The organism is Faecalibacterium prausnitzii, from assembly GCF_003324185.1.
Taxonomy (GTDB): Bacteria; Bacillota; Clostridia; order Oscillospirales; family Ruminococcaceae; genus Faecalibacterium; species Faecalibacterium prausnitzii.
This window is the reverse complement of sequence record NZ_PXUP01000007.1, coordinates 1-56,865: the sequence shown is the minus strand read 5'-3', so window position 1 is coordinate 56,865 and position 56,865 is coordinate 1. Positions and strand designations below refer to the sequence as shown.

The window sequence follows — 56,865 nt, the reverse complement described above, 5'->3', positions numbered from 1 at the left end:
GGCGGCATCCGGCAGACCCAGCACCTTGCCCACGGCCAGCGCTGCCAACGCGTTGTACACGCTGAACTCGCCGGGCATATTCACCTTGACGTCCATCTCGTCCTTGCCGGTAACGTGGAAGGCAACGCCCAGAAAATCGTGGGTGCGCAGCAGCTCGTAGCCGGTCTCGCGGTAGTCGGCCTTTTCATCGCGGCCATAGGTGACCAATTTGCAGGTATGACCCTCCAGCAGAGCGGCGGTGTTCTCATCGTCGATGTTCACCACGCCCACGTTGCAGCGCTTGAACAACTGTCCCTTCCAGCTGCGGTACTCCTCAAAGGTCTTGTGCTCACCGGGGCCGATGTGATCCGGCGAAAGGTTGGTGAACACACCCACATCGTAGTGCACGCCCGCCACGCGATCCATCATCAGACCCTGACTGGATACTTCCATCAGTGCGGTGTCACAGCCGGCATCCAGAAACTCCCGGAAGGTCTTTTGCAGCTCGTAGCTTTCCGGGGTGGTGTTGGCGGTGTCCTTGTGGCGTCCCATATAGTAGATGCCGTTGGTGCCGATCATGCCTACCTTGCGGCCTGCGGCCTCCAGCACGCTTTTGATCATGTGGGTGGTAGTGGTCTTGCCCTTGGTGCCGGTGACGCCGATCATGGTCATCTGCCGGGCAGGGTTGCCGAAGAGGTTGGCGCTCATCAACGCCATGGCATAGCGGCTGCTCTCCACCTTGACCACGGTCACCCCGGGCAGGGTAGAAAGGTCGATGTCGTGCTGGATGACCAGCGCGCTGATTCCCTTGGCGGCGCAGTCGGCGGCAAACGCGTGGCTGTCCCGCTGGGTGCCCACGATGCACACGAACAAAAGCCCCGGGGCAGCCTTGCGGCTGTCGTAGATGATATCCGCGATCTCAGTATCCAGACTGCCCTGCACAAGGGTAAAGGGCACGCCTTCCATCAGTTGTTCCAGCTTCATACAGTCTCCTCCAAAGAGCTTCTTTACATGGGGTTTTCTTCTTCGTTGGCCGTCATGCGGTCAGGGTGGGTCAGGGGCAGCTGCTCGGTGTCCGTTTCAGCCGCCGGTTCGGTGGTGTCGGCAGTATCCGTGCTTTCTGCACTGTCGGTGCTGTCGGCAGTGTCCTCTGCCGGGGCGGGTTCCTCGGCCTTGGGCGGCACCACATAGCCGGAGGGCAGAGTGGGCTCACCCTGTGCAAAATAAATCTTGCGGGTGCTGCTGGCGCTGGTATGGCTGAAGTCCAGCCGCCCGGTGTCGGTGGGGCCGCAGCCCTTGCCGTCGGCGTTGGTCAGCACATAGCGGGCGCGGTCCAGCTTATAATCCAGATCGTTCAGCGTGCCCAGCAGCACGCTGATGCGGTCCTGATACAAAAATGCGAGTTGCTCGGTGTCTGCCACCTCCAGCCGCGTCACATCCTGCGACAGGCCGTATTCTTCCAGCTTGCCTACTAAGGTGCGCAGCGCTTCCATGCGGGCGGTCTCGGTGCTCACCGCGCTTTCGCTTTCGGCGGTTTCCGAGCCGGAGGCGCTTGCCGCGTCCACGTCCTCCGCGAACCAGAAGCCCTGTCCCGGGGTGGTGTCCTGCAGCTTGCCGCCGTACAGGGTGCAAAGCCCCTCAGGCTGGGTGCTTTCCTCGGACAAAATCTTCCATTTGTCCGAGATCACAAGCCATTTATTGCCGTTTTGCACCGCGTAGGCGGGCACGGCCTCGGTCACCTGCACCACCACGGTGTTGGGGTAGTCCCGGATCACCTTGATGGAGCCCAGCAGCGGGAAGTTCTGCTCCAGCACCGCGGCCTTTTCGCCGGGTTCAAAGCTGAAGATGTTTTCCTCCAGCTGCACGCCCATCCGCTGCAAAATGCTGTCTGCGGAGTAGCCAGCGATTTCGGTCACCTGCTTGCCGTCCGGGGTCTGCACCTGAATGGAGTTGATGCGGAACAGCATGGTCATGGTCAGGTAGATGCCCGCGCCAATAACGCACAGCAGCATGGCAAAGGCGGTCAGGCGGCGCAGCATCCGGCGGCGCCGCAATGTGGCGCGGGTCACCTTGCGCTTTTTGCGCATTTCCCGCCGGGCAGGGCTTTGCTGCGGGGCGCTCTGGCTGCCTGCCGGGTGCTGCCGGTTCGGGCGGTTTTGCGCGTTCTGGTTTTTCCGGCTGCTCTGCCCGCTGCGGGCATTGTTTGCCGGGCGGCGCTGTTTGCCACCGGACTTCGCGTTTTTTGGTCTGCTGCCCGCCGGGCGGTTACCGGCGGGATACTGGGTGGTATTGCTCCCCTGCCCCTGCGCCGGGCGGCGGGGCTGGGATTGGGTCTGGGTGGGGAACTGGATGCTGTTATCTGCCCGGGAGGAGCGCACACTGCCGTTGGCGCTGCGGGAGGGCGGGCGGCTGAGCGGCTCGCCGTTGTAGCCGTAGCGGCTGCTGCCGGTGCTCCGGGGCGTATGATCCTGCGAAGGCGCAGAGGTGCGCGCCACATCCCGGTTCAGGTCATAGGGTCTCGTGTTCCGGGGTCTGCCGTTGCGGTCACGGTTCTGCTGCATCATTCGCACCTTCTTTCCTGTTTATTCCGGGGCTGCATCACGGGGTCTTTACCAGCTTGAGCAGCGCCGCAGTGATGCGGTCCAGACTGTCGTCCACAGACAGGCTGCGGGCGTTTTTGCCCATCTCGGCCAGCTTGCCGGGCTGTGCCAGCATGGCAGAAACAGTCTGCACCAGCTTTTCACCGGTCAGGTCTTTTTCTTCAATGACCACAGCCGCCCCGGCCTTTTGCAGCTCCATGGCGTTGTAGTACTGGTGGTTCTCCGCCACATTGGGGCTGGGGATCAGCACAGCGGCGCGTCCTACAGCTTCCAGCTCGGCCAGCGTCAGCGCACCGGCGCGGCTGATGACGAGGTCTGCCGCTGCCAACAGCTCCGGCATATTGTTGATGTATTCCTTTACCACAAGGCTGTCACCGGGGGCAAAATCCTTCTGCTTTTGCAGCTGCTCAAACAGCTGCACCCCGTACTGGCCGGTGGCGTGCAGGTGCAGCACCGGCTTGTGCTCGTGCTGCTCCCAGGCGCACAGGTCTGCCACCACCTCGTTGACCCGGCGTGCGCCCAAGCTGCCGCCGAAGGACAGGATGACGGTGCGGTCGCCCGCACCCAGCTGTGCACGGATGGCCTCGCGGTTGGCGGCCTGTGCAAACACCTCCGGCCGCACGGGGTTGCCCACCACAAGGGTCTTGTCCGGTGCACCCAGCTTTTCCACGGCGGCGGGCACGGCGGCAAACACGATATCCACATCCGGGGCCAGCAGCTTGTTGGTCACACCGGGGAAAGCGTTCTGCTCATGCAGGGCGGTGTGAATGCCCATTTTGGCGGCGCAGCGCACCACCGGGCCGGACACATAACCGCCGCAGCCGATGACGAGATCCGGCTTTACTTCCTTCATCATGGCCTTGGCCTTGGGGCCGGAAAGCGCCAGATTCCACAGGGTAATGATGTTGCGCTTGATGTTGTGCAGGCTGAGCTTGCGCTGAAAACCGGTGATCTCAATATGGTGGAAGGGGTAGCCCGCCTGTGTTACCAAACGGTACTCCATGCCCTCCTTACGGCCTGCAAAGTGGATCTCGGCGGTAGGGTCGGCCTTTTTCAGAGCACCGGCAATGGCCAGTGCAGGGTTGATATGTCCGGCGGTGCCGCCGGCTGCGATGAGAACACGCATGGTGATTCCTCCTTATAAACGCCCAGCCTGCGGCCGGGCGGGCTTGCGGTTTGTTTTACTGTTCTGTACGGGCTGCGCGGGCAGAGGCCAAGTCAATGGTCTTACGTGCAAGTTCTGCCTCGCGCTCGGCGCGGGCGGCCTCCCGCTGGGCACGCATCTGCTCCCGCTGCTGCGCTGCCCGCTCGCCGTTGCGGCCGATGTTCACCATTACGCCCATCTCTGCCAGCAGCAGGATCAGGCTGGTACCGCCGGAGGAGAAGAAGGGCAGACTGATGCCGGTGTTGGGCAGGGTGTTGGTGACCACGGCGATGTTGCAGAACACCTGCCACGCGATCTGCGCCATGATGCCAATGCCTACCATGGTGCAGTACAGGTTCTCCGCCTTATAGGCGATGAGCAGTCCCTGCACGATGAACAGCACGAACAGCACGATGATGAGCACTGCGCCAATGAAGCCCAGCTCCTCGCACACCACGCTGAAAATAAAGTCGTTGGTGCTTTCCGGCAGCCAGAGCTGCTTTTCCACGCTGTTGCCCAGCCCCAGCCCCTTCAGTCCGCCGGAGCCGATAGCATAAAGGCTCTGCACGGTCTGGTCGGTCATCTGGCTCAGATCCTGCGTCCAGCCGTCCAGACGCTTTTGCAGGTAGGGGATAGAGTCCACATGGGAGAGCAGGGTCTCCAGCAGGGTGCCCGCCGTGATGGCACCCGCCCATGTCAGCACACCGCCGCTGCCGGACAGCAGCAGGATGGTGCCCACCACCGCCACCGTCAGCACGATGCCGGACATGTGCGGCTCCATCGCCAGCAGGAGGACCACCGGTATAAGGGGCAGCACCGGCACCACCAGCTGCTTCCACACCCGCACCCGCAGCCATTCCCGGGGGGTAAGCAGGATGCGGCGCTCCGGGTCCAGCCGCTCCACCTGCGGCGCCTTGGCTGCAAGATGGGAACTGAACAGGATCATCTCAAACTTTGCCACCTCCGAGGATTGCAGCGTAAGGCCTGCAAAGCGGATCCAGCGGCGGCAGCCGTTCAGGGGTGCCATGGTCAGGGTGACGGCCAGCATAGCCAGCACGATGATGTACCCCGGCACCACCATCTTGCGCAGAAAACGGTGATCCACATAGCTTATCAGGAACATACAGCCCAGCCCCAGTATCATGCACAGCGCCTGCTGCTTGATGTAGTGGAAGCTGTCGCCCATGCGCAGGTAACCGGTGGTGTAGCTGGCGCTGAACAGCATCACCAGCCCAAAGATCATAATAACAGCCAGCGTGGCCAGCCAGTCGATCAGCAGCCGGGACCACGGGCCCGGGTCTCGCTGGAACACCGGCACCGGCGCTCTGTGTTTTTTGCGGATAGTCGCCATCTGCGCTCCCTTCCCTCTCTGTGCCCGGTCAGCACCAGCGCAGCAGCGCCAGCGCCAGTACATAGCCGACAGCGCTCAGCGCAAAGCTGCACAGGAACACCGTCTCCGGGCTCATTTTATGCTTTTTTACCCAGCAGCGCAAGGGCTTGCCGGTGCGTTTTGCACCCAGCAGCTGCGCTGCCAAAAGACCGCCTGCCGCCCAGAAGGGCAGCGCCAGCGGCACAGTCAGGCTGGTCATATCCAGACTGAGCGGGATGCAGCCGATGGCACCCGCCGCCAGCAGGCTGCCGCAGCAGCCCACCCCCAGCCTTGCCGGGGGGAACGCCCACAGCAGCAGCGCCACCAGTGCCCCGGCAAGCGCGGCGGGCAGCACCGCCAGCCCGGGCACGCCCAAGCCGGCCTCTGCCATCATCAGCGCCAGCATAGCCACAAAGGCCGCGCCGCACACCGTGCCTTCATCCCGCTCGGCGATGCGGGCGCACTCGGCCAGTGCCACCATGAGCACCGCCCACAAAAAGGGCACGGCGCTGCCCAGCAGCACATACCCCGCCCCGGGCACACCCAGCCCCCGGGGCAGACAGCCCGCTGCCCGCAGCAGCAAAAGAACGAATGCCGCGGCCAGTGCTTCCAGCAAAAGCCGCACGTCCCGCCGCAGCCCCAGCGCCGCCGGGCTGCGCATCCGGGCAAGGTCCTCTGCAAGACCCACTGCCCCAAAGGCAAGGCTTCCGGCCAGCGCCGTGAGCAGCCGTGTCATCAACCGGCCCTCGCTGCCCAGCAGCTCCGGCTGACCCACGCAGGCAGCAAGCCAGCCCACGCCCACCGCAGCCACCGTGCCCGCCGCCGCACACAGTCCGCCCCACAGCGGGGCGCGCAGGGGTGCAGGCCGGGGCTGCTCAGACTGTACCGGCTGCTGGTTTTGTTCGCGGCGTTCCAGCACCCGCCGCAGCGGCACAAACAGGCTGCACAGGGCTGCCGTAAGGGCAAAGCCCAGCACCACCGCCGCTGCCAAGGCGAAACGCTCCATAACTCAGACACTCCATTTCGCCAAATAGTTATACTTCTGCTTCTTTATGCTCTTCGTAGAAGATATCCAGCACTTTTTCCAGTGCCATGCCGTGGCTGGCCTTTACCAGAACAGCATCGCCGGGCTGCACCCGGTCCAGCAGGGCATCGGCGGCCTCGCGGTAATTTTCTGCGTGCAGGGTCTCTACCCCCTTGGCGGCAGCCACCACGGCGGTGCGCTTGGCCTGCTCGCCGTAGGTGATCAGGCAATACAGCCCGCTCTCGGCGGCAAGACGTCCCAGCTCCTCGTGTGCTTCGCGGCTCAGATCGCCCAGCTCCAGCATATCGCCCAGCAGGGCAAAGCGGCGCTTGCAGGGGAAGTCCTTAAACATCGCCAGCGCGGCCTTCATGCTGTCCGGGTTTGCGTTGTAGCAGTCCTCGATGACGGTCACGCCCTCGCTGTCCACCACCTTCTGGCGGCGGCCGGTCTGCTCAAAGTTGGAAAGACCCCGGATGACCCTCTTGGCGTCGCAGCCCAGACGGGTGGCGGCGCAGTAGGCAGCCAAGGCGTTTGCCACATTGTGGCGTCCCATGGCGGGGATGTTCACCACAAAGGTGCCGTGCTCCTGATCCTCCAGCACAAAACTCATGCCGTCCGTCTCCTGCCGGATGGACAGGGCGCAGACGTCTGCGTTTTCATCGCTCAGGCTGAACCACACCGGGCGCACATGGGCGGGCAGCACTGCCTTGCGCAGGAAGGGGTCGTCGTAGTTCAGCACCAGCGGTGCGCCCTCCGGCAGACCGTTGCAGATCTCCAGCTTTGCCTTGCAGATGTTCTCCTGACTGCCCAGATTGCCGATGTGAGACACGCCGATGCAGGTAATGATGCCCACATCCGGCCGTGCTGCCCGCGCCAGACGGTCAATTTCACCGGCGTGGCTCATGCCCATCTCGATGACCGCGTACTCGGTGCTGCTTTCCAGCCGCATCAGGGTGCGGGGCATTCCCAGCTCATTGTTCTGGTTGCCCTCGGTCTTGATGGTCTCGCCAAAGCCGCTCAGGGCGGCGTAGGTCATCTGCTTGGTGGTGGTCTTGCCCACACTGCCGGTCACACCCACCATCTTGGGGTGGTACTGGCTGCGGTAGTTTGCGCCCATCACCATCATGGCGTGGTAGCTGTCCGGGCAAAGGATGGCCTTTTCCTCCGGCACACCGGGCACGGGGTGGTTGACCACCACATACTCCGCGCCCTGCTCCAGCGCACGGGCGGCGAAATCATGGCCGTCGAACCGCTCGCCGGGGAAGGCCACAAAAATGCAGCCGGGCTTTACCTCGCGGCTGTCGGTGGTGACCAGTGCCACCTCCGGGTCACTGGTCAGTTTTCCGGCAGGCACCAGCCCTGCCAGAAGCTTGCTTGCATGGATCTTTTCCATTGTTTTATCCCCTCTCGTTCTATTGAATGCTGCACCCTCATCCGTCACTGCCTTGCGGCAGTGCTTTATGCTGAAAGCCTTGGGCGAAGATGCCGAAAAAGCTGTTTTACCCACAGGTCAGGGTGATGATGGTGCCGCGCTGTACGCTGGAGCCGGGCTCGTCGCTTTGCGCCTGCACCGTGCCGCTGCCCTCCACCACGCAGTTCAGCCCGGCGGCGCTCAGCATCTGGCGGGCAAAGTCCGGGCTCTTGCCGGTCACATCCGGCACCTCGGTGTGGCTGCCCTCGTAGGTATCGGTATACAGGTAGATGGTGGTGCCGTAGGGCACCTTGCTCCCCGCGTGGGGGTACTGGTAGGTGACCGGGGCAGCGGACTGGCTGCTCTGGCTTTCCTGCAGCTGATGCTTCAAGCCCTGAATGTTCAGCTGCACCTGCGCATTGCTCCACTCGGTGCCCACAAGGTTCGGCACCGTAACGATGGTGCCGCTGCGGTCCTCGCCGTCGGTGGCAATGCCAAGATAAGGGGCCACCTCGCTGATGATATTGCCCGCCACAGGGGCTGCAAGGATGGAGGAATAGTCTGTCCTTGCGTTGTTGGGGTCGTCCAGCATGACGTAGACCAGAATTTCCGGGTCGTTGGCGGGCAGCACCGCCACGAAAGAAGCCACCTTCTTATAGTCGCCATCGGCGCGGCGGTGCATATTCAGCTGCTCGGAAGTGCCGGACTTGCCGCCGATGCGGTAACCGGACACATAGGCGTTTTTGCCGCCGCCGGTGCCGTTGCCCACCTCGTACTCCATCATCTGCCGGATAACCTCGCTGGCGCTCTGGCTGATGACCTGACGGCGCACATTTGCGCCGATCTCCTGAATGACATTGCCGTTGGCATCGGTGATCTTATCCACCACATGGGGGGTGACCAGATACCCGCCGTTGACGGTGGCCGCAATAGCGGTGCACATCTGCAGCGGGGTGATGGCCATGGCCTGACCGAAGGAGGAGGAAGCCAGCTGCACCTCGCCCAGCTGGTCGGCGCGGTAGTACTGCATAAAGTTGGTCTCGCTGGGCAGGTCCACCCCGGTGCGGGCGGTAAAGCCGAAGGCATCGAAGTAGTTATAGAACTGCTGCGAGCCGACGCGCTGCCCCAGCTGGATGTAGTAGATGTTGCAGCTCTTGCGCAGTGCCTCGGCCATATTGAGCAGGCCGTGCGCCTTGCGCCCTGCGCAGTGGTAGGTCTCCTTGGCTACGCCGTAAGCGCCAGAGCAGGTAAAGGTGGTGTTCATGGTCGCCACGCCGGAGTCGATGCCCATGGCGGAGGTGATGACCTTGAACACAGAGCCCGGGTAGTACAGCTCAGTGATGGTCTTGTTCTTCCACAGGATATCCCGGTAGTAACCGGAATAGTCCGCTTCTTCGTCCAGAATCTTGTTGCCCAGCTCGTCGGTGATGTAGTTGCCGTCGGCATCCTTTTTATAGATGCCGTAAAGTTCCGGCTCTGCGTGCACCAGCTCGTTGAGGTAGGCCTCGTTGGCAGTGAAGTTCAGCGGGTCGTTGGGGTCAAAGTCCGGCTTGGAAGCCATGGCAAGGATAGCACCGGTCTTGACGTCCATCACAATGGCGCAGCCGCGGTTTTCCACCGTATTGGCTGCAATGGCTTCGTTCAGGTACCGCTCCGCGATCTCCTGCACGTTCACATCCAGCGACAGCACCAGATTAGAGCCGTCCTTGGCGGCAAAGGTGGTGGCGTTGGCGTCTGCAATGGCGTTGCCCACCGCGTTGCGCTGGGTGATGGTGCGGCCATCCACACCGGCCAAGGTGGACTGGTAGGATTTTTCCAGTCCGTAGGTGCCGACGCCGTCCGCATCCGTAAAGCCCAGCACCGCTGCGGCAAAGGCGCCGTAGGGGTAGTTACGCTGGAAGCTTTTTTCCGAGGACACCGAGATGCGCCCCTTGCGGGAGGTATCGGTGGCCTTTTTGTGCGCCTTGTTGAAGCTGGTGACGTATTTTTCAATGGAAAGCTTCACCGCGTTGTTCACCTTGGTGGCAAGGGTAACGTAGGCAGAATCCAGCCGGGATAGTGCATCGTAAACGGTCTGGTACTGCTGCTGGTACTCTGCCGAGGAAGTGTCCACACTGTCCAAGCTCTCGCCGTCCCCGGAGAGCAGACGCAACGTCAGCTCCCGGCTCACCTCGGCGCACATGGCGGGGTCCAACGTTTTGGTCACAGTGTCGTCATCGTTGGTCTTGCTGGTATAAAGGATGCTGCTGTAACTGGGGTCTGCCCAGATAGTCCACACCACGCTGGTGGATGCAAGGGTGATGCCGGAGGCATCGTAGATCTCGCCGCGGGTGGCCTTGATGGTGGTATCCAGCAGCTGCTGCTGGGCGGCGTACTGGCGGTACTCTGCCCCGTGGATGATCTGGATATTATACAGGCTGCGGATGACGATGGCGGCTGCCACCACCACCGCAAGGATGCCCAGACGGCTGCAAAGCCGCCGCACCCGGCTGTCCAGCCGGTCCCGGCCGGAGGCCGGACGCAGGCGGTAGCCCCTGTTTTTTTTGTTACGGAAAGGTTCTTGCATTGGTTCTCTCCTGCGGGGCGTGCACTGCATTCCGCGCGCCCTGCGCTGTTATTTATTCAGACTGCGGTGTCCATAAACCGAAAAAAGCGTGCGCTGCCGCACGCTTTCTTCGGTTATCTCACGGTGCCCAGAATGTTCACCGCGCCGGTGTACAAAAAGTCGGTCCATTGCCGCACGGTGGACTCCCGGCGCACCAGTGCGCCGCTTTCGCCCAGGCGGATGTAGGTGATCTGGCTGGGGTCTACTTTCATCAGACCCAGCCGCCCTGCGGTCTCTTCCACGCTGGCAATGTTGGTCTTGCTGTTCAGGGTGCTGTTGTAGTAGGTATACTGGCTCTGCTCGCTGACCAGCTGCGCCTTAGTGGCTTGGATCTGGTCGTTCAGCTCCACCAGCTGTGCCTCGCTCCACAGCAGACTGATGGCAAAGCCCACCAGCAGTGCTGCCGCCACCAGATTCATGGCGTTATGTACGGCGGCCTGCAGCGGGTTCAACCGCCGCTTGCCGCCCTTTGCTACCCGCAGGTTTGCTTTGCGCTGCGGCTGCGGTGCCCTGCGGCGGCGCACCGCATTACGATCATATGCTGGCTGACCCATGGTTTCTCTCCTCCTCACAATGCCGGTGCTTCCGGCATCTCAGCATTTTTCCAGCACGCGCAGGTGGGCGGAACGGCTGCGCCGGTTCTCCTCCAGTTCCTGCGTATCAGCTTCAATGGGTTTGCGGGTGATAAGCTTTGCCTTTGCCTTGCCGCCGCATACACACACCGGAAACTCCGGCGGGCAGGTACAGGCTGTGGACCAGCGGCGGAACTTGTTCTTGACCAGCCGGTCCTCCAGAGAATGGAAGGTGATCACGCACAACCGGCCGCCCGGTGCAAGGTGATCGAAAATGGTATCCAAGCCCTCTTCCAGCGCGTCCAGTTCGTGGTTCACTGCAATGCGCAGTGCCTGAAAGGTGCGGCGGGAGGGGTTCTTGTTCTTGCGGCGCTCTGCCGGGGGCATGGCGCTTGCTACGATATCTGCCAGCTGCAGGGTGGTCAGGATGGGAGCGGTTTCCCGCGCCTCCACGATCTTTCCTGCGATCTGCCACGCATAGGGTTCCTCGCCGTAATCCCGCAGGATGCGGGCCAGTTCCTCGCGGCTTTCGGTGTTCACAAGGTCTGCGGCGGTCTCGCCCTGCTGGCTCATGCGCATATCCAGCGGCGCGTCTGCCCGGTAGGAAAAGCCCCGGGCGGCATCGTCCAGCTGGTGGCTGGAAACGCCAAGATCCAGCAGTGCGCCGTTGATCTTTTCAATGCCCAGCTGCTCCAGCGCCTGTCCCGCATAGCGAAAATTGATCTGTACCACGGTGGCAGGCAGCCCGGCCAGACGGGAACGCGCGGTCTGCACCGCGTCCGGGTCCTGATCCAGCGAGATGAGCCTGCCGCCCTTGGCGGCGTCCAGCCGCAAGGCGATCTGGCGGGAATGTCCCGCGCCGCCGGCGGTGCCGTCCAGATAGGTGCCTGCCGGGTCGATGGCAAGCCCCGTCAGGCACTCGTTCAGCAAAACGGGGATATGCTCAAACGAGGCCGGGTCAAAGGGCTGCTGTTCTTCAAAGGCCATTGGCACGGCCTCCTTTCTCGGTTTAGTTTTTTTGCATCAGAGGTGCAGCTTGCGCAGCCGCTCGGCGCGCTGGTCGTTGGTCACGGCGGCGCGGCGGGCATTCCAGACCTCGGTGGCCCAGATCTCAGCATGGTTGCGGTTGCCGATGATGGTCACGTCCTTTTCCAGCCCGGCGTAGGCGCGCAGCTCTGCGGGCAGCAGGATGCGCCCCTGCTTGTCCGGCACCACCTCGCAGGCGGTGCTGAACAGGTCGCCGGAGATCGCCCAGCTGTCCATCAGTTCATCGCTTTCCAGCTTGTCCGCCAGCCGCTCCACTTCTTCCATGGGCAGTGCGAACAGGCAGCTGTCCACCCATTCCAGCACCACGAAACTCTCGCCCATGGCGTCGCGGAATTTTGCGGGGAAGTTCAGCCGCCCCTTGGCGTCGATAGTGTAATCATAACGGCCAAAAAACACGCGCTGTTCCCCCTTTCAGGGGCGTTTTCAGGGCATGCGCCCTACTTTTACCCACTTTGCCCCACTGACACATCTTTATTGTAGCAAATCAAGTTCGTGAATGCAAGGGTTTTCGGGCGGCTTTTTGCCGCAAAAATCCACAAAAAAAGTCCCTGTGAGCCGTCATTTTTGCTCGCAGGGACTTCGTTTTCCGCAATCTGTGGAATTTGTGTGGAAAGTTGACCGTTATCAGCCGTTTTTCTTGGCGTTCTGGCGCAGGCTGGCACGGATATTTTTGACCTGTGCGGCGTTTTCCACCATGGTGTCCTCGGTGGTGCGCAGCATATTCTCGCAGTAGTCGGTCACGGTCTGGCGCAGGGTGCGCGCCTCGGTCTGGGCTGCGGAGGTGATCTCAGAAGCGCGCTGCTGGGCGGCCTTGACGATCTCGGCGTCACTGACCAGAATGCGGGCGCGCTCCTCGGCCTTTTTCACGATGGCCTGTGCCTGTGCGTTGGCGCTGTCCACGATCTGCGCCCGGTCGTTCACGATCTGCTGCGCCTGCCGCAGCTCGCCGGGCAATGCCGCCCGCACCTCGTCCAGATAATCCCGGATCTGCTCCACATCCACGATGCGCTTGCCGCCGGAAAGGGGCACATTTGCGCTCTCTTCCAGTGCATCCTCAATGGTATCCAAAAGCTCGTTCACGTTCATAAGGCTTCTCCCTCCTGCTCAGCGGCGGACTGCATGGGCTTTGTGTACTTCCACAGCAGCACCTTGCCGTATTTATACTGCTTCTGCAGGGTCAGACTGCCCGCCTGCGCGGGCAGCACGATGCCTGTTTCGCTCTCGCACAGCACGATGCCGCCCGGAGCAACGCACTTTTCCACGGCGGGCAGGATCTTTTCCAGCGTGCCGCCACGGAAGGGCGGGTCCAGCAGCACCAGATCGAACTGCTCCCGGCAGGCCGATAAGAACCGCGCAGCCTCGCCGATATTCACCCGGCTGCGGTCGAACACGCCGCAGGCCTTGCAGTTGCGCATCACGATGCTTACGGCCTCCCGGCTCTCGTCCAGAAAGACGCACCGGGCCGCACCCCGGCTCAGCGCCTCAATGCCCAGCTGGCCGCTGCCGGCATACAGATCCAGCACCCGGGCCCCGGGCAGGTCGAACTGTACGATGCTGAACATCGCCTCCTTCACCTGCGAGAGGGTGGGGCGGGTGACATCGGTGCCGGGCAGTGCTTCCAGCCTGCGGCCCCGGGCTTCTCCTGCGATCACGCGCATGATGTTACCTCCTTGCCGTAGCTGCCGCCCCCGCGGCAGCCGGTTTGAACTCTTTCGTATCCTTTATTATCTCCCAACTGCATAGCATTGTCAAGAGCCCGCATTGCGCTGCGGGCGGCTTTGTGCTACAATCATAGCAGCAATATTGCGCATTTTACGGCGCATTTCAGTAAAGGAGAGTATACAGCATGAAAGTTCTGCTCATCAACGGCAGCCCCCACGAGAAGGGCTGCACCTACACCGCCCTTTCCCTTATTGCCGGGGAGCTGAAGGCACAGGGCATCGAGACCGAGATCCTGCACGTCGGCGGTCAGCCCGTAGGCGGCTGCATCGGCTGCGGCGGCTGCCGCGGCGGCAATGGATGCGTGTTCGGCGGCGTGGTCAACGAGGCCATTGAGAAGGCCAAGACCGCCGACGCCTTCGTGTTCGGCAGCCCGGTGCACTACGCCTCCGCTGCGGGCAACATGGCCAGCTTTATGGACCGTCTGGCCTACGCGGGCGGCAAGTATCTGGCCTATAAGCCCGCCGCTGTCTGCTGCTCTGCCCGCCGCGCCGGCACCACCTCCACCCTTGACCAGCTGGTCAAGTACCCCCAGTTCTTCCACATGCCGCTGGTCAACGGCTCCTACTGGGCTATGGTACATGGCTCCAACCCCGAGCAGGTACTGCAGGACGCCGAGGGCTGCGCCGTGATGCAGGAACTGGGCCGCAACATGGCATGGCTGCTGCGCTGCATCGAGGCCGGTAAGGCCGCAGGCATCGACCACCCGCAGAACCCGCCCCGCCCCATGACCAACTTTATCCGCTGAGGTATGAATAAATTTGGAGCCCCGGAACGCCGCTGGCGTTCCGGGGCTCCATTTCTATGGGCGATTTTATACAATTTTTCCAAGCATTTCTTGGGCAACCTGCCACCGGCAGCTTCCGCGCACTACAAAATTTCTGCTGTTCCGGCACAAAAGGGGCGTGAATGCTTTTTTCGTTCATAACTTTGTGATACCATACCTCTATAAGCATATCACTCAGACGGAGATCCTGCTATGGAACACTACGATTGGAACGAGGGCTGGCTGTTTGCCCCCACCTTTGACCCGGCGCTAGTGCGCCCGGAGTGCCCGGAGCTTTCCCTTACCCCGGTGCGGTTGCCGCACACGGTCAAGCCTCTGCCCTATAATTATTGCAATGAAAACGACTACCAGCGCCTGTGCGGCTACCGGCGGGAGTTTTTTGCACCCAGAGAGTGGCTGGGCCGCACCGTGCTGCTTACCTTCGGGGCAGTGGCACACGATGCCACTGTGTTCTGCAACGGGCGGCGGGTGTTCCACCACGGCTGCGGCTACACCGCTTTTACGGTAGACCTGACCGGTGCGCTGCGTCTGGGGCAGAAGAACGTGGTGGCTGTGCGCTGCGACAGCCGGGAGGATCTGAACATCCCGCCCTTCGGCGGGCAGCTGGATGCGCTGACCTACGGCGGCATCTACCGCGCCGTCAGTCTGGATATCAAGGAGCCTGCCTATCTGCGGGACGTGTTCATTGAAGCAAAGGCGGAGGGCGATTTCCGCATCTACACCGCCACCGTGGGCGAGACGGTCGGCTGCACCCTGCAGGCCGAGATCCGCAGCCCCGCCGGGAGCCGGGCGGTGTACAGCGGCGAGCTTTCCCTGCCCATCACCGGCACGCTGAACAACGTGCACCCGTGGAGCTTAGAGCACCCTACCCTGTACACCCTGACCGTGCGGCTCATCCGCCCCGGCACCGGCGGTCTGCCCGACCGGGTGCTGGACGAAAAAACGGTGCGGTTCGGTTTCCGCACGGTGCAGTTCGTGGCAGGCGGGCTGTACCTGAACGGTCAGCGGGTAGAGCTGCGCGGCCTTGACCGGCACCAGAGCTACCCTTATCAGGGCTACGCCATGCCGGACAGCATCCAGCGGCTGGACGCCCAGCTGCTGAAAAAGGAGCTGGGCTGCAACGCCGTACGCACCTGCTATGCGCCCCCCAGCCCGGCGTTTCTGGACGCCTGCGACGAGCTGGGCCTGCTGGTGTTCCCCGAAATGCCCGGCTGGCAGCACATCGGTGATGAGGTGTGGCAGGCGCAGGCGCTGCAGAACTGCCGGGAGATGGTGTGCCAGTACCGCAGCCATCCCAGCATCTTTTTGTGGGGTGCCCGCATCAGCGGCAGCCCCGACAACGAAGCCTTTTATAAGCGCACCAACGAAGCCATCCACCGGCTGGACCCCACCCGCCCCACGGCGGGCACCCGCAGCACCCGCAAAAGCCAACTGCTGGAGGACGTTTACGCCTACAACGATTATTCCTACGCCGGGCGCGGCGCGGGCTGCGAGAACCGTGCCGCCGTGACCCCCGACACCCGCAAGGGCTACCTTATCAGCGAGTTCGGCGGTCAAAACTTCCCCGCCAAGCCCTTTGATGACGAGCCCCACCGTCTGGTGCAGGCGTTGCACCACGCCGCCGTGCTGAACGACAGCATTGCCCAGCCGGGCGTTGCGGGCAGCTTTGGCTGGTGCATGACCGACTACAACACCCACCGGGAGTTTGGCAGCGGCGACCGCATCTGCTACCACGGCGTGATGGATCTGTTCCGCAACCCGAAGCTCTCCGCCGCCGTCTACGCCAGCCAGAAAACGCCCCGTGCCCCCTCCGACATCGTGCTGGAGGTCTCCTCTGCCATGACGCTGGGCGACCTGCCCGGCGGCGCAGCCGCCGCCTGCTGGGTGTTCACCAACGCCGAGAGCGTGCGGCTGTACCGCGGCAACGACTTTGTGGCCGAGTTCAGCCCCGACCGCCGGGGACGCTTTGCCGCCCTGCCCCACCCGCCCATCGAGATCAACGATTTTGTCGGCTCGCTGCTGGAAAAATACGAGGGCATGGATCACGCCACCGCCGTGCAGGCTGCTGCCATCCTCAACGAGCTGCGGCGGGACGCCATGGCGCTTTCACCCCTGTCCAAGGCGCGGATGCTCTCGCTGCGGCTGAACTGGAACGAGCTGCTGCGGATGTATTACAAGTACATCGGTGTGCTGGGCAGCTCCGCGCCGGTGTACCGGTTCGAAGCGGTGTGGCATGGCCGCGCCGTGCGCACCGTGGTGCGGGAGCCGGTGCAGAGCGTCCGGCTGGAGTGCACTGTGCACAACCCCCTGCTGACCGACGGCCCCACATGGGACTGCGCTGCGGTCAGCCTGCGCGCCATCGACCAGAACGGCAACCTGCTGCCCTACTGCGGCGAGGCCGTCTGCCTGTCCGTGGAAGGGCCGCTGAAAATTTTAGGCCCCTGCGTAGTGCCCCTGCGGGGCGGCATGGCGGGCACCTACCTTGCCACCACCGGCAAGGCCGGACGCGCCGTGCTGCACTGCCGCATGGAGGGCGCACTGGACACCGAAGCGGCGCTCACCGTGCGCAGCCGGGAGGAGCAAAACGTTTAATTTTCGTCCTTTCATGATAGATTTGCAGTCTGTTCAAAATTTTATCATGGTTGGCTGATATTCTAGAGGTACAAAGTATTCCGCAGGGCGGCACTGCTGCCCTGCGTTTCCGTGTGTAAAGCCCCAGAGAAGAGGATGCGAAAACCTATGAGAGAAAAATTCCGTCAATTCATGATCGGGCGCTACGGCACCGATGGCCTGAACCAGTTTTTGAGCATGAGTTCCATCGTGATGCTGCTGGTATCGCTGCTCACCCGCGTTTCCCTGTTCACATGGCTGGGCGCGGCACTGCTGATTTTGTGCTACTACCGCAGCCTGAGCCGCAATATCTCCAAGCGCACCGAGGAGAACTACCGCTTTTACAGCCTGAAGGATCGGTTCAATAACAAGTTCCGCAGCCTGAAGGAGCAGTGGGCCAACCGCAAGCTGTACCACTACTACCGCTGCCCCCAGTGCCGCCAGAAGCTGCGGGTGCCCCGGGGACGCGGACGCATCCAGATCTCCTGCCCGCGCTGCGGCACCCAGTTCATCAAAAAGAGCTGAGCCGCCATGTTCGGATATGTGATCCCGGATCGGGCCGCCCTCAGCCCCGAAGCGCAGAGCCGCTACCGCTCGGCCTACTGCGGGCTGTGCCGCCGCATCGATGCTCTGCACGGGCTGCGGGGACGGTTCAGCCTGAGTTATGACCTGACCTTTTTGAACATTCTGCTGTGCAGCCTGTACGAGGGCGAGACCCCCGCAGACAGCGGTATAAACCGCTGTCCCATCCACCCGGTACACGGTGTACTTTGGCGCAGCGCCGGCCCTACCGACTACTGCGCCGACCTGAGCGTGGCGCTGCATTACTACAACGCGCAGGACAAATGGCAGGACGACCGCAATCTGCTGGCGCTGGGGTACAGCGCCCTGCTGGACAACAGCACCGCCGAAGCCGCCCTGCGCTGGCCGCGCCAGTGCAATGCGATCCGCTCGTGTCTTGCCAAGCTTGCCGAGTACGAAGCCGCCGGCAGCACCGACCTTGATGCAGTGTCCGGCTGCTTCGGCACCCTGATGGCGGAGCTGTTCGACTACCGGCAGGACCGCTGGGCACCGGAGCTGCGCAGCATCGGCTTCCATCTGGGCAAGTTCATCTACCTGCTGGACGCCTACGACGACCTGCCCCGCGACAAGCGCAGGGGCGCGTACAACCCCCTGCGGGAGCTGAGCACCCACCCGGACTATGAGGAAGAGATGCTGGACATCTTTGAGCTGTTGCTGGCACGCTGCGCGCAGAACTTTGAGCGTCTGCCCTGCGTGGAGGACGCAGATCTGCTGCGCAACATCCTGTATTCCGGCGTGTGGCTGAAATACAACTGCAAAAACGCAAAACGCACCGGAAAGCCCGATGTGTCTTGATTTTATGCCGATATTCCGGTAAAATAAAACGGATATGGTGCAGTGGCGCTGTACCGTCAGTATAATGAGTGAGGAAGTATACCGAGCATGAGAGATCCCTATGAGGTGCTGGGCGTTCAGCGCGGCGCAAGCGACGATGAGCTCAAAAAAGCATACCGCGCCAAGTGCAAGCGCTGGCACCCGGATTTGAACCCCAACGACCCCACGGCGGAGGAGCACTTCAAGGAGGTGCAGGCCGCCTACGACGCTATTACCAAGGGCGATACCGGCCCCCAGATGGGCGGCAACCCCTACGGCGGCTACCAGCAGCAAAGCTATAACCGGCAAGGCTACGGGCAGCAGGGCTACGGCCAGCAGAACTACGGTTACACCGGTTTTGACGGCTTTGACGGGTTTGAGGGCTTCGACCCCTTTGGCTTTGGTTTTGGCTTTGGCGGCTACCAGCAGGCCGGGCCCAGTGCTTCCGGTACAGATACCCCGGAGATGCAAGCCGCCCGCAACTTTGTGGCCAGCGGCCGCTACGTCGAAGCGCGCCGGGTGCTGGACGGCATGACCGGCCGCAACGCGCGGTGGTACTATCTCTCTTCGCTGGCCAATCAGGGTCTGGGCAAAAGCGTGGACGCTTTGCAGGACGCCCGCCGCGCCGTGCAGCTGGACCCAAACAACACCGAGTACCAGATGCACCTGCGCCGGATGCAGAACCCCGGCCAAACCTACCGCACCCAGACCACCTACGCCCAGCCCGGCGGGCTTTTGCGCTGGTGCTGGAGCATGATTTTACTGAACCTGCTGTGCAACTGCTGCTGCGGCGGCTGGGGCTTCCGTGGGTTCCGTATGTGATATGATTTTATACAAAAAGGCTGCTGCACGCACGGTGCAGCAGCCTTTTTCTGCTTACAAATGTAAGGGTTTGCTCTTACTTCTGGGGAGCTTCGAAAGCGATGGCGGTAGCACCGGCAGCGGCGTCCACGCTCTTCAGAGAGATGGGAGCCACCTCGTAGTGCAGGGTGTCAAAGCTCTGGGTATTGCCGTCCTCGGTGGTGAACTCCAGAACGTAGACAACGTCAGCCTGCTTGTCAGCCTCGACATCGCGGGTGATGACGATGCTCTCGCCGTCAGCCAGACCCTCGCCTGCCAGGTTCTCGCCCTTGTCCTCAGAGCCTGCATCGTACAGGTACAGCTCGGTCACCTTGCTGCCGGTGGTGTTGTACACGGTGTACTCGGCAGAAGCAGCCTCGGCCTCAGAGGAAGCAGCTTCGGAGGAAGCAGCCACGGAAGAGGCAGCAGCAGAGGATGCGGTGGAGGATGCAGCGGTAGAGGCAGAGCCGCCGCAGGCGGTCATGCCGACAGCCAGTGCCAGAGCGGCAGCGGCAATTGCAACAGTCTTGAGCTTCATAGGGAAATCTCCTTTTTCTTCTTTTGTTGGTGTCAGGCCCCCGGCAGCATACCAGCTGCATCGGTTGTCTGATGTCCTTCCATTATACGCACGTTGACGAAAAAAGCAAGCTTTTTTCGTTAAAAATTAACGATAAAATAAGAATTGTTACTATTTTGACATGAATTTGGCACATTTTAGGAGATGTAAACTTGAATCATATCGTTGACATTCCGGCTGTTTTTCCCTATGTGGCTGCGGGATAACGGCGCAGATAATTTTATTTTCCCCTTGACAGCCGCCAGCCGCCGCTGTATACTATGCATCGTGAACAGCGTTCATGTTGGGAGGTGAGCTTACGAATCCAATGGCAACGTCCAAAGCGGACATCCTGAAAACCAGCCGGGAGCTGATCCAGCAAAACGGCTGGGCAGCGGTCAACATCCGTGCGGTCGCCGCAGCCTGCGGGGTCTCCGTGGGCTGCATCTACAACTACTTCGGCTCCAAGACCGAGCTGGTAAGCGCGGCGGTGGAAAGCATCTGGAACGACATCTTCCACCACCCGGAGGATGAGACTGTGTTTCAGGACACCCGGTCCTGCATCCAGTGGATGTACCGGCAGATGGAATACGGCTGCCAGCAATATCCCGGCTTCTTCACCCACCATGCACTGGGCTTTGTGCAGCAGGACACTGCCGGCGGCAAGCAGCAGATGCGGCAGACATGGCAGCACATTCTGGATGCTTTGTGCAACGTGCTGTGCCACGATGCCAAAGTCCGTCCGGGCGCTTTTACCGAGCAGTTCACCCCGGAACAGTTTGCGGGCATCCTGTTCTCCCTGATGCTGTCCGCGGTGGTGCAGCAGAACTTCGACCCCTCTGCAGTGCTGGAGATCGTGCGCAGAACCATTTATTAAACAAAAAAACATCCCACAAGTCTTGTGGGAGTTTTTTAAGTCCGAATGTGAACACTGTTCAATTTGGTTTTTGCGCCCCGCAGACCATACTACTGCAAGCCCTTTTCCCTACGATGCCTCCGGTACGGCTCTGCCGCGCCGGCTCCCTATAAAATCAAAAAACTGCAATCAAAACAAACAAAGGAGACAAACGTATGCGAGCAATCATTGAAACCGTTTTCGACATCTTCTATCTGGTCACCGTGCTTACGGTGGGCATCCGCATGATCCGCGGCAGCAAGGCGGGCACCCAGTTCCGTCTGTTCGGCCTGATGGCCGTTGTGCTGGGCGCGGGCGACTCTTTCCATCTGGTGCCCCGCGCACTGGCGCTGTGCACCACTGGTCTGGAAAGCTACGCCGTGCCGCTGGGTCTGGGCAAGTGGATCACCTCTGTGACCATGACCATGTTCTATGTGCTGCTGTACTACGTCTGGCGCAAGCGCTACCAGATCGAAGGGCAGAAGAACGTGACCGCCGCTGTGTACGCCCTGTCCGCCGTGCGCATCGTGCTGTGCATGATGCCGCAGAACCAGTGGCTCACCAACCACACCCCGCTGGCATGGGGCATCCTGCGCAATGTACCCTTTGCCCTGCTGGGTCTGCTGATCATCGTGCTGTTCTACCGCAGCGCCAAACAGAACAACGATAAGGCTTTCCGCTGGATGTGGCTGACCATCGTGCTGAGCTTCGGCTTCTATATCCCCGTGGTGCTGTGGGCAGACGTCAACCCCCTGATCGGGATGCTGATGATCCCCAAGACCTGCGCCTACGTCTGGACCGTGCTCATCGGCTACAACGCCATGAAGGCTGAGGCCGGCAAGCAGAACTAACCTTTTCCCCCGCTGCTTAATAGAAAACCCGCCGACAGACAGCGATGCACTGCTCTGCCGGCGGGCTTTTTATATTGTATAAATAAATATGGCTCCAAAACACCTGCAGGTGTTTGGAGCCATATTTAAACAATTTCTTTTCACCCTTCGGTGAAATACTCCGGGTGGACGCTGCGGGCCTGCTCCACCGAGAGCTTATAGCGGTTCAGGTGGCTTTCCAGCGCTTCGCCCAGTTCATCGGCGGTGCCGTGCAGCACCATTTCCAGAATGCGGGTGTGGGCGGCGCAGACGGACTTGTTCTCGTTGGTCTGCAAGCTGAACTTGCGGATGCGCTCCACATGCTGCAGCTCACTCAGCATATGGTCAAAATGCGCCTCCATACCGGTGATCTCAAAGGCCTTGCGGTGGAACTGGTTGTCCAGTTCCAGCAGGCGGGTCTCCCGGTTCGGCTGGGTCAGGTCGGCTTCCAGTAAGCGGTAGTTCTCGATGACCTGCCGGTATTCCTGCTCCTGCTGGTCGGTCAAGCGGCCGCGCACGCGGTTCAAAATCTCTTTTTCAAGGGTGAAGCGGGCAAACTGCTCCAGCTCCATCCGCTTCAGGTCGATGGGCGCCACATGGGTACCGCTTTGCGGCTTGATGTCCACCATGTGGGCAATGTTGAGCATGATCAGCGCCTCCCGCATGGGGGTGCGGCTGATGCCCATCTGCTCCGCAAGTTCCCTGTCGTTCAGGGGGTCGCCGGGCTTCAGCTCCATGGTGATGATCCGGCTGCGGATGGTCTGATACGCCTGTTCCCTCGCACTCAAAGATGCCATTGCAGTGTTCTCCCTTCGGGGTCAGTTGGTGATATACTAGTATATGACCATATTACCCAACTGCCGGGCAACTGTCAATAGCAGGAGCAACCGAAAATCAAGGGCAATTTTTTGCTATTTTGTTCAATGAAGTGCCCGCGCCGGGCGGTACATCACCGGCAGCCACACAAAAGCCACCGCCAAGCCGCAGGCCACATCAATGACCGAGTGCTGCTTGGTGAACACGGTGGACAGGCAGATCAGCGCCGCCCACGCCCACGCCAGCACCTTGCGCAGAGGCTTGCCCTCTGCCAGCTTGCTGTGGCTGAAGGCCATTGCCATGCAGGCAGAGCTCTGGCAGTGGATGGAGGGGCAGACGTTCACGGCGGCGTCCGCCTTCCACAGCAGCTGCATGATCCGCAGCGCCGGGTTGTCCCTGCCAAGGGTCTCCACAGCAGGGCGCAGTTCCAGCCCGTTGGGCAGGATCATGTACACGATCAGGCAGAAGGTCATGCCGGAAAACATGGTCAGGCAAAGCTTATCGTAGGTGGCGGTATCGCACCACCACAGCGCCGCCGTCACCCCCGCCAGCAGCAGGAACCAGCTGCAATAGGGGAGCACGAACCACTCGTTGAAGGGGATCAGATCGTCCAGCGGGCTGTGCAGGATATATTTCGGGGCGGTGACGGTGAGGTCCAGCCAGAAGAACCAGATCAGGTACACCACCCAGTACAGCTGGTACCACAAATGCGGGCGGCACCGGCTGCGCAGTTGGCTAAGTTTCATGTCGTTTCTCCTATTTTTTATGTGAATTGACGTGTTATTATAGCACATTCCGTCCACTTGCGCAAATGTTTTCCCTGCGATACAATAAAAGCAAGCTGCATCTTATTTATAAAAGGAGTACGTCATGCCACAAGAATTTCCCGCCATCCGTCTGGTCGCGCTGGATCTGGACGGCATCATGCTGAACCGCGAGGGGCACGTCACCCCCCGCACCCGCGCCGCCCTGCAAGCTGCCGTGGATAAAGGCGTGTACATCGTGCCCGCCACCGGCCGTCCGCTGGCCAGTCTGCCGCCGGAGGTGGCGCAGCTGCCCGGCATCCGCTACGTCATCACCTGCAATGGTGCCGCCGTGTGGGATTTGGGCACCGACCCCGTGGGCGCAGTGTACAGCCGCTATTCCAACGCAAAAGAGCACCGCACCAGCACCCCGGTCTGCCTGCTGCACAGCCTGATGCCGGTGGAGACTGCCCGCGAAGCCTTTGCCGTCTGCGAGAGCTGCCACGCCGACCTGCGCATTTTCTCGGACGGATACGCCTGCACCGATGCCCACAGCATAGCGCTGGCCGCTGCCCGGGCAGCAAAGAAGGACGGCACCGAAGCGTGCCAGCCCAACGATGGCCGCTTTACCATTCTGCGGGACGCAGCCGAGTGGATGAGCCGCAACGCCTTTGCCGTTGAAAAGCTCTGCGTATTCTTTGAAACCCCGCAGCAGGCTGCGTCTGCGCTGCCCCGCTTCCGCGCCGTCCCGGGCGTGGAGATCGTGCAGGGGTCGCCGAAAAATGTGGAGGTGACCGCTGCCGGTGTGGACAAGGGCGAGGCGCTGCGCGCACTGGCCGACCGGCTGGACGTCCCCCACGAATGCACCCTTGCGGTGGGCGACAGTGAGAACGACCGCGCCATGCTGCAAAAGGCCGGGGTAGCCGCTGTGATGGTCAACGGCATGCCGGAGATCCGGGCGCTGGCGCACCTTGTCAGCAAAGCCGACTGCGACCATGACGGCGTGGCCGAGATACTGGAAACCCTTGGCATCTGAGCCAGTTTTTGCAGCAATTTTCCAGCATTTTTACCGGCATTTGCCCCGATTTTTCGGGTCATTCGTCATTTTTGTGCAATGTATACAAGCTCTTATGCAAAACATTGTGCTTGTTGAGTATTACCAAAGACGGACTGTTCGTTTATACTAGTATCATAAGCGCGTATGGGGGTATTGCGCCCACTGGAGCAAACCCGACGCACCGAGAGAGTTCAAATATAAAAGGAGAAATGCGTTATGAATCCCATCGTAGAAAAGGTCTATCAGATCGGCATTATCCCTGTTATCGCTTTCAACAGCGTTGATGAGGCCCTGCCCCTGTGCAAGGCTCTGGCTGAGGGCGGTCTGCCCGCAGCTGAGGTCACCTTCCGCACTGCCTGTGCTGAAGAGTGCATCCGCAAGATCCACGAGGAGATGCCCGAGATGCTGCTGGGTGCCGGCACCGTTCTGACCTGCGAGCAGGCCGACCGTGCTATGGCTGCCGGTGCTTCCTTCATCGTTGCTCCCGGCTTCGACCCCGAGGTCTGCAAGCACGTCATCGACAAGGGCGGCATCATGATGCCCGGCACCTGCTCCGCAGGCGAGATGCAGCAGGCCATGAACATGGGCTGCGAGGCCCTGAAGTTCTTCCCCGCTGAGGCAAACGGCGGCGTGGGCATGCTGAAGAACATCGGCGCTGCCCTGAAGGGCGCACGCTGGATGTGCACCGGCGGTGTCAACGCCAAGAACGTCAACGATTATCTGGGCTATGACCAGATCTTTGCCGTGGGCGGCACCTGGATGTGCAAGAGCGATGTGATCAAGGCCGGCGACTGGGCAAAGATCACTGCACAGAGCAAGGAAGCTGTTGACACCATGCTGGGCCTGAAGCTGCTGCATGTCGGCATCAACACCGACAACGAGGAGGAGGCCATGAAGGTGGCTAACCTGATCGGCGCTATGCTGAACATGAAGGTCGCTCCCGGCAACTCCAGCATCTTTGTCGGCAACAAGGAGTTCGAGATCATGAAGAAGCCCGGCCGCGGCACCAATGGCCACATCGCCATCGGCTGCAACAACGTGGACCGTGCCATCTACCACCTGTCTCAGCGCGGCGTGAAGTTCGATCTGGACAGCAAGAACGTGAAGAACGGCAAGACCGTTGCCTGCTACATGGCAGACGAGATCGCCGGCTTTGCCTTCCATCTGGTGCAGGCATAAGCGCCTGTCCCCCTTTTACCGTAAAAGCCCCGCCGCAGCGGGTATGCCCTGCGGCGGGATGAATGAAACACCTGATATAAAGGAGAATAACCAATGAAAGTCGTTACTTTTGGCGAACTGATGGTCCGTCTGCAGCCCTTCAACTACGAGCGTTTCGTTCAGGCTAACAGCCTGGAGTTCAGCTTCGGCGGCGGCGAGGCCAACGTTGCTGTTTCTCTGGCCAACTACGGTCTGGACGCAGCCTTCGTCACCAAGCTCCCCGCACACGCCATCGGTCAGGCCGCTGTCAACAGCCTGCGCCGCTACGGCGTTGATACCAGCATGATCACCCGCGGCGGTGACCGTGTGGGCATCTACTACAACGAGAAGGGCGCTTCTCAGCGTGGTTCCGTCTGCATCTACGACCGTGCCAACAGCGCCATCCAGCTGGCTCAGCCCTCCGACTTTGATTGGGATAAGATCTTTGAGGGTGTGGATTGGTTCCACTTCACCGGCATCACCCCGGCTCTGGGCGAGAACGTTGTCGAGATCTGCCGCGAGGCCTGCAAGGCTGCTAAGGCTCACGGCGTGAAGATCAGCTGCGACCTGAACTACCGCGGCAAGCTGTGGACCCGTGAGCAGGCCCGCGCTGCCATGACCGATCTGTGCCAGTACGTTGACGTTTGCATCTCCAACGAGGAGGACGCAAAGGACGTGTTCGGCATCGAGGCTGAGGCTACCGATATCTACGGCGGCAAGCTGAACGCTGAGGGCTACAAGAGCGTTGCCAAGCAGCTGGCTGACAAGTTCCACTTCGAGAAGGTCGCTATCACCCTGCGTGAGAGCCACAGCGCATTCGACAACGGCTGGAGCGCTATGCTGTACGATGTTGCTTCCAACGAGTACTGCTTCTCCAAGAAGTACGACCTGCACATCATCGACCGCGTTGGCGGCGGTGACTCCTTCGGCGGCGGCCTGATCTACAGCCTGCTGACCGGCAAGAGCACCCAGGAGGCTGTCGAGTTCGCAGTTGCAGCTTCCGCTCTGAAGCACTCCATCGAGGGCGACTACAACATGATGACCGTGTCCGAGGTCGAGAAGCTGGCCGGCGGCGACGGTTCCGGCCGTATCCAGCGCTAAGAGCAGGAGGGAGTCCGCCATGGATATCCGTTATTCCTGCAACCAGAAGGATTTTAAGCGCTATACTACCGAGGAAATGCGGGACGAGATGCTGATCACCGGCCTGTACAAGGCAGATGAAGTGGTGGCCGTTTACAGCCACGTGGACCGTATGGTCACGCTGGGCTGCATGCCGGTGCACGAGACCGTGTCCATCGACAAGGGCATCGACATCTGGGCCAACTTCGGCACCCACTACTTTCTGGAGCGCCGCGAGATCGGCATGTTCAACATCGGCAAGGATTCCACCGGTATCGTGGTGGCCGACGGCGTAAAGTACGAGCTGGGCTATAAGGACTGCCTGTACATTACGCAGGGCACCAAGGAAGTCACCTTTGCTTCCGCCGACCCGGAGCATCCCGCCAAGTTCTACATGGTCTCTGCTCCGGCACACTGCGCTTACCAGACCCGTCTGATCAAGATGGCTGATGCAAACCACCGCCCGCTGGGCAGTGTGGACACCTGCAACAAGCGCACCATCAACCAGTTCATCCACCCGGATGTGCTGAATACCTGCCAGCTGAGCATGGGTATGACCGAGCTGGCACCGGGTTCCAACTGGAACACGATGCCCAGCCACACCCACGAGCGGCGCATGGAGATCTATACCTACTTTGAACTGCCCGAGGGGCAGGTGGTGTTCCATATGTGCGGCGAGCCTACCCAGACCCGCCACATCGTGATGCACAACGAGGATGCTGTCATCAGCCCCTCTTGGAGCATTCACAGCGGCGTAGGCACCTCAAACTATACGTTTATCTGGGCAATGGGCGGCGAGAACATGGAGTTTGACGACATGGACAACATCGCTACCACTGACCTGCGCTAAAAGCACCAATCAAACGCCCCGTACCGGGAAACCGGCACGGGGCGTTTTGCTAAAAAATTAACTTGGATACTGTGAAAAAGGAGAACCTCATGGATCTGTCTGCATTCAACCTGCAGGGCAAGGTAGCCCTGATCACCGGCGGTGCCCACGGCATCGGTTTTTCCATCGCAGAGGGCATGGCCAAGTGCGGCGCCGTCATCTGCTTCAACTGCTCCTCTGAGGCCAGCTTAGAAAAGGGCATGGCCGCCTACAAGGCTGCCGGCATCGACGCCCACGGCTATGTGGCAGACGTTTCCGACGAGGACGCCGTAAACGCCATGGTGGCAAAGATCAAGGCCGAGGTCGGCCCGGTGGACATTCTGGTGAACAACGCCGGTCTGATGAAGCGCGTGCCCATGATCGAGATGAGCCACGCCGACTTTATGCGGGTGATCGACGTGCATGTGGGCGGTGCCTTCAACTGCTCTAAGGCCGTGCTGCCCGACATGATGGAAAAGCGCGCGGGCAAGATCATCAACATCTGCTCCATGATGAGCGAGCTGGGCCGCGAGACCGTCTCTGCCTACGCTGCCGCCAAGGGTGCGCTGAAGATGCTGACCAAGAACATCGCCTCTGAGTACGGCGAGTACAACATCCAGTGCAACGGCATGGGTCCCGGCTACATTGCCACCGCCCAGACCGCTCCCCTGCGTGAGCGTCAGCCGGACGGCAGCCGTCATCCCTTTGACAGCTTCATCGTTGCCAAGACCCCCGCAGGCCGCTGGGGCGAGCCGGAGGACATGGTTGGCCCCTGCGTGTTCCTTGCCAGCCACGCATCCGACTTCGTGAACGGCCAGATCCTCTACGCCGATGGCGGCATTCTGGCCTATATTGGCCGCCAGCCTAAGTAAAAGCCCATAAAATACACCCCCGGCGCTGCTTTTGCAGTGCCGGGGGTGTTGTGCTTTATACCGTTTTATTTAGAGGTCATTCTGCCAAAGTGGCCTTTTTCCTCTTCGTCCTTTTTGGTGTCAGGCTTTTCCGCCGGGGTCAGACGCACCTCGGTCACGCGGCGCTTGGCGGTGCGGGTGACCACGCCGTCGTAGCTGCCCAGCGTAAAGCGGTCGCCTACCTTGGGCAGGCGGCAGGTCTTTTCCTGCACCAGACCGTTCACCGTGTTGGAGTCGATATCCTCGTCCTCCGGCAGACCCAGCCGCTCGTACAGGTCATCCACACCGGCGCTGCCCAGCACGATCCAACTGCCGTCCGACTGCTTGCGGAAGTCCTCGGTCACCTCGTCGTGCTCATCCCAGATCTCGCCTACCAGCTCCTCCAGAATGTCCTCCAGCGTGATGATGCCCTCGGTGCCGCCGTACTCGTCCACCACCACAGCCATGTGATGGTGCTGCTCACGCAGGGTGCGCAGCAGCTGGGAGATCTGGGTGGAGCCGGTGGTGTAGAGGGTGGGCTTGACCAGATCCTCCAGCTTGGTCTCCTTTTTCAGGCGTGCCATGTAGAAGTCCTTTTCATGTACCACACCAATGATGTTATCAATGGTGTCGTGGTACACCGGCAGACGGGAGTAGCCGGATTCCGCAAAGGTCTGTGCCACCTCTTCCAGCGGCATATCGTCCTCCACCGCGATCACATCCACGCGGGGGGTCAGGATCTCTTCCACTTCCACATCATCAAACTCGATGGCGCTGCGGATCAGCTCGCTTTCCCGGTCGGTCAGTTCGCCGTCATTCTCGGCTTCGCTGACCATGGTCATCAGCTCACCCTCGGTGATGGTGTCCTCCTCGGTGCTGTGGACAAAGTGCCCCAGAAAGCGCTTCCACTGGCTGAACAGCCATGTCAGCGGGGTAAACACCAGCATCAGCAGGCTCAGTACCGGCGCAACTGCGGTGGCCACCGTTTCCGGCATCTCCTTGGCAAGGCTCTTGGGGGTCACCTCGCCAAAGATCAGCACCACCACGGTCAGCACCATGGTGGACACCGTAGCGCCCCGCTCTGCACCCAGCATCTTGGTGAAAAGGATGGTGCCAATGGAGGCTGCGGCAATGTTCACGATATTGTTTCCGATGAGGATGGTGGAAAGCAGCTTATCGTATTTTTCAGCCATTTCCAGCACCCGGGCGGCAGAGGTATCGCCGTCCTCGGCGCGGCTTTTCAGGCGGATCTGATTCAGGGAAGAAAATGCGGTCTCGGATGCGGAGAAAAAGGCGGAGAATACCACCAATACTACCAGCGCTACCCAGAGCGTCATACTGCCATCGTCCATAAAAAGGGGAATCACACTCAACTTTCTGTTTTAAATTTAGATTTATTTGCCCGTTGTATTTTCATTGTGCTTCAACCGTGCCAAGCGGGCTTTTCCGTATACAAAAATGTGCTTTCCATCGTTGCCATTTCCACGATGAAAAGCACATCAATGTTATTTTCTATAATAACATATTCTGCACACGGGTGCAAGCGTTTGGCCTGTACTCCATGTACAAAACCGGTAAATTTTAACGCAGAACCAATGCGCTGCCGTCATAATCCACCGTCAGGGTATCGCCCTCGGCATAACTGCCCTTGATGATGGCCTTGGCGATCAGGGTCTCCACGCGGCTCTGGATGAAGCGCTTGATGGGACGTGCACCATAGACGCTGTCGTAGGCAGAATCAATGATGAAGTCCTTGGCGGCGGTGGTGACCTCCAGCTTGAGGTGCTTGCCCTCCTCCATGCGGTTGCGCAGATCCTGCAGCTGCAGATCCACGATCTTGCGCATTTCGTCCTTGGTCAGGCTCTTGTAGTAGACGATCTCGTCCAGACGGTTCAAAAATTCGGGACGGAACTTGCTCTTGAGCAACAGGTCGATCTGGTGCTTTGCATCCTCGCTCAGCTCGTTGGAGCCCTGCGCACGGCGCTGCTCCAGATCGTTCAGGATGATATCACTGCCAAGGTTGGAGGTCAGGATAATGACCGTGTTCTTGAAGTCCACGGTGCGGCCCTGACTATCCGTGATGCGGCCATCGTCCAGCACCTGCAACAGGATGTTGAACACATCGGGGTGAGCTTTTTCCACCTCATCGAACAGCACCACGCTGTAAGGTTTGCGGCGCACAGCCTCGGTCAGCTGGCCGCCCTCTTCATAACCGACATATCCCGGAGGCGCGCCGATCAGACGGCTGACGCTGAACTTCTCCATATATTCGGTCATATCGATACGCACCATGTTGCGCTCGTCGTCAAACAGTGCCTGTGCCAGTGCCTTAGCCAGCTCGGTCTTGCCCACGCCGGTAGGGCCGAGGAACAGGAAGCTGCCGATAGGGCGGTTGGGATTGGCAATACCGGCGCGGCTGCGCAGAATGGCTTCGCTTACCTTGGTCACAGCCTCGTCCTGACCGATGACCCGCTGGTGCAGCACATCGTCCAGATGCAGCAGCTTCTCGCGCTCGCCCTCCACCAGCTTCTCCACCGGGATGCCGGTCCAGCGTGCCACGATGCGGGCGATCTCCTCGTCGGTCACGCGGTCACGCAGCAGGCTGTCCTCCTTCTTGGCGGCAGCCACCTTTTCCTCTTCGGCCAGCTGCTTTTGCAGCTGGGGCAGCTTGCCGTATTTCAGTTCGGCGGCCTTGTTCAGGTCGTACTCGCGCTGGGCTTTCTCGATGGCGGCATTGGTCTGCTCGATCTGCTCGCGCAGAGTCTGCACCTTGCCAATGGCGTTCTTCTCGTTCTCCCACTTTGCCTTCATGCTGCGGAACTTATCCTGCAATTCGGCAAGCTCCTTTTCCAGATCCTTCAAACGGCTCTGGCTCAGAGCGTCAGTCTCCTTTTTCAGGCTCACCTGCTCGATCTGCAGCTGGGTGATGCGGTGTGCCAGATCGTCCATCTCGCTGGGCATGCTGTCCATCTCGGTCTTGATCATGGCGCAGGCTTCATCCACAAGGTCGATGGCCTTATCCGGCAGGAAGCGGTCGGTGATATAGCGGTCGGAAAGGGTGGCAGCGGCGATCAGGGCGCTATCGTTGATCTTTACGCCGTGGAACACCTCATACCGCTCCTTCAGGCCGCGCAGGATGGAGATGGTATCCTCCACGGTAGGCTCATCCACCTGCACCGGCTGGAACCGGCGCTCCAGTGCGGGGTCTTTTTCGATATACTGACGGTACTCGTCCAGCGTGGTCGCGCCGATGCAGTGCAGCTCGCCGCGCGCCAGCATGGGCTTGAGCAGGTTGCCTGCGTCCATAGCGCCGTCGGTCTTACCGGCACCCACGATGGTGTGCAGCTCATCGATGAAGAGGATGATTTTGCCCTCGCTCTTTTTCACCTCGTTCAGCACGCTCTTTAAGCGTTCCTCGAACTCGCCGCGGTACTTTGCACCGGCCACCAGAGCACCCATGTCCAAGCTGAACACGGTGCGGTTCTTCAGGTTTTCGGGCACATCGCCACGCACGATGCGCTGCGCCAGACCCTCGGCGATGGCGGTTTTACCAACGCCGGGCTCACCGATGAGGCAGGGGTTGTTTTTGGTCTTACGGGACAGGATACGGATCACATTGCGGATCTCCTGATCTCGACCAATGACGGGGTCCAGCTTCTGCTTGCGGGCAAGTTCCACCAGATCCTGACCGTACTTCTGCAGTGCGTTGTAGGTGTCCTCCGGGTTATCGGTGGTCACCCGCTGGTTGCCGCGCACGGCGGTAAGCTGCTGCAAAAAGGCGTCCTTTTTCAGGTTGAAGGCGCGGAACAGCTCACTGGTGGTCTGGTCCTGTTCGTCCAGCAGGCCAAGGAACAGATGCTCCACGCTGATGAAGTCGTCCTTCATGGCCTTGGCTTCGCGGGCGGCGGCACTGAGCACCTTATCGGTGGCCTGCGAGATATAGACCTTATCGGGGTCGCGACCGGAGCCGGACACCCGGGGCAGCGCTGACAGCTTTTCCGCCACGGCGGCGGCAAAGCTGCCGGGGTCAACGTTCAGCTTTTGCAGCAGCTGAGGGATCAGGCCGTTTTCCTGCGCAGCCAGTGCGTGCAGCAGGTGGGCGGGCTCCAGCGCATTGTGCTGATACTCCACAGCCAGCTGCTGGGCTGCCTGCAAAGCCTCAAGGGTCTTTTGGGTATATTGATTGGTATTCATAAAGTCAAGCCTCCATTCATACCGGAAGGTTTATTTTAGCGGACGGATAAGTTCTTTGCTAACAGCTCCGCGCCCGGCGGCGGCAGAGCCGTGAGTTGATTATACAGATGTTCTTCTTCATGGTCTTGCACGCCTCCTACGGAGCAGTTTGTTTTGTTTTTAGCACTCTATCTGCTCGACTGCTAAAAATATACTCCTATTCACCCACTTTGTCAATAGGGTTCATAAAAAGTTTGCAGAATAGACGCAAACCCATGCTTTTTGTTTTAGCACGCGATGCTTGAGCAAGGATTTAAAAGCGCCTCCGGCTCGCCCCTTGCAGGGCAACCGCCGGAGATGCGCAGTCGTGCTCCCCAGTTCTCCGGGAAAGGGGCAGCAAAAAACGGCTCTGCCGAAGCAGAGCCGTAAAGTTGCGTCTGAAATATAATCAGCGCTTGGAGAACTGGGGAGCATCGCTGGCAGGGCTGCGCCCTGCACGCGATGCTTGAGCAATGTTTTATAAGCGCCTCCGGCTCGCCCCTTGCGGGGCAACCGTCGGAGATGCGCAGTCGTGCTCCCCTGTTCTCCGGGAAAGGGGCAGCAAAAAACGGCTCTGCCGAAGCAGAGCCGTAAAGTTGCATCTGAAATATAATCAGCGCTTGGAGAACTGGGGAGCACGACGTGCAGCCTTCAGACCTGGCTTCTTACGCTCCTTCATACGAGGATCGCGGGTCAGGAAGCCAGCCTTCTTCAGCACAGGACGGTTCTCGTCGCTCTGCTGCAGCAGGGCGCGGCTCAGGCCGTGACGGATAGCGCCAGCCTGACCGGAAACACCGCCGCCGGAAACGCGGACGACGACGTCATACTTGCCCTCCAGGCCCAGCAGGACCAGCGGAGAACGGACGATCAGCTTCAGGGTCTCCAGACCGAAGTAGTTGTCGATATCACGATCGTTGATGGTGATCTTACCGGTGCCGGTGTAAACGCGAACGCGGGCAACGGAATCCTTACGACGACCAGTGCCGTAGAAATAAGGTTTGGTTTCGTACATATTCGATTGCCTCCTTCTTAGAACTCGATCTTCTCGGGCTTCTGAGCAGCGTGAGCGTGCTCGGCACCCTGGTAGCAGTGCAGGCGGGTCAGAGCCTTATCACCGATGGTGTTGGAAGGGATCATGCCCTTGATAGCGTAGGTCATAGCCAGATCGCTGTTCTCAGCCATCAGCTTGCTGTACTGGACCTTCTTCAGGCCGCCGATGTACTTGCTGTGGGTGATGTGGAACTTCTGCTCGGCCTTCTTGCCGGTCAGAACAGCCTTGTCGCAGTTGATGACAACCACGAAATCGCCGCAGTCCACGTTGGGGGTGTAATCGACCTTCTGCTTGCCGCGCAGCAGAACAGCGGCCTCAGCAGCGACGTGGCCCAGGCTCTTGCCGGTAGCGTCGAGCAGGTACCACTTACGCTCGACTTCAGCGGGCTTTACGAGAGTAGTGCTCATATCTATTTCCTCCTGATAAGCTTTTTGTACGTTTCAGGCACCCTTTTGGGGCGCGAGTGTCAGTATACAACACAAAAACGCGCCTGTCAACATGATTTTTGGATTTTTTCGGCGGAAATTTTTGAACCTCTCAAAATCGCTTGTTTTCTCTCAAATCCTCTTGATTTCTGAATTCCGATTTTTGTAAAAGTTTTTTGCCCACACCGGCATATTTTTGCCATTTGCCCGCTACAAATCCCGCTGCGGTTGTGGTATACTATAAAGGATATGGGCGGTGCACAGCTGCCCTTGCCAACACAAGGAGAACACATCCATGCCAAATGAGATCGACCGCACTTCTTCGGCGCAGCGCCGCAGTTCCAGGCTGCTGACGGCGATGGCCATTTTCATCTGTCTGGGCATCGCAGCCTACATGGTGCTCACCCTGCTGGTGAACCGGCAGACCCCCGCGACACCCGACACCCACTATACCGGCACGAACGGCATCTCTGTCTACTACGACAGCAGCGTGTGGAGCGTGTGCCGCATGACCGAGGACGCAACCCTCGGCACCGTGCTGGAGCTTGCCACCGCCGACACGGCAGACAGCGAGGACTATCAGGCCGTTTTGTTACAGCGGGGCACCGCCGACAGCTACGAAAGCTTTATCGAGGACTCGGAAGCCGACCTCAAGCAGGCCTACGGCGTCATCAAGCCCCGCAAGGTCAACCTGACCGTGGAGGGTGCAGCGGTAGAGGCGGTGCGCTGCGATATCCGCACCTACTACGCCGTGCTGGCCACCATCACCTACGACAGCGGCGATGTGGTCTATGTCTCGGCGCTGACAAAGCTGGCGTCCATCAGCGATGTGGTCAATCTGGTAGAAAGCGTGAGCCTGTCATGAGTGATCTTCGTGCAATGCAGCGGCTCTGCGGTTTAATGCGCAAGGCCGTACAGGACTATGAAATGATCGCCCCCGGCGACCGGGTGATGGTGGGCGTTTCCGGCGGCAAGGACAGCGTGGCGCTGACCATCGGTCTTTCCATGCTGCGCAAGTACATCGGCTTCGATTACGAGGTGGTGGCGGTCACGCTGGACCCGCAGTTCGACCATCAGCCCATGGACTACTCCGCGCTGGCAGAGCTGTTCCGGCAGCACGGCATCCCCTACGAGGTGCGCCGCACCGAGATCGGCCCGGTGGTGTTCGAGTACCGCAAGGAGAAGAACCCCTGCGCCCTGTGCGCCAAGCTGCGGCGGGGCGCGCTGCACACCGCCGCGCAGGAGCTTGGCTGCAACAAGGTGGCGCTGGGGCATCATCTGGACGATGCCGTGGAGACCTTTTATATGAACCTCTGGCGGGAGGGGCGCATCGGCTGCTTCTCGCCGGTGACCTACCTCTCCCAGCGGGACCTCACCCTCATTCGCCCCATGCTGCTGGCAACGGAGTACGAGGTGCAGTGCGCTGTGCGGGAGGCGGGTTTGCCCATCGTGAAGAGCCGCTGCCCCGCCGACGGCGTTACCGTGCGGGAACAGACCAAGGAATTTGTGCAGGAGCGCTGCCGCACCGACCACGCCTTCCGGCAAAAGACCCTCCATGCCTTGCAGGAGAGCGGCATTGACGGCTGGCGTCCCGTCCACACGGGCCGGGGCAGCTTTATCGTACCAAAAAAGGAAACAGATCATGCAGAAACAACCATTTGAAAAACACGTCTGGGCCGAGATCGACCTCGAGGCCCTTCGGTATAATTTCCGGGAGGTAAAAGCCCGGGCAGGGGAACTGCCCCTGTGCGCAGTGGTCAAGGCGGACAGCTACGGCCACGGCGCGGTACAGTGCGCCCGGGTGTTCGCCGAGGAGGGCGCCGCATGGCTGGCGGTCAGCTGCCTGACCGAGGCTGTGCAGCTGCGCAAGGCAGGGCAGACTTTGCCCATCCTCATTCTGGGTCATGTGCAGCCCGCCTACGCCGCCGCCCTGATCCAGAACGACATCACCGTGGCCTGCTACTCCCTTGGGCAGGCACGCGCCCTGAGCGAAGCTGCCGTGGCGGCGGGCGGCAGAGTGCATATCCACCTCAAGGCCGACACCGGTATGGGGCGCATCGGCTTTGCCCTGCGCACCGATTTTGACGCCGCCATCCGGGAGATGCTGGAAGCCTGTGCGCTGCCCGGGCTGGAAATGACCGGCCTGTTCCAGCATTTTTCCGTGGCCGATGATACCGCCCCGGAAAATGTGGCCTATACCGCCGAACAGCACGCACTGTTCGTGAAAGCTTTCCACGCGCTGAAAGCTGCCGGGCGGGAACCCGCCCTTGTGCACTGCGACAACTCTGCCGGGGTCATGCTGCACCCGGACTGGCCGGAGGGGTTGCCCCGGGAGCGCTGCATGGCGCGCCCCGGCATCATCCTGTACGGCTACGACCCCAGCGACGAGGTACGCTTTGGGCGCTTTAAGCCGGTTATGACCCTCAAGACCGTGGTGAGCATGATCAAGGAGATGCAGCCCGGCCAGTGCGCCAGCTACGGCCGCCGCTTTACCGCCGAAAAGCCCACCAAGGTAGCCACCCTTTGCACCGGCTATGCCGACGGCTACCCCCGGCTTTTGAGCTGCGGCAAGGGCGTGGTGGAGATCCACGGCAAGGCCTGCCCGGTGCTGGGGCGGGTGTGTATGGATCAGATGATGGTGGACGTGACCGATGTACCGGATGTGCGCGAGGACGATGAAGCCATCCTGTGGGGCGGCACCGTGAGCGACACCGCAGAGACCATTGCCCGCAAGACTGATACCATTCCCTACGAAGTGCTGTGCGGCGTTTCCCGCCGCGTGCCCCGCGTCTACCGCGACCACGGACAGATCGTGGCCGTGGAGGACTGGATCTTAGAAGCATAAAGCTGCCCGGAGGAACTACATGGCAAGAGACAACATCCGCAACTTCTGCATCATTGCACATATCGACCACGGCAAATCCACCCTGTCCGACCGCATTCTGGAACTGACCAAGAGCGTGGACGAGCGCACTATGGAAGACCAGATCCTGGACAACATGGATATCGAGCGCGAGCGCGGCATTACCATCAAGGCGCGTGCCGTGACCATGAACTATACCGCAAAGGACGGCAAGACCTACGAGTTCAATCTGATCGACACCCCGGGTCATGTGGACTTTGCCTACGAGGTCAGCCGCAGTCTGGCCGCCTGCGAGGGCGCTATTCTGGTGGTGGATGCCACGCAGGGCGTGGAAGCGCAGACGCTGGCCAACACCTATATGGCACTGGAGCATGATCTGGAACTGGTGCCCATCCTGAACAAGATCGACCTGCCCAGTGCCCACCCGGACGAGGTGGCGCAGGAGGTGGAGGACGTGATCGGCCTGCCCTGCATGGATGCGCCCCGCGTCTCCGCCAAGACCGGCCTGAATATCGATCAGGTGCTGGAGCGTGTGGTCAGCGATATCCCCGCACCCACCGGAGACCCGGACGCACCTTTAAAGGCGCTGATCTTCGACAGCATCTACGACAGCTACAAGGGCGTCATCGTCTACATCCGCGTGTTCGAGGGCACGGTAAAGCCCGGCGACACCATCCGCATGATGGCTACCGGCGCAGAGTTCACGCTGGTGGAGGTGGGTCACATGGGTGCCACCTCTCTGACCCCCTGTGCCCAGCTGCAGGCCGGTGAGGTAGGCTACCTGACCGCCAGCATCAAGACGGTGCAGGACACCCGCGTGGGTGATACCGTCACGCTGGCAGAGCGCCCCACCGCAGAAGCGCTGCCCGGCTACCGTCAGGTCAAGCCCATGGTGTTCTGCGGCATCTACCCTGCCGACGGTGCCAAGTACCCCGACCTGAAGGACGCACTGGAAAAATTGCAGCTGAACGACGCCTCCCTGACCTTTGAGCTGGAGACCAGTGCCGCGCTGGGCTTTGGCTTCCGCTGCGGCTTCTTGGGTCTGCTGCACATGGAGATCATCACCGAGCGTCTGGAGCGGGAGTTCGATCTGGACATCATCACCACCACCCCCAGCGTGCGCTACCGCCTGACTTTGACCGACGGCACGGTGGAAATGATCGACAACCCTTCCAGCTACCCGGACCCCAGCAATATCGTCAAACAGGAAGAGCCCTTTGTGGATGTGCACCTGTACACTCCCAACGACTATGTGGGCGGTCTGATGGATCTGTGCCAGAGCAAGCGCGGCGTACTGATCGATATGAAGTATCTGGACGATGTGCGAGTGGACCTGCACTACGCGCTGCCGCTGGGCGAGATCGTGTACGACTTCTTCGACGCCATCAAGAGCCGCAGCCGGGGCTACGCCAGCTACGACTACGAGTTCAAGGAGTACCGCGAGAGCGATCTGGTCAAGCTGGACTTTTTGCTCAACGGCGACCCCGTGGACGCACTGTCCATGATCGTGTTCCGGGACAACGCCTACGCCAAGGGACGCCGCATCTGCGAAAAGCTGCGGGATAACATCCCGCGTAACCTGTTCGAGATCCCGGTGCAGGCAGCCATCGGCGGCAAGATCATTGCCCGCGAGACGGTCAAGGCCATGCGCAAGGACGTGCTGGCCAAGTGTTACGGCGGCGATATCTCCCGTAAAAAGAAGCTGCTGGAAAAGCAGAAGGAAGGCAAAAAGAAGATGCGTCAGCTGGGCAGCGTTTCCCTGCCGAGCGAAGCTTTTACCGCCGTGCTCAAGCTGGACAGCGACGACGATTGATCTGCAAATATGCAAAAGGGATGCTGCGTGCGCGGCATCCCTTTTTTGATGGGAACTCCCAAATGTGAAATCCGCCCATGGCAGAGATGCACTCTTTGCTTTTCCTACTAAATATGTTATAATTTATTTATATATCAGTTTTTGTATCCGTTTTTGGAAAGATGGGCTGCGGCCTTGTGCTGCGCCCTTCTCTATGCAACGTTCCCCGGCAGAAAGGATGTGGCCTTTATCAAAGCAAAACACGGAAAAGGCGCAGCGCAAAACAGCAGACATACACACAGTGGCGGCGCACAGAGGGCAACGCCCCCCTGGAAGCAGGTGCTGCTGACGCTGCTGGTTCTTGTTGCCCTGCTCGCCCTGCTGGGCGGGGCGCTGTGGCAGAATATCTGCTATAACCGCACCCACTATACGGCAGAGTTCTATCAGATCCATTCCCGCAAGCTGACCCAGAGCTGCCGGGTCGTTTTTCTGACCGACCTGCATCTGCGGGAATACGGAGCAGATAACTGTGAGCTGGTGCAGGATGTCCGCAGCCTTACCCCGGATCTGATCCTGCTGGGCGGCGACTTTGTGACCTACGACGAAGGCACCGACTATGATAATATGCTCTCCCTGTTCCGTCAGCTGAGCGAGATTGCCCCGGTATGCGGAGTGCTGGGCAACCACGAGGACGAGCTGTATTTTCTGGACAACGACCGGGAACTGGTGGAAAAGTTCACCGCCGCCGGGGTGACCGTCCTGCGCAATCAGGAGGCGCGCTATACCATCCACGACAATGTTATCAGCATTCTGGGCGTGGAGGGCAGCCCGGCGGATTTTTCTAACTACGGTGCCAGCACCTTTATGGACAGCGTGGAGCCGCAGACAGACTACGACCTGCGCATCTGTCTGGCACACGTTCCCACCTACTTTCCCGAGCATCTGGAAAACTATTCCTTTGAGCTGGGACTGGCCGGGCACACCCACGGCGGCATCGTGCGGCTGCCGAAGATCGGTCCGCTTTATACCGCCGAGGAGGGCTTTCTGCCCGACTATGCCGGAGGCAGCTATACGCTTGCCAACAACGCCACCCTCATTGTAAGCCGGGGACTGGGCGATTCCAGCCGGGCGCCCCGCATCAACAATGTGCCGGAGCTTTCGGTCATTGACATCGACTAAGCGGCCTGCGCTGCGCGTGCAGGCCGCTGCAAAAGGGTAGAATGCCATGGATGACATCAAAGAAAAAATCAAACAGGCGCTGCGCCATATCTGGACAAATAAATACCGTCTGTTTCTCTGCCTGCTGACCTTGTGCTGTCTGTTCGGGCTGATCCACTATTTTAAAAGTGCGGACAGCGCCACTGCCAGCATCTCCTTCAATTACTCCGAGGCGGCGCTTGGCATGAACCCCAACAAGACCCGCTTCAACGCCTACGAGATCGTGTCGGACGAGGTGATGGAGCGCGCCATCCGGCGGGTAGGCCTGCAGGACAGCCTGACTGCCTCCCAGCTGGCAGAGTGCCTTTACCTGAGCCCGGACGGCACCGGCAGCGCCAACGGCAGCGAGTATATCAGCACCAACTACTATCTCTCCATCAACACCCGCAAGCTGAACCTGGGCAACCGCAAGCCCACAGATCTTTTGCAGAGCGTGTGCGAATCCTACCGGGAGATCTTTCTGAGCAACTACTGCGATAACCAGAGCATCCTCAAGGAAAAGCTGGAAGTGACCACCGCGTGCGAGCCTTACCTGCGACTGAACGAGCTGGAGGTGCGCGCCGCCGCGCTGAACCGCTATCTGAACGCCCGTCTGGGGGAGAACAAAAGCTTTACGGACGAGGCAAATCCCGACCCTTCCACCAACAACTTTACCACACTGGGCAAAATGATCAACAATCTGGTGGATTACGACCTGCCCAACGCCATGGCCTTTGTCATCGAGGGCGGTGTTGCCCGCGACCCGGCCATGCTGACCAGCATTCTGGAATACAAGAACAAGATCGACGATATTGACATGCGCACCCAGCAGGCTTACTATGACGCCGACAAAAAGGGCATTTCCATCTACGAAAAATCCATGACCTCCATCATGATGATCCCCACCGTGGATGAAGCAAGCGAGTACTATATGTCCCGCACCAAGACCGCCATGGATGCGCTGGCGCGGGCGGCAGACGCTTCTCTGGCCGATGCCACCGACTACCAGTCCGAGATCGTGAGCACGAATTATGTGATCCAGAAGATCCGGGAGCTGGATGCCGGTCAGCCGCGTCTGGCCGAGGCGCAGGCCATGGTGAACAAGCTGGAGACCGCCATCAACGAGATCTCGGAGCAGCTGTTTGTACTGGACAAGGCGTATATCAAGTACAAATCCCAGAACTATATTACCTTTACCTACGGCTCGGCCTCCTTCCTGCAGCGCCTGAGCCTGAAAAAGACCCTGATGGAGTCCGTTGCTGTTATGCTGGGCAGTGCATGGCTGCTCCACGAACGCAAACGCAGAAAGGCAAGGCACCGCAGATGAAAAAGTTTGAGATCCTGCGCTATCTGAAGCGTTTCAGCCTGCTGATCTTTCTGGTGTCGCTGGCAGGTGCGGCCGCCATCTACCTGTATGCGGACGGTCGGCAGAAGTACACTGCATCGGTCATTATCCGCTATACCAACGACGGCATCTCGGACGGCTACACCCCGGACGGCAGCGAACTGGACGTCAACGAGATCTACTCCTCCACCGTCATCTCGCAGGCCATGGATGCACTGGGTGCTTCCGGGCGGCTGAGCACCATCCGTTCCAACATCTCGGTGACCCCGGTGATCTCGGAAGATCAGCAGACCATCAACGAGGCACTGCTGCAAAAGGGCGAAGAGGTGACCTATTTCCCGGATACCTACAAGGTGAGCCTTGTGGTGGATGGAGAGCAGGGCGCGGGTTATGCCCGCAATATGCTGGATGCCATCATCCAGAGCTACTGCACCTATTATACGGAAAAATATGTGGAGCAGAAACTCTCGCTCAACCCCTCGTCCGGCCTGCTGGATAACGGCTATGACTACTACGAGTGCATCCGCATTCTGGAAAACGATACCAACGAGATGCAGGACTATCTGCTGAGCAAGCGGGAGCACTACCCGAATTTTCGCTCCTCCCGCACCGGCTACACCTATGCAGACCTGTGCGATATCTATTCCGACTTCAAAAAATACACCATCCCGGCGCTGTACGCCTATGTGCTCAACGGCCCGCAGGTGCGGGACGGCACGGTGCTGCAGGAATATCTGGCCAACACCATCGAAACTGCAAAGCAGAACGAACAGATCACCACCGAGCAGCGGGACAGTCTGTGGAGCCTGACCGACCAGTATGTGTACAAGAACGCCGATCTGCTGCAAAACTACTTTACTGACCGGGGCGAGGTGGTGTCCTCGGACTATATCCTGAATAACATCGAGCTGGAAGGTGCTGGCGATAAGGCACAGACCACCTACGACGGTCTGGTGCTGAAACTGGTATCGCTGGAACAGCAGGTCGCATCCAGCCAGATCGACCGGCAGTTTCAGGAGGAGATCCTGCAAAGCTTCCGCAACGTGGATTTTGGCGGTACAGGCGAGCAGCACGCCAAGATGGAAAGCATGATCAACGACTACGAGGCGCAGCTGAAAAGCTACTACGAGATCATCAATACCAGCAGCAAGGAGCTGAACCTGTACATCAGCGCGGATTATCTGAAGATGATCAGCTCGGTGCAGGTGGCTGCCGCCATCAATGTCAAGCTGTATCTGATGCTGGCGCTGGTGCTGTTCTTTGTCATCGGCTGCTGCGGTGCAATTCTGCTGGGCCGCATCTCGGATGCGGTGGATTATCTGCTGTATGTGGACAAAAAGACCGGTCTGCCCAACCGCGAAAAGCTCAACGTGTATATCACCGGCATGGCCGACCGCATCCTGCCGGAGGACTATACCTGCTTTGCTTTGCAGCTGGACAACCTGACCGAGATGAGCCGCCGCTTCGGCTACCATGTGGGTGACGGCATCCTGAAGGATTTTTCCGGTCTTTTGCAGCTGATGGGCGATACCGACGGCACCGTGGGCTACAACGGCGCGGGCAAGTTCCTTGCCTTCTTTGATGAATGCAGCACCCGGAAGGCAGAGGTCATGATCCACATCCTGCAAAGTCAGGTGGACGAGTACAATAAGCTCAACCCGGAGTACCCCATCCTGTTCACCGCCGCATGGGCCACCACCTCGGAGGAGGAGCTCTACCATGTGCGCGACCTTGTGCGCTGCGCACAGAAAAAGATGTCCCTGATCGCAGAGGAGGGCGGCGCTGTCCTTGCCGGAACGGAGCGTGGTGAAGCATGATCCAGAACCGACGCGCTTACCAGCTGATCCACTGCCGCACCCGCAGCCGTCTGCTGGCGGGCGCTGCCGCCGTGTGCGGCGCAGCCTGCGGCCATGCAGACCTTGGGCTGTACCATCTGCTGCACCGGGGCGGTGCCCCGCTGCCGGACAGCACACAGGCCGACCGCGCCGCGCTGGCAGCCCTGTGCCCGAAACCTGCAGCAGAAGAGACCTGCCCGCTGCTGCCGCCGCAGGACCCGACGGTGACCCTTTCGGTCATTGTGCCGGTGTACAACGGCGAAGCTACCATCGGCCCCTGTCTGGACAGCATTTTGCAGCAGGAGACCAGCTGCACCGTGCAGCTGATCGTGGTGGACAGCGATTCCACCGACGGCACAGCCGCCGTGCTGGAACGCTACCGGGCACTGCCCGGGGTGTTGCTGTGCAATTGCAGTGCGCCCCGCAGCGCCGCCGCCGCCCGCAACGAGGGGCTACGCCACGCCGTGGGCCGCTGGCTGATGTTCGTGGACAGCGACGATCTGTTATTGCCCGGTGCCATCCGCACCCTGCTGGAGGCCGCACAGCGCCTTGACGCCGATGTGGTGCAAGGCGGCTGGCAGTACCTGTACACCGACGGCACCCGCGGCCCGGTGCAGCGCTACCCGGCGGCAGTCTACGCCGGTGCCGCCGCGCCGGAGCGGTTCGAGCTGCCCGGGATGCCATGGGGCAAGGTGTACCGGCGGGAACTGTTTGCACAGGTGCGCTTTCCGGCTTACTATACCTGCTTTGAGGATGCCATCATCCATTTTCTGGTATTCCGGCTGGCAAAGACTGTGGCCTCTGTGCCGGAGATGGTCTATCTGTGGCGCAAAAACCCCAAGGGGCTTACCGCCACAAGTCAGCACCGCCCTGCCGCCGTGCAGAGCTACTGGATCATGGAGCAGCTGGCAGTGCAGGATGCTGCGCTGGGCCTGCCCCACGATGCGTTATACCGCTGCACCCTGACGCTGCAGCTTTCGGCTTTCTGCTATGCCACTGTATCCGGCCTGCCGCCGGAAACGCAGCAGGCTGTTTTCCGGTTGTGCTGTGCTTTGTACGCAAAGGCGCTGCCGCAAGCGGGCGCACTGCCCCGCCGTGCCCGCTGGGGTGCCCGGGCGCTGCGGCAGCAGGACTTTGGGCTGTGGTGCCGCTACGGCAGAAGATTTCAGTTGTTATAATATAAGGAGTACCCATGATACGAGTGCTGCATTCGGTCAGCAATATGGACCGCGGCGGGATCGAGACCATGCTGATGAACTACTACCGGCATATCGACCGCGAAAAGGTCCAGTTTGATTTTATCGTCAACAAGCAAAAGCCCGGCGATTACGACGACGAGATCCGCCGTCTGGGCGGGCATATCTACCAGAGTCCGGGATTAAACCCGCTGCACTACCCGGCGTATCTGCGCTTTGTGCAGCAGACCGTGGCCGCAGACCCCGCATCCGCATCCTGCACGCCCACAACGAGGCGATGGGGCTTTATGCCCTGAAGGGTGCAGAGAAGGCCGGGCTGCAAGTGCGCATTGCCCACGCCCATAACATCTGGATCGTCCGGGACTACAAGTGGCCGCTGAAGATGTTCTGTAAACAGTTGCTGCCCGGCGCCGCCACCCACCTGTGGGCCTGCGGCCGGGATGCGGGCATCTACTACTTTGGCAAAGCGGACTGGGAGCGCCGGGGACAGATCATTCCCAACGCCATCGAGCCGGAGACCTTCCGCTTCTCCCCCGCCGTCCGCGCCGAAATGCGGGCGCGCTACGGGCTGGAAGACCGGGTGGTTCTGGGTCATGTAGGCCGCTTTGATGTCCGCAAGAACCACGAGCGTCTATTGGAGATCTTTGCCGCCTTTTTGCAGCTGGAGCCCCGGGCGATGCTGGTGCTCATTGGTACCGGCAGGCTGGAGCAGGCTGTCCGTGCACAGGCGCAGGAACTGGGCATCACAGACCACATCCTGTTTGCCGGGTTGCAAAGCAATGTGGCCGACTGGTACCAGATGATGGATCTCTTCGTCATGCCCTCCCGCTTTGAGGGTCTGCCGGTGGTGGGGATCGAGGCGCAAGCCGCTGGGCTGGGGTGCGTATTTTCGGACGCAGTGCCGGCGGAGGTGCTGCTTTCTTCCCATGCCATCCAGATCCCGCTTTCCGCCAGCAATGCAGACTGGGCAGCAGGCTTGCAGCGGATGCTCCACCAGCCCTGCGACCGATCTGCTGGTGCAGAACTGATCCGACAGGCTGGCTACGATATCAACATCGCCGCCGCCCGCTTACAGCAGCAGTACCTGCAACTGGGAGGGCAGGCGTAGCCCCCCGGCGGCTGCGGGAACACCCACAATAAAAGGAGAGCCCTTTTCATGCGCACATTGGATCAGATCCTGACCAAAAAGGATTACAGCCGGAAAACTCCGGCCTCTTTGTTTTATAAGGACAGCCCACTGTGGCAAAAACTGCTGACCATCGGTTGCGTGGTCTTTTTGGCCGGTGCCGGGCTGGGAGAGTGGAAACCAATCAACAGCGCAGTGGGCGGCCTTCCCAAAGCCATCTCTCTGGGGGTGATCGGGCTGGCAATGCTGTACACCCTGTTTTACCCGGACGAAAAGCGTCTCCGGGAGTTATGGAAGCCTACCCTGCTTTATATGTCCCTGATGGCGGTGCTGTTTTTCTGGTCGATGGTCATCTGGATCGAAAGCTTTGCCGCAGTGTCTTCCATGATCCGAAGCTGCTCCAAGATCGTGTTCCAGAGTATTGCCATCCTCACTGCCGTGGCGCTGGTCTATCTGTTCCGGGAAAAAGCCATCGAGCTGTTTACCATCAGCATCTGCATTGCCAACACGGCCATCATGCTGCTGAGTATTCCTGGCTACGGTTTTGCAGCCAGCATCCAGTCTCTCGTTACCTGTCTGATCACCTTCGGTGATGCGGATGGCTATGCGCTGCAGCTGGAGATTCACGACCTGACCTTTGTGTTCGGGCAGATGATCTTGTACTACGCCGTTTTTGCTCCTCGTACTACCCGGCAGGAAAAGCGCAAGCGCTGGCTGTATCTGCTGCTCTGCTGCTGGTTTTTTCTGGTCGGCATGAAGCGCATCGCCATCCCGGCGGTGGTTCTGTTCGTCCTGATCGCTCTGCTTCTCCGCAAGCGCAAAGTCCCCGGCTGGTTTTACCCGGCAGTGGGCGTCTGCTGTATCCTGTTTTTTCTGGCATTCCTCTACTGTGTGCGCTACGGTGTTATTTCAAGGTTGCTGAACAGTTTTGGCATTGACATGATGGGACGGGACTACCTGTGGAGCATGGCGAACCCCTACTATGAATTTTCTATCACATATATCGGCCGCGGTTTTGAATATGTGGACACCATCATCGCCCAGTGGTATAATGACGGGCTCATCAACCAGCCTTACCCCTTCCACAACGACATCCTGAAGGTCTTTGTAGAGGTAGGCTTTCCGGGTTTTCTGCTCTGGTCCAGCATCCAGTATGTTCTGGCTCCGCTGTTCTGGCAGCGCTATGCAGACCAAGAGACCACGTTGCTGTATCTGTCCGAGCTAGGCTATATGACGGTGACCTACCTGACCGATAATACCGCCTTTTATTTCTGGAGCACGATGGCGCTGCGTCTGGTGACGCTTGCCTACGCCATGGAGCGCAAAAAGCCCCCGGAACCCAAGGTGTGGATGCCGGACAGTCGGCAGGAGATGCGGGACCGCATCCATATTCTGATGAAGGAAGTGTGACGGCAAGGAGTGAAAACAATGCCCTGTATCTCGTTTATAGTGCCTGTTTATAATATGGAGCGCCTGCTGCCCCGGGCGCTGCGCTCACTGCGGGCGCAGACTTTGACCGACTTCGAGGCCATTCTCATCAACGATGGCTCCAAGGACGGCAGCGCCGCGCTGTGTGCACAGGCTGTTGCCGAGGATGCGCGCTTTCGCTTCATCGACCAGCCCAACGGCGGCGTAGCCGCTGCCCGCAACGCGGGTCTGGATGCAGCCCGGGGCGAGTATATCTTCTTTCTGGATCCGGATGACTGGGTAGAGCCGGATGCGGCAGAAGTGCTGTATCATGCCGCCCGGAATGCTGATGCGGACTGCGTGGAGTTTGGGCTGTATCTGGACAGCTATGATGAAAATGACCGGCTGCTGCACACGCAGACCAGCGGCAGCACCCTCTCCGGCGTGTACCGGGGCGCGCCCTTCAGGGAACATTTCGACGAGACGGCGTCCTCGTATCTGGTCACCAATAAGCTGTTCCGCCGGGCGTTTCTGGAGCAGCATCGGCTGCGTTTCTCCTGCCATCAGCTGGGGGAGGACGGGCTGTTCTTTGTAGCCTTTTATCGTCAAAATCCCGGCTGTCTGGTGGTGCTGGAAAAGCCGCTGTACCACTACACCGCTGCCCGGCGGGGCAGCCTGTCCAACAGCTACCACCCGGAGCGTCTGGAGGATAACTTTTATCTCAGCGATGCAGTGTGGGACACCGTTGCCGCGTGGGGCTTACAGGACAGCCCCATGCACCGCGCAAAGGCGAGCTACTGCACGATCCGCGACCTGATGATGGGAATCAAGAATCTTGGATGCAGCCCGCTTTCCCTTGCAGAGCAGACTGCTTGGCTGCGCAGTACCCTGCAAAAGCCCCGGGTGCGCACGGCGGTGCGCAGCACCCCACTGCACGCCATGCAGAGCCGGAACGACCAGGTAAAGCTGTTGCTGCTCAAGCTGCGGCTATGCCGCGCGGTGCTGCTGCTCTCGGGCGCAAATCAGCGTAAGAATACCTGAAGAGAAACGCAAAAATCCCCCCGCTGCCGACTGGCAGCGGGGGGATTTGTTACCGATTTAAATGAAAATCAACGCTTAGTTCTGCTTCATGCGAGCGAAGCAGTCAGAGCAGTAGACCGGACGGTCCTCACGGGGCTGGAAGGGAACCTTGCAGGCCTTGCCGCAAGCTGCGCAGACAGCGTCGAACATCTGACGCTCGCCGCTGTTGCTGCGTGCGCCGCCGTTCTTGCGGGCGTCACGGCAGGGCTTGCAGCGCTGGGGCTGGTTCTCGAAGCCGCGAGAAGCGTAGAACTCCTGCTCGCCGGCAGTCCAAACAAATTCCTTACCGCAGTCCTTGCAGACCAGAGTCTTGTCTTCAAACATAGTAGTATCTCCTCTTTAGTTAGTTCTTGCCCACGGAAGGATTGTAACCATACCTTTGGTTTTGGGACCATCGCGCTGATCAGTAAGCTTACCAGGGGCTTGAATAGATAAACGCCCTCGGATTGAGGACTTTCCTATTGTACCGTTATTTTTGAGATTTGTCAACCAAAAAACAACCGTTCGCCCTTTTATTTGTACACATGGCACAAACCGACAGCATATATTTGGGTAAAATCACCGCCGGAAGATAGAAAAGCGGCGCGCCGCACAGGTTATGTGCAGCGGCAGATAATTTATGATTTGCGGTTCAGAAACACCTGCGGGTGTTTCTGAACCACTTTTTCATACAAGCAAAAAGGGGCTGCCGCACATTCTGTGCAGCAGCCCCTGCAAAGCCCTTTGGGAAAAGCTTACTTCTCGATGACTTCCTTGGTGTCGCGGGCGATCATCAGCTCCTCGTCGGTAGCAATGACCAGCGTGCGCACCTTTGCGCCCCAAGCGGTGATCTCGCACACATCGCCAACAGGGTGCTTGTTCTTCTCGGTGTCGATGCGGATGCCCAGCCAATCCATGTGGTGGCAGATCTTTGCACGGGCAATGGCATCGTGCTCGCCGATGCCGCCGGTAAAGACGATGGCATCCACGCCGCCCATAGCTGCAATGTAGCTGCCGATGGTCTTTTTGATCTGGTAGTTCAGCATATCGGAAGCCAGCTGTGCGCGCTTGTTGCCGGCCGCGGCAGCCTCTTCCACATCGCGCTTATCGCTGGAAACACCGGAGATGCCCAGCAGGCCGGACTTCTTGTTCAGGATCTCGTCCAGCTCGTGGCCGGTGATGTTCAGGGTGTACTTCAGGTAGTTGACCACAGAGGGGTCCAGGTCGCCGCAGCGGGTGCCCATCATCAGGCCGGCCAGCGGGGTCATGCCCATGGAGGTATCCACCACCTTGCCCTGATCGACTGCGGCAATGGAAGAACCGTTGCCCAGATGGCAGGTGATCAGCTTCAGGCGCTCAATGGGCTCTTCCAGATACTCGGCTGCCTTGTGGGCAACGTACTTGTGGCTGGTGCCGTGGAAGCCGTAGCGGCGCACGCCGTACTTCTCATAGTACTCGTAGGGGATGGCGTACATATAAGCCTTCGGCGGCATGGTGCTGTGGAAGGCGGTGTCGAACACAGCCACCATGGGAATGTTGCCGAACACCTTGCGGGCGGCCTCGATACCCAGAATACCGGCGGGGTTGTGCAGAGGAGCCAGCGGGCTCAGCTCACGCAGAGTGTTGATGACCTCATCGGTGATCAGGCAGCTGCTCTTGAACTTCTCGCCGCCGTGCACAACGCGGTGGCCGATGGCGTCGATCTCGCTCACGTCATTGATGCACTTGCCTGCACCGGTGGTCATCTTCTTCACGACCTCGGCAAAAGCCTCGGTGTGGGTGGGGAAGATTGCCGGGGTGGTAGCCTTGGTGCCGTTGGCCTCGTGAGTGATCATGCTGCTCTCCATGCCAATGCGCTCGCACAGGCCTTTGCACAGCACCTTTTCGCCGTCCATATCGATCAGCTGATACTTCAGGGAAGAAGAACCGCAGTTAATAACCAGAATCTTCATCTGTGTTGCCTCCTGAAAATTTTTGTACCGTCCGCAGCCTAAAAACCTGCGGACAGAATTTTACAGATTCCTATGTTTATTATATAATAGGTGTGGCGGCTTTTCAAGGCGCAACCCGGGCAAAGCGGTAAAACTTGTGTACAAGGTTTTTGTATATCCTGCCCACAAATCCCGGAAACAGCAGGATTTTTCTGTATATCCGATATAAATTTAACAATCTGTTGGCGAAAAGGAGCAGTTCCATGAAGTTTGCAGGCATCATTGCGGAGTACGACCCCTTCCACAACGGCCACGCATGGCAGCTGGCGCAGGCGCGGGCGCTGGGGGCGCAGCGGGTGGCCGTTGCCATGAGCTGCGGGCTTACCCAGCGGGGCGCGCTGCCGCTGCTGCCGGAGGCGGTGCGGGTGCAGGCGGCGCTGGCCTGCGGAGCAGACCTTGTGTTTGCCCTGCCCGCGCCCTGCGCCTGCGCCGGTGCCGAGGCCTTTGCCCGGGCGGGGGTGCGCATTCTGGCCGCTGCCGGGTGCGACGCACTGGTCTTTGGGGCAGAGACCCCGGACACCGCCCTGCTGCAAAAAGCTGCCCGGGTGCTGTGCAGCGAGGACTACCGCGCTGCGCTCAGGCAGCAGCTTGCCGCTGGGGCGCGCAGCTTTGCCGCCGCCCGGCAGGCGGCGGTGCAGGCGCTGTGCCCGGGGGCAGACATCGCCGCACTGCTGGACAAGCCCAACAATAATCTTGCCGTAGAGTATTGTAAAGCCATCATAGAACAGAATGTAGAAATGCAGCCCATCGCCCTGCCCCGGCAGGGCGCAGACCACGGGCAGGCGCTGACCGAAAGTGCTCATGCAGCCTTTGCCAGCGCCAGTGCCCTGCGGGCACTCTGGGCGGAGGGCGGCGCGGCGGCACTGGCACCTTATGTGCCGCAAAAGGCGCTGAAACTGTATAAACAAGAAGAATATGACGGAAAGTATACAGATTTTGTGATCATGGGGCACTGCGAGCTGGCACTGCTGCGGGCAGCCTGCGCAGGGCAAGCTCCCTTTGCCGCAGTGCGCGGGGTATCCGAGGGGTTGGAGCACCGGCTGGAAAATGCTGTGCGGAAGACCGCAAGTCTGCCCGCTTTGCTGGACGCCCTGACCACCGTGCGTTACCCCCGGGCGCGGATGCGGCGGCTGGCAATGGATGCGGCGCTGGGCTACACCGCCCAGACCCCGGCGCTGCCGCCCTATCTGCACCTGCTGGGCGCACGCAAGGAGGCTCTGCCCCTGCCCGGGGAAACGGCGCTGCCGCTGTCCCACTCGCTGGCGCGGCTGGCGCGGGAAAACGAGACCTGCGCCCAAATGGCTGCCGACCAGAGCAGAGCCAGCGACCTTGGTGCGCTGTGCCGGACAAAACCGGAGCCGATGGGCGGAATATATCGTCAAAAAATTATCTTTTTGACGAATTGACAAAAAATAACGCCAAAAATTTTATATTGTACCCTCTTGTATCCGGCGCAGTTCGGGTGTATGATTAGAGTAATGCAATGTTGGATACAACGAACCTGTAAAAACGACTGTCCCCGCAGGGGAAACACAAGGAGGAACCCATGGCACTTCATGTTCTGGACGAAGCCAACCGCTGCCTCGGCTGCAAAAAGCCGATGTGTCAGGAGGGCTGCCCCATCCACACCAATATCCCGGAGGTCATCCGTCTGCTCAAGGCAAACCAGATGGACGATGCAGGCCGGATGCTGTTTGAAAACAACCCTCTGACCACTGTGTGCAGTCTGGTGTGCAACCACGAAAAGCAGTGCGAGGGCCACTGCATCCGCAACCGGATGCCCAGCCACGACCCGGTGCACTTTTCCATCATCGAGGACTATATCTCCACCACCTACGCCAACAAGATGACCGCAGGCCCTGCCCCGAAAAACGGCATGAAGGCTGCTGTGGTGGGCTCCGGCCCGGCAGGCCTGACCATCGCAGTGCTGCTGGCACGCTGGGGCTACGATGTGACCATTTTTGACGCCCGGGATAAGATCGGCGGCGTGATGCGTTACGGCATCCCCAACTACCGCCTGCCGGACAGTGTGCTGGACGATTTCCAGTATCGTCATCTGGAGCTGAAGGGCATCAAGGTGCGCCCCAATACTACCATCGGCAAGACCATTACCATCGACGATCTGTTCCGCGACGGCTACAAGAGCGTGTTCATCGGCGCCGGTCTGTGGAAGGCCAACGCCATGCACATCAAGGGCGAGAGCCTTGGCAACGTGGCTTTCGGCATCGACTATCTGGCAAACTCCAAGGCCTTCCGTCTGGGCGATGACGTGGCTGTCATCGGCGTGGGCAACTCCGCCATGGACTGCGCCCGCACTGCCATCCGCAACGGTGCCCGCCACGTTACCTGCTACGCCCGCCGGGACGAAAGCTGCATCAGCGCCTCCGAGTACGAGGTGAGCTACGCTAAGCTGGAGGGCGTGGGCTTCCGGTTCTGCAAGGCACCGGTGGAGATCCGCGAGGACGGCCTGATCTGCCGCGACACCGTCAAGGGCGAGGATGGCAAGTTTACGCAGGTAGAGGGCAGCGAGACTTTTTACCCCCACACCGGCGTCATCGTGTCGGTCAGTCAGGGTTCTGAGAGCAACCTCGTCAAGACCACGACCGGCATCGAGACCAACCAGAAGGGTCTGCTGAGCGTCAGCGAGGACGGCCGCACCACCCGCGAGGGCGTATTTGCCGGCGGCGACGCCGTCATGGGCGCACGCACCGTGGTGGAGGCTGTGGCTGTTGCCAAGAAGGTGGCTGTCGCCATGGACGAATATATGAAGAGCCTGCCCGCCGACACCACTGCTGACCCCTATGCCGACATCCCGGTGTTCCAGACCCCTACCTCTGACGTGCTGGCAAAGCAGCAATTATAATAAATAGTAAGGCGGGAAGGTCCGTGGACCTTCCCGCCTTACTATTTATTTTTATAACTTATAACATTACCCGCAGGGTAAACTGCCCGTCCTTGGCGGCAAAGCTGGTCAGGCCGCCGTACCGCTCCGAGATGGCGCAGATGCTGCGCACTCCAAGCCCGTGACCGGTGCGGTAGGTGCTGGCGCGCTGCTGGGAAAGGCGCAGCGCCTCGATCTCGCGCATGGCCTGCGTAACTTGCAGGTTCAGGCTGGTCTGTAACTGCTCCATCTGGATGCGCTGCCGCTCCACCCGGGAGGCGCGCAAAATGGAGCACAGAAAGGCTGCACAGCACACAAAGAACATGAACTCCACCGCCGCCGGGTTCGCCTCGGACAAAAGGCTGGTGTAGACATGGGTGATGTAGTCAAAAAGATAGCCCACCAGCGGCACGATGCCGAACTGGCACTGCACCGAGGCCGGGTAGTGGGAAAGCTGCCGCATGGAGGGTGCAACGAAGCGGATGAACAGCAGCAGCAGCGGCAGGGTGAACAGCAGCTCTGCCACCGGCTGCACCAGCGGATGCTGCGGGAGGAACAGTGCCACCGCCAGCGCCACCCAGCGTGCGCCCCTGCACCTCGCAGTATTCCAGACTGTCCAGCGTAATGCGGGTCACGCCGCTTTTGCAGCGCAGGATCAGGCTGTGCTGGGTGCGCTTGCGGCACTCGGCCAGCACAGCATCGGTAAGGCGGAAAAAGCTGTCCTTCCAGATGGGCTTGAGCTGGTAGTAGTATGCGCCTACCACATAGGACTGTACGGCAAATTCCGAAGAAGAAGTCACAAAGATGATCTGCACCGCCGTGTCATACCGGCGGATCTCCCGGGCGGCATTGATGCCGTTGATGCCGGGCATGAGCACATCCAAAAACAGCACATCAAAGCGCACCCCGGCCTCGATATCCGCCAGAAGCTCCATGGGCTTTGTATAGGGGGCCAGCTCCAGCTGCACCCCCCGCAGGGTGCGGTACTGCTCCAGAAAATCCTGCATCTGATGCAGCAGCGCGGCATCGTCATCACAGAAAGCGATCCGGGTCATAGCAAAGAAATCCTTTCCGAACAAAAAATCCACCCCTTAACGATACCACATCCGTGCCGTTTCGTCACATCTTTTTCGCAAATTTGCAAGCTTTTTATATCCCCGGCGGCTGCACCGCGCACCCTTTCGGCAGAGTGTTCAACGGCAGCGCGGTCCCCTTGTGCAGAACCTCCAAAAATCGCGCAGAAGCTTGTATTTTGCCTGCGGAGCGTGTACAATAAGCACAGAATATGTTTGCGCAGAGCAGGAGAGCGACAGACAGAGCAGATAGCTTTGTTTGGTGCGCTCTTTTTTGTTTTGCGCTCAAGCTTCAGAGCAAGGAGAGAAGATCATGAGCCAGACCAAATATATCCTCTCACTGGATCAGGGCACTACCAGCAGCCGGGCGATCCTGTTTGACAACGAGCAGAACATCGTCTGCGTGCAGCAGCGGGAATTTGAGCAGATCTACCCCCATCAGGGCTGGGTGGAGCACAACCCCATGGAGATCTGGTCCAGCCAGTACGGCGTGATGAACGAGGTGATCGCCCAAAGCGGCGTGGACCCCAGAGACATTGCGGGCATCGGCATCACCAACCAGCGCGAGACCACCATCCTGTGGGACAAGAACACCGGACGCCCGGTGTATAACGCCATCGTCTGGCAGTGCCGCCGCACCGCGCCCCTTGTGGACGAGCTGCTCAAGACCCCCGGCATGGCGGACTACATCCGGGAAAACACCGGCCTTGTGCCGGACGCCTATTTCTCTGCCACCAAGATCAAGTGGATCCTGGAAAACGTCCCCGGTGCGCGGGAAAAGGCCGAGGCCGGGGAGCTTTTGTTCGGTACGGTGGACACTTGGCTGGTCTGGAAGCTGACCGGCGGCAAGGTGCACGTTACCGACCGCACCAACGCCAGCCGCACCATGCTGTACAACATCCGCACGCTGGACTGGGACGACACCCTGCTCAAGGCGCTGGACATCCCCCGCTGCATCCTGCCCAGCGTGAAGGACTCCAGCGAGGTGTACGGCTACACCAACATTCAGGGCGTGGACGTACCGGTGGCCGGTATTGCGGGCGACCAGCAGGCTGCGCTGTTCGGGCAGGGCTGCTTTAAGCCCGGCGACGTGAAAAACACCTACGGCACCGGCTGTTTCCTGTTGATGAACACCGGCAACAAGATCTACCAGAGCAAGAACGGTCTGGTCACCACCATCGCCATCAGCCTTGACGGCGAGGTAGAATATGCGCTGGAAGGCTCCGTCTTTGTGGGTGGCGCGGTCATCCAGTGGATCCGGGACGGGATGCACCTGATCCAGGACAGCTGCGATTCCGAGTACTACGCCCAGAAGGTGCCGGACAACGGCGGCGTGTACATCGTGCCCGCCTTTACCGGTCTGGGCGCACCTTACTGGGATATGTACGCCCGGGGTGCCATTCTGGGCATCACCCGCGGCACCACCCAGAACCACATCATCCGCGCAGCAGAGGAATCCATCGCCTACCAGAGCGCCGACCTGATGTGGGCCATGGAGAAGGACACCGACATCACCATCAGCACCCTGAAGGTGGACGGCGGTGCCAGCCGCGACCACTTCCTGATGCAGTTCCAGTCCGACATCCTGAACAAGGAAGTGCTGCGCCCCGCCATTCGGGAGACTACCGCCCTTGGCGCGGCGTATCTGGCCGGCCTTGCCACCGGCGTGTGGAAGAGCCGGGAGGAGATCAGCCACCTGTGGAGCTGCAACCAGCTGTTTGAGCCAAAAATGGACGCCGCCCAGCGGGAAAAGTTGGTCAGGGGCTGGCACAAGGCCGTGGGCCGCAGTCAGGACTGGGCCGAGCACGAGGTGTAAGGCAGGAAAAAGTTTGACAGGATAACATTATAATACCCCCGGCAGGCTGCCACCGTAATGGTGATTGCCTGCCGGGGGTGTTTTAGTGGAGCATTGTATCACGAAATGACTACGGATGCAAGACGGATAATTCTGATGGTGAGGGCAAGACGGATAATTCTGATGGTGAGGGCAAGAACCGTCCCGTGGCCACAAATTTTCAATTCTTGAAAATTTCCAGCCCCTTGGGACGGCTTCTTGTTGGGGTGTGCCTGCTCCAAACCTTGCTTCATAATATCGATCATGACCGATCAACGACTGATTTATAGTAATTGCCAAAGTCTGCAAGTGCATTGACGATTGGTAACATTTCCATTCCGAGATCGGTCAACCCATATTCTACTTTGGGAGGATTTTCGTGATAATCACGGCGGTAGGCAAGCCCATCATCAATCATCTGTCTTAAGCTCTCGGTCAAAACTTTCTGCGAGATCCCGTCGATGCTTCTTTGCAACTCATTGAATCTCCATGGACGCTCTTTCAGATTGCGCAGAAGCAAGAGTTTCCATTTTCCGCCAATCAGGGATACTGCTGTTGCAACCGGACATTCCGGCAATTCTTCTTTTGTACGCATATCAGTCACCTCTGTATGTAGTATATCACATTCATTTTTGAGTGTACAGTTACAAAAAAGTGCGTACTTGTTTTTGAATGTGCAAGATTCTATACTTAGCGCAGGCAATGAAAGATTGCGAATCAAAATGGAGGTGCTTACAATGGCAAGCTACACAAAAATGACAGTTGGAAAAGAAAATCGGACGGAGCTTCATGAAAAGCTCGCCCTGACTGGTGCGGAGATCAGCCTGAATACGCTTCCTGCGGGAGCAAATGTTCCGTTTGTCCACTCCCACAAGGCAAATGAGGAAATCTACGGTGTTCTTTCCGGCAAAGGCAAGGTCGTTATCGATGGCGAAGAAATCAGCCTTGCAGCAGGCGACTGGCTGAAGATTTCTCCCATGGCAAAACGTCAGTTCTTTGCTGCAAGCAATTCTGAGATCACTTATATTTGTATTCAGGTCAAGGAGAATTCTCTCGAAGGCTATACTGCAACGGATGCTGTGATCTACTGATAAAACATATCAAAACAAAAGGCAGGATACCACTACCATAGTGATACCCTGCCTTTGCTTATTTTTGTTCTCGTCCTGTCACAACAAAAAATCCCCGAACCGAATGGTCTGGCGGCATCTTTCTTGGTAGACATTCCTACGCGTTGGAAACCGCGCACTAATCAAAGCCCTGCTAGGGCTTTGATTGCCTTCGCTGCGCTCGGCACGTGCTGTTCGAGTCCTGTACCGTCCTGCTCTGACGCAGGTTAGTGGATGACGCAACAAAAAAGCCCCTGACCGAAGTCAGGGACTCTTGTTTTGGTGGAGCATTGTCCACAGCACTCGAACCCAACACTTCCTCACGGGTGACCGTTTTGGCATCATCCGTGAAGTTGA

53 protein-coding genes (1 of these 53 only partly in view) are annotated in these 56,865 nt (G+C 59.7%); 28 read left to right on the top strand and 25 right to left on the bottom strand.

Annotated features, from left to right (window positions below; translation table 11 throughout):
* The 12 genes from C7J97_RS06130 to rsmD all read right to left on the bottom strand — a co-directional run.
* On the bottom strand, positions 1–963 hold the 5' portion of the coding sequence (locus C7J97_RS06130; RefSeq protein ID WP_113992293.1) for a UDP-N-acetylmuramoyl-L-alanyl-D-glutamate--2,6-diaminopimelate ligase. Its footprint begins 516 nt before the window's first position; the window shows 963 of its 1,479 coding nt (coding positions 1–963); its start codon is at positions 961–963; its stop codon lies beyond the left edge, outside the window.
* A 23-nt stretch (positions 964–986) separates the two neighbouring features.
* Complete coding sequence (locus C7J97_RS06125) at positions 987–2,543, bottom strand: FtsQ-type POTRA domain-containing protein (protein ID WP_113992292.1); 1,557 nt, start codon at positions 2,541–2,543, stop codon at positions 987–989.
* Between the two features lie 34 nt (positions 2,544–2,577).
* Entirely contained in the window at positions 2,578–3,705 is a 1,128-nt protein-coding gene (murG, locus tag C7J97_RS06120) for an undecaprenyldiphospho-muramoylpentapeptide beta-N-acetylglucosaminyltransferase (protein WP_113620778.1), read from the bottom strand.
* A gap of 55 nt (positions 3,706–3,760) precedes the next feature.
* Entirely contained in the window at positions 3,761–5,074 is a 1,314-nt protein-coding gene (locus C7J97_RS06115) for an FtsW/RodA/SpoVE family cell cycle protein (protein ID WP_113992291.1), read from the bottom strand.
* A 28-nt stretch (positions 5,075–5,102) separates the two neighbouring features.
* Positions 5,103–6,098 (bottom strand): glycosyl transferase family 4, encoded by a 996-nt coding sequence (locus tag C7J97_RS06110; RefSeq protein ID WP_113992290.1) that lies wholly within the window; start codon positions 6,096–6,098, stop codon positions 5,103–5,105.
* 28 nt (positions 6,099–6,126) lie between these two features.
* The gene (locus C7J97_RS06105; RefSeq protein WP_113992289.1) at positions 6,127–7,509 is read right to left on the bottom strand and encodes a UDP-N-acetylmuramoyl-tripeptide--D-alanyl-D-alanine ligase; all 1,383 of its coding nucleotides are present in this window, start codon (positions 7,507–7,509) and stop codon (positions 6,127–6,129) included.
* Between the two features lie 106 nt (positions 7,510–7,615).
* Positions 7,616–10,093 carry a PASTA domain-containing penicillin-binding protein gene (locus C7J97_RS06100; RefSeq protein ID WP_113992288.1) on the bottom strand — a complete coding sequence of 826 codons (2,478 nt, stop codon included), beginning with the start codon at positions 10,091–10,093 and terminating at the stop codon, positions 7,616–7,618.
* A gap of 113 nt (positions 10,094–10,206) precedes the next feature.
* Complete coding sequence (locus C7J97_RS06095; RefSeq protein WP_005921042.1) at positions 10,207–10,686, bottom strand: hypothetical protein; 480 nt, start codon at positions 10,684–10,686, stop codon at positions 10,207–10,209.
* A 39-nt stretch (positions 10,687–10,725) separates the two neighbouring features.
* Positions 10,726–11,691: a 16S rRNA (cytosine(1402)-N(4))-methyltransferase RsmH gene (rsmH, locus tag C7J97_RS06090; RefSeq protein WP_055185495.1), complete on the bottom strand. Its 966-nt coding sequence runs from the start codon at positions 11,689–11,691 to the stop codon at positions 10,726–10,728.
* Positions 11,692–11,727: 36 nt separating this feature from the next.
* A complete protein-coding gene (gene mraZ / locus C7J97_RS06085) occupies positions 11,728–12,147 on the bottom strand; it encodes a division/cell wall cluster transcriptional repressor MraZ (protein WP_113992287.1) in 420 nt (139 codons plus the stop codon).
* A gap of 228 nt (positions 12,148–12,375) precedes the next feature.
* Positions 12,376–12,837 carry an ATPase gene (locus C7J97_RS06080; RefSeq protein ID WP_112120924.1) on the bottom strand — a complete coding sequence of 154 codons (462 nt, stop codon included), beginning with the start codon at positions 12,835–12,837 and terminating at the stop codon, positions 12,376–12,378.
* Complete coding sequence (gene rsmD / locus C7J97_RS06075; protein ID WP_005921049.1) at positions 12,834–13,409, bottom strand: 16S rRNA (guanine(966)-N(2))-methyltransferase RsmD; 576 nt, start codon at positions 13,407–13,409, stop codon at positions 12,834–12,836. The genes C7J97_RS06080 and rsmD overlap by 4 nt, the downstream gene beginning before the upstream one ends.
* Before the next feature lie 188 nt (positions 13,410–13,597).
* On the opposite strand from rsmD, the gene C7J97_RS06070 reads away from it, so the two are divergent.
* From C7J97_RS06070 to C7J97_RS06050, 5 genes are all read left to right on the top strand, one after another.
* Positions 13,598–14,218 carry a flavodoxin family protein gene (locus tag C7J97_RS06070; protein ID WP_113992286.1) on the top strand — a complete coding sequence of 207 codons (621 nt, stop codon included), beginning with the start codon at positions 13,598–13,600 and terminating at the stop codon, positions 14,216–14,218.
* Positions 14,219–14,449: 231 nt separating this feature from the next.
* Entirely contained in the window at positions 14,450–16,849 is a 2,400-nt protein-coding gene (locus C7J97_RS06065) for a glycoside hydrolase family 2 protein (protein WP_113992285.1), read from the top strand.
* A gap of 147 nt (positions 16,850–16,996) precedes the next feature.
* Entirely contained in the window at positions 16,997–17,392 is a 396-nt protein-coding gene (locus C7J97_RS06060; protein WP_055185500.1) for a hypothetical protein, read from the top strand.
* Between the two features lie 18 nt (positions 17,393–17,410).
* Positions 17,411–18,244 (top strand): DUF5685 family protein, encoded by an 834-nt coding sequence (locus tag C7J97_RS06055; protein ID WP_242983449.1) that lies wholly within the window; start codon positions 17,411–17,413, stop codon positions 18,242–18,244.
* A gap of 87 nt (positions 18,245–18,331) precedes the next feature.
* Complete coding sequence (locus tag C7J97_RS06050; RefSeq protein WP_113992283.1) at positions 18,332–19,084, top strand: J domain-containing protein; 753 nt, start codon at positions 18,332–18,334, stop codon at positions 19,082–19,084.
* Positions 19,085–19,160: 76 nt separating this feature from the next.
* Here C7J97_RS06050 and C7J97_RS06045 read toward each other — a convergent pair whose 3' ends face one another.
* Positions 19,161–19,640 carry a cytochrome C gene (locus C7J97_RS06045; RefSeq protein WP_113992282.1) on the bottom strand — a complete coding sequence of 160 codons (480 nt, stop codon included), beginning with the start codon at positions 19,638–19,640 and terminating at the stop codon, positions 19,161–19,163.
* A gap of 346 nt (positions 19,641–19,986) precedes the next feature.
* Here C7J97_RS06045 and C7J97_RS06040 point away from each other — a divergent pair, with 346 nt between their 5' ends.
* Both C7J97_RS06040 and C7J97_RS06035 read left to right on the top strand, forming a co-directional pair.
* A complete protein-coding gene (locus tag C7J97_RS06040; protein WP_113992281.1) occupies positions 19,987–20,535 on the top strand; it encodes a TetR/AcrR family transcriptional regulator in 549 nt (182 codons plus the stop codon).
* Positions 20,536–20,729: 194 nt separating this feature from the next.
* Positions 20,730–21,404 (top strand): hypothetical protein, encoded by a 675-nt coding sequence (locus tag C7J97_RS06035; protein WP_113992280.1) that lies wholly within the window; start codon positions 20,730–20,732, stop codon positions 21,402–21,404.
* A gap of 140 nt (positions 21,405–21,544) precedes the next feature.
* On the opposite strand, the gene C7J97_RS06030 is transcribed toward C7J97_RS06035, so the two are convergent.
* Positions 21,545–22,219 (bottom strand): GntR family transcriptional regulator, encoded by a 675-nt coding sequence (locus C7J97_RS06030; protein WP_113992279.1) that lies wholly within the window; start codon positions 22,217–22,219, stop codon positions 21,545–21,547.
* A 123-nt stretch (positions 22,220–22,342) separates the two neighbouring features.
* Complete coding sequence (locus tag C7J97_RS06025) at positions 22,343–22,984, bottom strand: phosphatase PAP2 family protein (protein WP_113992278.1); 642 nt, start codon at positions 22,982–22,984, stop codon at positions 22,343–22,345.
* Positions 22,985–23,108: 124 nt separating this feature from the next.
* Between C7J97_RS06025 and C7J97_RS06020 the strand changes: the two genes are divergently transcribed.
* The 5 genes from C7J97_RS06020 (at position 23,109) to C7J97_RS06000 (ending at position 28,094) form a co-directional block, all read left to right on the top strand.
* Positions 23,109–24,017, top strand: coding sequence for an HAD-IIB family hydrolase (locus C7J97_RS06020; RefSeq protein ID WP_113998219.1), 909 nt, complete (start codon positions 23,109–23,111; stop codon positions 24,015–24,017).
* Between the two features lie 237 nt (positions 24,018–24,254).
* Positions 24,255–25,217 carry a bifunctional 4-hydroxy-2-oxoglutarate aldolase/2-dehydro-3-deoxy-phosphogluconate aldolase gene (eda, locus tag C7J97_RS06015; protein ID WP_015537391.1) on the top strand — a complete coding sequence of 321 codons (963 nt, stop codon included), beginning with the start codon at positions 24,255–24,257 and terminating at the stop codon, positions 25,215–25,217.
* A 93-nt stretch (positions 25,218–25,310) separates the two neighbouring features.
* Positions 25,311–26,336 carry a sugar kinase gene (locus C7J97_RS06010; protein ID WP_055185510.1) on the top strand — a complete coding sequence of 342 codons (1,026 nt, stop codon included), beginning with the start codon at positions 25,311–25,313 and terminating at the stop codon, positions 26,334–26,336.
* Positions 26,337–26,355: 19 nt separating this feature from the next.
* Positions 26,356–27,204 (top strand): 5-dehydro-4-deoxy-D-glucuronate isomerase, encoded by an 849-nt coding sequence (kduI, locus tag C7J97_RS06005; protein WP_113992276.1) that lies wholly within the window; start codon positions 26,356–26,358, stop codon positions 27,202–27,204.
* An 89-nt stretch (positions 27,205–27,293) separates the two neighbouring features.
* Entirely contained in the window at positions 27,294–28,094 is an 801-nt protein-coding gene (locus C7J97_RS06000; protein ID WP_113992275.1) for a gluconate 5-dehydrogenase, read from the top strand.
* Between the two features lie 65 nt (positions 28,095–28,159).
* On the opposite strand, the gene C7J97_RS05995 is transcribed toward C7J97_RS06000, so the two are convergent.
* From C7J97_RS05995 to rplM, 4 genes are all read right to left on the bottom strand, one after another.
* Complete coding sequence (locus C7J97_RS05995) at positions 28,160–29,464, bottom strand: HlyC/CorC family transporter (protein WP_113992274.1); 1,305 nt, start codon at positions 29,462–29,464, stop codon at positions 28,160–28,162.
* 229 nt (positions 29,465–29,693) lie between these two features.
* Positions 29,694–32,306, bottom strand: coding sequence for an ATP-dependent chaperone ClpB (clpB, locus tag C7J97_RS05990; protein ID WP_112120913.1), 2,613 nt, complete (start codon positions 32,304–32,306; stop codon positions 29,694–29,696).
* A 631-nt stretch (positions 32,307–32,937) separates the two neighbouring features.
* Complete coding sequence (gene rpsI / locus C7J97_RS05985; protein WP_113992273.1) at positions 32,938–33,336, bottom strand: 30S ribosomal protein S9; 399 nt, start codon at positions 33,334–33,336, stop codon at positions 32,938–32,940.
* 17 nt (positions 33,337–33,353) lie between these two features.
* On the bottom strand, positions 33,354–33,782 hold the full coding sequence (gene rplM, locus C7J97_RS05980) for a 50S ribosomal protein L13 (RefSeq protein WP_005921094.1): 429 nt from the start codon (positions 33,780–33,782) through the stop codon (positions 33,354–33,356).
* Between the two features lie 313 nt (positions 33,783–34,095).
* On the opposite strand from rplM, the gene C7J97_RS05975 reads away from it, so the two are divergent.
* The 12 genes from C7J97_RS05975 to C7J97_RS05920 all read left to right on the top strand — a co-directional run bounded on the left by C7J97_RS05975 (position 34,096) and on the right by C7J97_RS05920 (position 47,602).
* Positions 34,096–34,665 carry a hypothetical protein gene (locus tag C7J97_RS05975; protein WP_113992272.1) on the top strand — a complete coding sequence of 190 codons (570 nt, stop codon included), beginning with the start codon at positions 34,096–34,098 and terminating at the stop codon, positions 34,663–34,665.
* Entirely contained in the window at positions 34,662–35,462 is an 801-nt protein-coding gene (locus C7J97_RS05970) for a tRNA 2-thiocytidine biosynthesis TtcA family protein (protein WP_112090743.1), read from the top strand. The genes C7J97_RS05975 and C7J97_RS05970 overlap by 4 nt, the downstream gene beginning before the upstream one ends.
* Positions 35,443–36,645, top strand: coding sequence for an alanine racemase (gene alr, locus C7J97_RS05965; RefSeq protein WP_113992271.1), 1,203 nt, complete (start codon positions 35,443–35,445; stop codon positions 36,643–36,645). The genes C7J97_RS05970 and alr overlap by 20 nt, the downstream gene beginning before the upstream one ends.
* Before the next feature lie 19 nt (positions 36,646–36,664).
* The gene (gene lepA, locus C7J97_RS05960) at positions 36,665–38,476 is read left to right on the top strand and encodes a translation elongation factor 4 (RefSeq protein ID WP_113992270.1); all 1,812 of its coding nucleotides are present in this window, start codon (positions 36,665–36,667) and stop codon (positions 38,474–38,476) included.
* 318 nt (positions 38,477–38,794) lie between these two features.
* Positions 38,795–39,634, top strand: a complete 840-nt coding sequence (locus C7J97_RS05955) for a metallophosphoesterase (protein WP_242983448.1) — start codon at positions 38,795–38,797, stop codon at positions 39,632–39,634.
* A 46-nt stretch (positions 39,635–39,680) separates the two neighbouring features.
* Positions 39,681–40,979, top strand: a complete 1,299-nt coding sequence (locus C7J97_RS05950) for a hypothetical protein (RefSeq protein WP_112120887.1) — start codon at positions 39,681–39,683, stop codon at positions 40,977–40,979.
* A complete protein-coding gene (locus tag C7J97_RS05945; protein WP_113992268.1) occupies positions 40,976–42,814 on the top strand; it encodes a GGDEF domain-containing protein in 1,839 nt (612 codons plus the stop codon). Before C7J97_RS05950 ends, C7J97_RS05945 begins: the two co-directional genes overlap by 4 nt.
* Positions 42,811–44,010, top strand: coding sequence for a glycosyltransferase family 2 protein (locus C7J97_RS05940; RefSeq protein ID WP_113992267.1), 1,200 nt, complete (start codon positions 42,811–42,813; stop codon positions 44,008–44,010). The genes C7J97_RS05945 and C7J97_RS05940 overlap by 4 nt, the downstream gene beginning before the upstream one ends.
* A gap of 14 nt (positions 44,011–44,024) precedes the next feature.
* Entirely contained in the window at positions 44,025–44,324 is a 300-nt protein-coding gene (locus C7J97_RS05935) for a glycosyltransferase family 1 protein (protein ID WP_147232749.1), read from the top strand.
* Positions 44,306–45,136, top strand: a complete 831-nt coding sequence (locus C7J97_RS05930) for a glycosyltransferase (protein ID WP_113992265.1) — start codon at positions 44,306–44,308, stop codon at positions 45,134–45,136. Before C7J97_RS05935 ends, C7J97_RS05930 begins: the two co-directional genes overlap by 19 nt.
* Positions 45,137–45,184: 48 nt before the next feature.
* Entirely contained in the window at positions 45,185–46,564 is a 1,380-nt protein-coding gene (locus C7J97_RS05925) for an O-antigen ligase family protein (RefSeq protein ID WP_113992264.1), read from the top strand.
* 18 nt (positions 46,565–46,582) lie between these two features.
* Entirely contained in the window at positions 46,583–47,602 is a 1,020-nt protein-coding gene (locus C7J97_RS05920) for a glycosyltransferase family 2 protein (protein WP_113992263.1), read from the top strand.
* A 75-nt stretch (positions 47,603–47,677) separates the two neighbouring features.
* On the opposite strand, the gene C7J97_RS05915 is transcribed toward C7J97_RS05920, so the two are convergent.
* Together C7J97_RS05915 and C7J97_RS05910 are read right to left on the bottom strand one after the other, a co-directional pair.
* Entirely contained in the window at positions 47,678–47,965 is a 288-nt protein-coding gene (locus C7J97_RS05915) for a zinc-ribbon domain containing protein (protein WP_005921120.1), read from the bottom strand.
* Positions 47,966–48,375: 410 nt separating this feature from the next.
* Entirely contained in the window at positions 48,376–49,572 is a 1,197-nt protein-coding gene (locus C7J97_RS05910) for an acetate/propionate family kinase (protein ID WP_005921122.1), read from the bottom strand.
* Positions 49,573–49,814: 242 nt separating this feature from the next.
* Between C7J97_RS05910 and C7J97_RS05905 the strand changes: the two genes are divergently transcribed.
* Positions 49,815–51,017 (top strand): nucleotidyltransferase family protein, encoded by a 1,203-nt coding sequence (locus C7J97_RS05905; RefSeq protein WP_113992262.1) that lies wholly within the window; start codon positions 49,815–49,817, stop codon positions 51,015–51,017.
* Between the two features lie 140 nt (positions 51,018–51,157).
* On the top strand, positions 51,158–52,474 hold the full coding sequence (locus C7J97_RS05900) for an NAD(P)-dependent oxidoreductase (RefSeq protein ID WP_113992261.1): 1,317 nt from the start codon (positions 51,158–51,160) through the stop codon (positions 52,472–52,474).
* A gap of 58 nt (positions 52,475–52,532) precedes the next feature.
* Here C7J97_RS05900 and C7J97_RS05895 read toward each other — a convergent pair whose 3' ends face one another.
* Both C7J97_RS05895 and C7J97_RS05890 read right to left on the bottom strand, forming a co-directional pair.
* Entirely contained in the window at positions 52,533–52,955 is a 423-nt protein-coding gene (locus tag C7J97_RS05895) for a GHKL domain-containing protein (protein ID WP_113992260.1), read from the bottom strand.
* A complete protein-coding gene (locus tag C7J97_RS05890) occupies positions 52,879–53,547 on the bottom strand; it encodes a LytR/AlgR family response regulator transcription factor (RefSeq protein WP_242983447.1) in 669 nt (222 codons plus the stop codon). The genes C7J97_RS05895 and C7J97_RS05890 overlap by 77 nt, the downstream gene beginning before the upstream one ends.
* 331 nt (positions 53,548–53,878) lie before the next feature.
* Here C7J97_RS05890 and glpK point away from each other — a divergent pair, with 331 nt between their 5' ends.
* Positions 53,879–55,381, top strand: a complete 1,503-nt coding sequence (gene glpK, locus C7J97_RS05885; protein WP_113992259.1) for a glycerol kinase GlpK — start codon at positions 53,879–53,881, stop codon at positions 55,379–55,381.
* 98 nt (positions 55,382–55,479) lie between these two features.
* Here glpK and C7J97_RS15195 read toward each other — a convergent pair whose 3' ends face one another.
* Positions 55,480–55,665 (bottom strand): hypothetical protein, encoded by a 186-nt coding sequence (locus C7J97_RS15195; protein ID WP_113992258.1) that lies wholly within the window; start codon positions 55,663–55,665, stop codon positions 55,480–55,482.
* Entirely contained in the window at positions 55,662–55,994 is a 333-nt protein-coding gene (locus tag C7J97_RS05875; protein ID WP_112149201.1) for a winged helix-turn-helix transcriptional regulator, read from the bottom strand. The genes C7J97_RS15195 and C7J97_RS05875 overlap by 4 nt, the downstream gene beginning before the upstream one ends.
* A 142-nt stretch (positions 55,995–56,136) precedes the next feature.
* On the opposite strand from C7J97_RS05875, the gene C7J97_RS05870 reads away from it, so the two are divergent.
* Positions 56,137–56,490: a cupin domain-containing protein gene (locus C7J97_RS05870; protein ID WP_113992257.1), complete on the top strand. Its 354-nt coding sequence runs from the start codon at positions 56,137–56,139 to the stop codon at positions 56,488–56,490.
* The last annotated feature ends 375 nt before the right edge of the window (positions 56,491–56,865 follow it).

Excerpts from the sequence above, each read along its gene's own strand:
- C7J97_RS06115 (WP_113992291.1), bottom strand. The coding sequence starts at position 5,074 with ATGGCGACTATCCGCAAAAAACACAGAGCGCCGGTGCCGGTGTTCCAG.
- C7J97_RS06110 (WP_113992290.1), bottom strand. The coding sequence starts at position 6,098 with ATGGAGCGTTTCGCCTTGGCAGCGGCGGTGGTGCTGGGCTTTGCCCTT.
- C7J97_RS06020 (WP_113998219.1), top strand. The coding sequence starts at position 23,109 with ATGCCACAAGAATTTCCCGCCATCCGTCTGGTCGCGCTGGATCTGGAC.
- C7J97_RS06105 (WP_113992289.1), bottom strand. The coding sequence starts at position 7,509 with ATGGAAAAGATCCATGCAAGCAAGCTTCTGGCAGGGCTGGTGCCTGCC.
- C7J97_RS06070 (WP_113992286.1), top strand. The coding sequence starts at position 13,598 with ATGAAAGTTCTGCTCATCAACGGCAGCCCCCACGAGAAGGGCTGCACC.
- C7J97_RS06065 (WP_113992285.1), top strand. The coding sequence starts at position 14,450 with ATGGAACACTACGATTGGAACGAGGGCTGGCTGTTTGCCCCCACCTTT.
- rpsI (WP_113992273.1), bottom strand. The coding sequence starts at position 33,336 with ATGTACGAAACCAAACCTTATTTCTACGGCACTGGTCGTCGTAAGGAT.
- rsmD (WP_005921049.1), bottom strand. The coding sequence starts at position 13,409 with ATGCGCGTGATCGCAGGAGAAGCCCGGGGCCGCAGGCTGGAAGCACTG.
- C7J97_RS06010 (WP_055185510.1), top strand. The coding sequence starts at position 25,311 with ATGAAAGTCGTTACTTTTGGCGAACTGATGGTCCGTCTGCAGCCCTTC.
- C7J97_RS05950 (WP_112120887.1), top strand. The coding sequence starts at position 39,681 with ATGGATGACATCAAAGAAAAAATCAAACAGGCGCTGCGCCATATCTGG.
- C7J97_RS05995 (WP_113992274.1), bottom strand. The coding sequence starts at position 29,464 with ATGGACGATGGCAGTATGACGCTCTGGGTAGCGCTGGTAGTATTGGTG.
- C7J97_RS05905 (WP_113992262.1), top strand. The coding sequence starts at position 49,815 with ATGAAGTTTGCAGGCATCATTGCGGAGTACGACCCCTTCCACAACGGC.
- C7J97_RS05925 (WP_113992264.1), top strand. The coding sequence starts at position 45,185 with ATGCGCACATTGGATCAGATCCTGACCAAAAAGGATTACAGCCGGAAA.
- C7J97_RS06050 (WP_113992283.1), top strand. The coding sequence starts at position 18,332 with ATGAGAGATCCCTATGAGGTGCTGGGCGTTCAGCGCGGCGCAAGCGAC.
- C7J97_RS05875 (WP_112149201.1), bottom strand. The coding sequence starts at position 55,994 with ATGCGTACAAAAGAAGAATTGCCGGAATGTCCGGTTGCAACAGCAGTA.
- rplM (WP_005921094.1), bottom strand. The coding sequence starts at position 33,782 with ATGAGCACTACTCTCGTAAAGCCCGCTGAAGTCGAGCGTAAGTGGTAC.
- C7J97_RS05935 (WP_147232749.1), top strand. The coding sequence starts at position 44,025 with ATGATACGAGTGCTGCATTCGGTCAGCAATATGGACCGCGGCGGGATC.
- murG (WP_113620778.1), bottom strand. The coding sequence starts at position 3,705 with ATGCGTGTTCTCATCGCAGCCGGCGGCACCGCCGGACATATCAACCCT.
- C7J97_RS06040 (WP_113992281.1), top strand. The coding sequence starts at position 19,987 with ATGGCAACGTCCAAAGCGGACATCCTGAAAACCAGCCGGGAGCTGATC.
- C7J97_RS06125 (WP_113992292.1), bottom strand. The coding sequence starts at position 2,543 with ATGATGCAGCAGAACCGTGACCGCAACGGCAGACCCCGGAACACGAGA.
- glpK (WP_113992259.1), top strand. The coding sequence starts at position 53,879 with ATGAGCCAGACCAAATATATCCTCTCACTGGATCAGGGCACTACCAGC.
- C7J97_RS05970 (WP_112090743.1), top strand. The coding sequence starts at position 34,662 with ATGAGTGATCTTCGTGCAATGCAGCGGCTCTGCGGTTTAATGCGCAAG.
- C7J97_RS06030 (WP_113992279.1), bottom strand. The coding sequence starts at position 22,219 with ATGGCATCTTTGAGTGCGAGGGAACAGGCGTATCAGACCATCCGCAGC.
- C7J97_RS05910 (WP_005921122.1), bottom strand. The coding sequence starts at position 49,572 with ATGAAGATTCTGGTTATTAACTGCGGTTCTTCTTCCCTGAAGTATCAG.
- C7J97_RS06035 (WP_113992280.1), top strand. The coding sequence starts at position 20,730 with ATGCGAGCAATCATTGAAACCGTTTTCGACATCTTCTATCTGGTCACC.
- C7J97_RS06000 (WP_113992275.1), top strand. The coding sequence starts at position 27,294 with ATGGATCTGTCTGCATTCAACCTGCAGGGCAAGGTAGCCCTGATCACC.
- eda (WP_015537391.1), top strand. The coding sequence starts at position 24,255 with ATGAATCCCATCGTAGAAAAGGTCTATCAGATCGGCATTATCCCTGTT.
- C7J97_RS06060 (WP_055185500.1), top strand. The coding sequence starts at position 16,997 with ATGAGAGAAAAATTCCGTCAATTCATGATCGGGCGCTACGGCACCGAT.
- alr (WP_113992271.1), top strand. The coding sequence starts at position 35,443 with ATGCAGAAACAACCATTTGAAAAACACGTCTGGGCCGAGATCGACCTC.
- C7J97_RS05895 (WP_113992260.1), bottom strand. The coding sequence starts at position 52,955 with ATGCGGCAGCTTTCCCACTACCCGGCCTCGGTGCAGTGCCAGTTCGGC.
- C7J97_RS06100 (WP_113992288.1), bottom strand. The coding sequence starts at position 10,093 with ATGCAAGAACCTTTCCGTAACAAAAAAAACAGGGGCTACCGCCTGCGT.
- C7J97_RS06080 (WP_112120924.1), bottom strand. The coding sequence starts at position 12,837 with ATGAACGTGAACGAGCTTTTGGATACCATTGAGGATGCACTGGAAGAG.
- C7J97_RS05940 (WP_113992267.1), top strand. The coding sequence starts at position 42,811 with ATGATCCAGAACCGACGCGCTTACCAGCTGATCCACTGCCGCACCCGC.
- C7J97_RS06095 (WP_005921042.1), bottom strand. The coding sequence starts at position 10,686 with ATGGGTCAGCCAGCATATGATCGTAATGCGGTGCGCCGCCGCAGGGCA.
- kduI (WP_113992276.1), top strand. The coding sequence starts at position 26,356 with ATGGATATCCGTTATTCCTGCAACCAGAAGGATTTTAAGCGCTATACT.
- C7J97_RS06025 (WP_113992278.1), bottom strand. The coding sequence starts at position 22,984 with ATGAAACTTAGCCAACTGCGCAGCCGGTGCCGCCCGCATTTGTGGTAC.
- clpB (WP_112120913.1), bottom strand. The coding sequence starts at position 32,306 with ATGAATACCAATCAATATACCCAAAAGACCCTTGAGGCTTTGCAGGCA.
- C7J97_RS05870 (WP_113992257.1), top strand. The coding sequence starts at position 56,137 with ATGGCAAGCTACACAAAAATGACAGTTGGAAAAGAAAATCGGACGGAG.
- rsmH (WP_055185495.1), bottom strand. The coding sequence starts at position 11,691 with ATGGCCTTTGAAGAACAGCAGCCCTTTGACCCGGCCTCGTTTGAGCAT.
- C7J97_RS05975 (WP_113992272.1), top strand. The coding sequence starts at position 34,096 with ATGCCAAATGAGATCGACCGCACTTCTTCGGCGCAGCGCCGCAGTTCC.
- C7J97_RS05920 (WP_113992263.1), top strand. The coding sequence starts at position 46,583 with ATGCCCTGTATCTCGTTTATAGTGCCTGTTTATAATATGGAGCGCCTG.
- C7J97_RS15195 (WP_113992258.1), bottom strand. The coding sequence starts at position 55,665 with ATGATCGATATTATGAAGCAAGGTTTGGAGCAGGCACACCCCAACAAG.
- C7J97_RS05900 (WP_113992261.1), top strand. The coding sequence starts at position 51,158 with ATGGCACTTCATGTTCTGGACGAAGCCAACCGCTGCCTCGGCTGCAAA.
- C7J97_RS05945 (WP_113992268.1), top strand. The coding sequence starts at position 40,976 with ATGAAAAAGTTTGAGATCCTGCGCTATCTGAAGCGTTTCAGCCTGCTG.
- C7J97_RS05915 (WP_005921120.1), bottom strand. The coding sequence starts at position 47,965 with ATGTTTGAAGACAAGACTCTGGTCTGCAAGGACTGCGGTAAGGAATTT.
- lepA (WP_113992270.1), top strand. The coding sequence starts at position 36,665 with ATGGCAAGAGACAACATCCGCAACTTCTGCATCATTGCACATATCGAC.
- C7J97_RS06045 (WP_113992282.1), bottom strand. The coding sequence starts at position 19,640 with ATGAAGCTCAAGACTGTTGCAATTGCCGCTGCCGCTCTGGCACTGGCT.
- C7J97_RS05890 (WP_242983447.1), bottom strand. The coding sequence starts at position 53,547 with ATGACCCGGATCGCTTTCTGTGATGACGATGCCGCGCTGCTGCATCAG.
- C7J97_RS05930 (WP_113992265.1), top strand. The coding sequence starts at position 44,306 with ATGGGGCTTTATGCCCTGAAGGGTGCAGAGAAGGCCGGGCTGCAAGTG.